The organism is Nocardia sp. NPDC050630, from assembly GCF_044457245.1.
Lineage (GTDB): Bacteria > Actinomycetota > Actinomycetes > Mycobacteriales > Mycobacteriaceae > Nocardia.
The window spans coordinates 1-57,671 of sequence record NZ_JBITGN010000001.1 but is presented as its reverse complement, the minus strand read 5'-3'; the positions used below and the strand labels follow the sequence as shown (position 1 = coordinate 57,671).

The 57,671-nt window shown below is 64.9% G+C and carries 41 protein-coding genes (1 of these 41 running past the window's edge); 10 read left to right on the top strand and 31 right to left on the bottom strand.

All coding sequences use genetic code 11. The features are described from left to right. Positions 1-655, bottom strand: partial view of a tetratricopeptide repeat protein gene (locus ACIBG0_RS00205; RefSeq protein WP_397027812.1) — the 5' portion only. 1,766 nt of this gene lie to the left of the window's left edge; the window shows 655 of its 2,421 coding nt (coding positions 1-655); it begins with the start codon at positions 653-655; its stop codon lies beyond the left edge, outside the window. Between the two features lie 128 nt (positions 656-783). Further along, positions 784-2,322, bottom strand: coding sequence for an amino acid permease (locus tag ACIBG0_RS00200; RefSeq protein ID WP_397027810.1), 1,539 nt, complete (start codon positions 2,320-2,322; stop codon positions 784-786). 198 nt (positions 2,323-2,520) lie between these two features. Between ACIBG0_RS00200 and ACIBG0_RS00195 the strand changes: the two genes are divergently transcribed. Continuing rightward, on the top strand, positions 2,521-3,591 hold the full coding sequence (locus tag ACIBG0_RS00195; RefSeq protein WP_397027808.1) for an SPFH domain-containing protein: 1,071 nt from the start codon (positions 2,521-2,523) through the stop codon (positions 3,589-3,591). A gap of 315 nt (positions 3,592-3,906) precedes the next feature. Here ACIBG0_RS00195 and ACIBG0_RS00190 read toward each other — a convergent pair whose 3' ends face one another. The 18 genes from ACIBG0_RS00190 to ACIBG0_RS00105 all read right to left on the bottom strand — a co-directional run bounded on the left by ACIBG0_RS00190 (position 3,907) and on the right by ACIBG0_RS00105 (position 30,771). Continuing rightward, the gene (locus tag ACIBG0_RS00190) at positions 3,907-8,805 is read right to left on the bottom strand and encodes an NAD-glutamate dehydrogenase (RefSeq protein ID WP_397027806.1); all 4,899 of its coding nucleotides are present in this window, start codon (positions 8,803-8,805) and stop codon (positions 3,907-3,909) included. A gap of 157 nt (positions 8,806-8,962) precedes the next feature. Then, positions 8,963-9,679 carry a hypothetical protein gene (locus ACIBG0_RS00185; protein WP_397027804.1) on the bottom strand — a complete coding sequence of 239 codons (717 nt, stop codon included), beginning with the start codon at positions 9,677-9,679 and terminating at the stop codon, positions 8,963-8,965. Positions 9,680-9,689: 10 nt separating this feature from the next. Continuing rightward, positions 9,690-10,760: a discoidin domain-containing protein gene (locus ACIBG0_RS00180; RefSeq protein WP_397027802.1), complete on the bottom strand. Its 1,071-nt coding sequence runs from the start codon at positions 10,758-10,760 to the stop codon at positions 9,690-9,692. A 69-nt stretch (positions 10,761-10,829) separates the two neighbouring features. Next, complete coding sequence (locus tag ACIBG0_RS00175; protein WP_397027800.1) at positions 10,830-11,171, bottom strand: helix-turn-helix domain-containing protein; 342 nt, start codon at positions 11,169-11,171, stop codon at positions 10,830-10,832. A gap of 28 nt (positions 11,172-11,199) precedes the next feature. Continuing rightward, positions 11,200-12,924, bottom strand: coding sequence for a type VII secretion protein EccE (gene eccE, locus ACIBG0_RS00170; protein ID WP_397027798.1), 1,725 nt, complete (start codon positions 12,922-12,924; stop codon positions 11,200-11,202). Further along, a complete protein-coding gene (mycP, locus tag ACIBG0_RS00165; RefSeq protein ID WP_397027796.1) occupies positions 12,921-14,270 on the bottom strand; it encodes a type VII secretion-associated serine protease mycosin in 1,350 nt (449 codons plus the stop codon). Before mycP ends, eccE begins: the two co-directional genes overlap by 4 nt. After that, positions 14,270-15,802 (bottom strand): type VII secretion integral membrane protein EccD, encoded by a 1,533-nt coding sequence (gene eccD / locus ACIBG0_RS00160; RefSeq protein WP_397027794.1) that lies wholly within the window; start codon positions 15,800-15,802, stop codon positions 14,270-14,272. The genes mycP and eccD overlap by 1 nt, the downstream gene beginning before the upstream one ends. Continuing rightward, complete coding sequence (locus ACIBG0_RS00155; protein ID WP_397027792.1) at positions 15,799-17,292, bottom strand: AAA family ATPase; 1,494 nt, start codon at positions 17,290-17,292, stop codon at positions 15,799-15,801. Before ACIBG0_RS00155 ends, eccD begins: the two co-directional genes overlap by 4 nt. Positions 17,293-17,361: 69 nt before the next feature. Next, positions 17,362-18,192, bottom strand: a complete 831-nt coding sequence (locus ACIBG0_RS00150) for an ESX secretion-associated protein EspG (protein WP_397027790.1) — start codon at positions 18,190-18,192, stop codon at positions 17,362-17,364. A gap of 9 nt (positions 18,193-18,201) precedes the next feature. Further along, on the bottom strand, positions 18,202-18,513 hold the full coding sequence (locus ACIBG0_RS00145; protein ID WP_397027789.1) for a WXG100 family type VII secretion target: 312 nt from the start codon (positions 18,511-18,513) through the stop codon (positions 18,202-18,204). A gap of 34 nt (positions 18,514-18,547) precedes the next feature. Beyond that, positions 18,548-18,961 carry a hypothetical protein gene (locus ACIBG0_RS00140; protein WP_397027787.1) on the bottom strand — a complete coding sequence of 138 codons (414 nt, stop codon included), beginning with the start codon at positions 18,959-18,961 and terminating at the stop codon, positions 18,548-18,550. Between the two features lie 40 nt (positions 18,962-19,001). Further along, a complete protein-coding gene (locus tag ACIBG0_RS00135; RefSeq protein ID WP_397027786.1) occupies positions 19,002-20,339 on the bottom strand; it encodes a PPE domain-containing protein in 1,338 nt (445 codons plus the stop codon). A gap of 30 nt (positions 20,340-20,369) precedes the next feature. After that, positions 20,370-20,687, bottom strand: a complete 318-nt coding sequence (locus ACIBG0_RS00130; protein ID WP_397027784.1) for a hypothetical protein — start codon at positions 20,685-20,687, stop codon at positions 20,370-20,372. A gap of 152 nt (positions 20,688-20,839) precedes the next feature. Further along, a complete protein-coding gene (gene eccCa / locus ACIBG0_RS00125; protein ID WP_397030118.1) occupies positions 20,840-24,814 on the bottom strand; it encodes a type VII secretion protein EccCa in 3,975 nt (1,324 codons plus the stop codon). A gap of 32 nt (positions 24,815-24,846) precedes the next feature. Further along, positions 24,847-26,406 carry a type VII secretion protein EccB gene (gene eccB / locus ACIBG0_RS00120; protein ID WP_397027783.1) on the bottom strand — a complete coding sequence of 520 codons (1,560 nt, stop codon included), beginning with the start codon at positions 26,404-26,406 and terminating at the stop codon, positions 24,847-24,849. Between the two features lie 5 nt (positions 26,407-26,411). Next, on the bottom strand, positions 26,412-28,172 hold the full coding sequence (gene eccA, locus ACIBG0_RS00115; RefSeq protein WP_397027782.1) for a type VII secretion AAA-ATPase EccA: 1,761 nt from the start codon (positions 28,170-28,172) through the stop codon (positions 26,412-26,414). A 362-nt stretch (positions 28,173-28,534) separates the two neighbouring features. Next, a complete protein-coding gene (locus ACIBG0_RS00110; RefSeq protein WP_397027780.1) occupies positions 28,535-29,815 on the bottom strand; it encodes a hypothetical protein in 1,281 nt (426 codons plus the stop codon). Continuing rightward, complete coding sequence (locus ACIBG0_RS00105) at positions 29,815-30,771, bottom strand: C40 family peptidase (RefSeq protein WP_397027778.1); 957 nt, start codon at positions 30,769-30,771, stop codon at positions 29,815-29,817. Before ACIBG0_RS00105 ends, ACIBG0_RS00110 begins: the two co-directional genes overlap by 1 nt. Before the next feature lie 471 nt (positions 30,772-31,242). On the opposite strand from ACIBG0_RS00105, the gene ACIBG0_RS00100 reads away from it, so the two are divergent. Beyond that, positions 31,243-32,319 (top strand): hypothetical protein, encoded by a 1,077-nt coding sequence (locus ACIBG0_RS00100; protein WP_397027776.1) that lies wholly within the window; start codon positions 31,243-31,245, stop codon positions 32,317-32,319. Positions 32,320-32,835: 516 nt separating this feature from the next. Here the strand turns inward: ACIBG0_RS00100 and ACIBG0_RS00095 are convergent. Genes ACIBG0_RS00095 through ACIBG0_RS00085 form a run of 3 tightly spaced genes read right to left on the bottom strand, consistent with a single transcriptional unit; the run spans position 32,836 to position 37,300 of the window. Further along, complete coding sequence (locus tag ACIBG0_RS00095) at positions 32,836-34,965, bottom strand: hypothetical protein (RefSeq protein WP_397027775.1); 2,130 nt, start codon at positions 34,963-34,965, stop codon at positions 32,836-32,838. 1 nt (position 34,966) lies between these two features. Continuing rightward, positions 34,967-36,931 carry a type VII secretion target gene (locus tag ACIBG0_RS00090; RefSeq protein ID WP_397027774.1) on the bottom strand — a complete coding sequence of 655 codons (1,965 nt, stop codon included), beginning with the start codon at positions 36,929-36,931 and terminating at the stop codon, positions 34,967-34,969. Between the two features lie 33 nt (positions 36,932-36,964). After that, positions 36,965-37,300 carry a hypothetical protein gene (locus ACIBG0_RS00085; RefSeq protein WP_397027773.1) on the bottom strand — a complete coding sequence of 112 codons (336 nt, stop codon included), beginning with the start codon at positions 37,298-37,300 and terminating at the stop codon, positions 36,965-36,967. 232 nt (positions 37,301-37,532) lie between these two features. Here ACIBG0_RS00085 and ACIBG0_RS00080 point away from each other — a divergent pair, with 232 nt between their 5' ends. Next, complete coding sequence (locus ACIBG0_RS00080) at positions 37,533-38,744, top strand: FAD-binding protein (RefSeq protein WP_397027771.1); 1,212 nt, start codon at positions 37,533-37,535, stop codon at positions 38,742-38,744. 84 nt (positions 38,745-38,828) lie between these two features. Further along, the gene (locus tag ACIBG0_RS00075; protein WP_397027770.1) at positions 38,829-39,833 is read left to right on the top strand and encodes a hypothetical protein; all 1,005 of its coding nucleotides are present in this window, start codon (positions 38,829-38,831) and stop codon (positions 39,831-39,833) included. A 73-nt stretch (positions 39,834-39,906) separates the two neighbouring features. On the opposite strand, the gene ACIBG0_RS00070 is transcribed toward ACIBG0_RS00075, so the two are convergent. Next, positions 39,907-41,808 (bottom strand): type VII secretion target, encoded by a 1,902-nt coding sequence (locus ACIBG0_RS00070; RefSeq protein ID WP_397027769.1) that lies wholly within the window; start codon positions 41,806-41,808, stop codon positions 39,907-39,909. A 184-nt stretch (positions 41,809-41,992) separates the two neighbouring features. Between ACIBG0_RS00070 and ACIBG0_RS00065 the strand changes: the two genes are divergently transcribed. From ACIBG0_RS00065 to ACIBG0_RS00040, 6 genes are all read left to right on the top strand, one after another. Continuing rightward, a complete protein-coding gene (locus ACIBG0_RS00065; RefSeq protein WP_397027767.1) occupies positions 41,993-42,424 on the top strand; it encodes a YbaB/EbfC family nucleoid-associated protein in 432 nt (143 codons plus the stop codon). Positions 42,425-42,494: 70 nt separating this feature from the next. Next, a complete protein-coding gene (locus ACIBG0_RS00060; protein WP_397027765.1) occupies positions 42,495-44,177 on the top strand; it encodes a hypothetical protein in 1,683 nt (560 codons plus the stop codon). After that, positions 44,174-44,455, top strand: a complete 282-nt coding sequence (locus tag ACIBG0_RS00055) for a hypothetical protein (RefSeq protein ID WP_397027764.1) — start codon at positions 44,174-44,176, stop codon at positions 44,453-44,455. Before ACIBG0_RS00060 ends, ACIBG0_RS00055 begins: the two co-directional genes overlap by 4 nt. Next, positions 44,452-47,502 carry a hypothetical protein gene (locus ACIBG0_RS00050; RefSeq protein WP_397027762.1) on the top strand — a complete coding sequence of 1,017 codons (3,051 nt, stop codon included), beginning with the start codon at positions 44,452-44,454 and terminating at the stop codon, positions 47,500-47,502. Before ACIBG0_RS00055 ends, ACIBG0_RS00050 begins: the two co-directional genes overlap by 4 nt. Beyond that, positions 47,499-47,993 carry a hypothetical protein gene (locus ACIBG0_RS00045; RefSeq protein ID WP_397027760.1) on the top strand — a complete coding sequence of 165 codons (495 nt, stop codon included), beginning with the start codon at positions 47,499-47,501 and terminating at the stop codon, positions 47,991-47,993. Before ACIBG0_RS00050 ends, ACIBG0_RS00045 begins: the two co-directional genes overlap by 4 nt. Positions 47,994-48,496: 503 nt before the next feature. Then, positions 48,497-48,892 (top strand): YbaB/EbfC family nucleoid-associated protein, encoded by a 396-nt coding sequence (locus ACIBG0_RS00040; protein ID WP_397027758.1) that lies wholly within the window; start codon positions 48,497-48,499, stop codon positions 48,890-48,892. Here the strand turns inward: ACIBG0_RS00040 and ACIBG0_RS00035 are convergent. Genes ACIBG0_RS00035 through ACIBG0_RS00005 form a run of 7 tightly spaced genes read right to left on the bottom strand, consistent with a single transcriptional unit; the run spans position 48,883 to position 56,164 of the window. After that, positions 48,883-51,378 (bottom strand): hypothetical protein, encoded by a 2,496-nt coding sequence (locus ACIBG0_RS00035; protein WP_397027757.1) that lies wholly within the window; start codon positions 51,376-51,378, stop codon positions 48,883-48,885. The genes ACIBG0_RS00040 and ACIBG0_RS00035 overlap by 10 nt on opposite strands. A 7-nt stretch (positions 51,379-51,385) precedes the next feature. Beyond that, complete coding sequence (locus tag ACIBG0_RS00030) at positions 51,386-51,694, bottom strand: hypothetical protein (protein ID WP_397027756.1); 309 nt, start codon at positions 51,692-51,694, stop codon at positions 51,386-51,388. 33 nt (positions 51,695-51,727) lie between these two features. Continuing rightward, positions 51,728-52,081 (bottom strand): hypothetical protein, encoded by a 354-nt coding sequence (locus ACIBG0_RS00025; RefSeq protein ID WP_387296720.1) that lies wholly within the window; start codon positions 52,079-52,081, stop codon positions 51,728-51,730. Between the two features lie 11 nt (positions 52,082-52,092). Next, complete coding sequence (locus tag ACIBG0_RS00020) at positions 52,093-52,809, bottom strand: hypothetical protein (protein ID WP_397027755.1); 717 nt, start codon at positions 52,807-52,809, stop codon at positions 52,093-52,095. Next, entirely contained in the window at positions 52,806-53,198 is a 393-nt protein-coding gene (locus ACIBG0_RS00015) for a YbaB/EbfC family nucleoid-associated protein (protein ID WP_397027754.1), read from the bottom strand. Before ACIBG0_RS00015 ends, ACIBG0_RS00020 begins: the two co-directional genes overlap by 4 nt. Further along, positions 53,195-54,697 (bottom strand): PPE domain-containing protein, encoded by a 1,503-nt coding sequence (locus ACIBG0_RS00010; RefSeq protein WP_397027753.1) that lies wholly within the window; start codon positions 54,695-54,697, stop codon positions 53,195-53,197. Before ACIBG0_RS00010 ends, ACIBG0_RS00015 begins: the two co-directional genes overlap by 4 nt. Positions 54,698-54,727: 30 nt before the next feature. After that, positions 54,728-56,164, bottom strand: a complete 1,437-nt coding sequence (locus ACIBG0_RS00005; RefSeq protein ID WP_397027752.1) for a bZIP transcription factor — start codon at positions 56,162-56,164, stop codon at positions 54,728-54,730. Between the last annotated feature and the right edge of the window lie 1,507 nt (positions 56,165-57,671).

The following is a 57,671-nucleotide window of genomic DNA, read 5'->3' as shown; positions in this document are numbered from 1 at the left end:
GCAAACCCTTCAGCACGACCCAGCGGTCGCTGACATTGCGGTCGACCGCGAGATAAATCCAACCGAGTCCACCGTGTGCCAGCGATCCTTGCACCTCGTATTGATCGGCGACGAGTTCGCCGCGCTGCAGAGGGGGCCGGAAGTTGAATGGCGAGCCACAACGGCCGCATTCGCCGGTCACCGCGCCCGGCTCGGTGGCGGTGCGGCGACCGACCGGTTCCTGACATTTCCAACAGAACCGCTTGAGTTCGGGCACTTCCGGATCGTCGAGGATGGCAGTGCGCGGATCGACCGGCGCCACCCGCGGCATCGGCACCAGGCCCGCGCCGAGCCGACGCACACTCGGCCGGGAACGGCCGCTGCGGCCGGAGACCGGCTCGTCGAGTTCGAGGGCCTCCTCGGCACCGGTCAGCGGATCGCGCACCGGCATGGTATCGCCGGGGGTCGCGGGCGCGGAGATCCGTTGCGACGGAGGGCGTTCCATGGTGCTCGGCCCCGACCATGGATGCTGTCGGCGTTGTGACGGTTCGAGTTTCGACATGCCACGGGTAGCCCAGGGATGTGGCGTCCGTCGCGGAACCTCGGTACCGCGCATCCGCCGGTTCGCCCACGGGTGCGGCAGCGGATTCTCGGAGGCGCTGGGTTGTTCCGGCATGGGAACCTTTCGAGCCCGGTGAATAGGGGACCCATTCTCTTCCGCCTTCCGCCACCGCGCGCCTGCCTTATTCCCTCCTATGGGAATAGCTCCGCCCCGGACATGTTGTCCGGGGCGGAGCTTCGGATTTACTCCTCCTCGTCGGGCTTGTCCAGGACGACCACCGCCTCGCCCTCGCGCTTGCGCGGCGGCCGCTCGGCCAGCACCGGGAACTGACCGGTGATGCCCTCGCGTTCCTGAGCGACCTGCAGCACCCGCCCGCGGGCCAGGAACCACCCGCCGACGAAGGCGGGAACCACGATCAGGAACATGGCGATCACGGCACCGCGCTGCTCGATTTCGTGGCTGCATGCCATCAGCACGATCACCGCGACCAGGAATGCCAGTGTGGCGTAGCTGGTGTAGGGCGCACCGATCAGTCGGAACGACGGACGCTTCGCCAGACCCTTCTTCGACCAACGGAACAGCTGCAACTGGCAGATCACGATCGCACCCCAGGCCGCGATGGTGCCCAGCGCGGACATGTTCAGCACGATCTCGAATGCCTTGTCCGGCACCATCGCATTGAGCCCGACACCGACCAGCGCGATCGCACCGGTGGCGAGAATGCCGACGTAAGGCACACCGCCGTTGGACATCCGCGAGGCGATCTTGGGCGCACTGCCGTTCATCGACATCGAGCGCAGGATGCGGCCGGTCGAGTACAGACCCGCGTTGAGGCTGGAGAAGGCCGCGGTCAGCACCACCAGGTTCATGATCGAACCCGCACCTCCGACACCGAGCTTGGAGAAGAAGGTGACGAACGGGCTCTCACCGGACTTGAAGACGACATAGGGCAGCAGCAGGCCGAGCAGCACCAGCGAACCGACGTAGAACAGCGCGATGCGGGCGATGACCGAATTGATGGCCCGCGGCATGATCTTTTCCGGGTTCTCCGCCTCACCGGCCGCAGTACCGATCAATTCCACTGCGGCGTAGGCGAATACGACGCCGGTAGTGACGGTGACCAGAGGCAGCAGACCGGTCGGGAACAGCCCGCCGTGATCGGAGAGCACGGTGAAACCGGTCGCCTCGCCGTCGACCTTGAATCGGCCCGCCAGGAAGATGGTGCCGACGATCAGGAAGGCGACCAACGCGACGACCTTGATCAGCGCGGCCCAGAACTCCAGTTCACCGAACCATTTCACCGAGATCAGGTTGATGCTGACCACGATGGCCAGCGCCACCAACGCGATCAACCACTGCGGTATCGCCTCGGTGGCTCCCCAGAAATGGACATAGGTGGCGATCGCGGTGATGTCTACGATGCCGGTCATGCACCAGTGGAAGAAGTACATCCACCCGACCGCGAAAGCCAGCTTCTCGCCGTAGAACTCACGCGCGTAGGAGACGAACGATCCGGAGGACGGACGATGCAGCACCAGCTCGCCCAGCGCCCGCAGGATGAAGAATACGAAGATGCCGCAGACCGCGTACACGATGAACAGTCCGGGACCGGCCGTGTGCAACCGACCACCCGCACCAAGGAACAGTCCGGTCCCGATCGCGCCCCCGATCGCGATCATCTGCAGCTGGCGCGGGCGCAACGCCTTGTGATAGCCCGCATCCTCAGCATGCAGAGCATCCGCGGGCGCCGGCACTTCCGCGGAGTGTTGAACGGTTGTCATGGTGAAGCCTTTCACGTGACGGCGATCATATCGCTGCTTAATGTAACGCTATTCAACGGCACGTTCAATAGTGAGTCAAGACTTGTAACCGCGTGGAAATGTTGAGGACCCGCTCTACCCGCCGTGACCTCGGCATTAGTTGATCGTACCGCTGAACATCGGTACGCTGGAGACGTTTACGGCTGATGGAGCGCGAGCATGGCATGGTTCGAACGGGAGTTCATCGCGGTCCCTGAGGACCGCAAGAATCAACTGGTCTACAAGTGGCCGGATGTCAACATCCGTCGCTACAGCCGTGCCATCGTCAATGCCGACGAGATCGCCCTATTCGTCAAGTCCGGGCAGGTCGTGGCCGCGATGGGGCCTGGTCGGCATCAGATCGATGCCGATGAGCTACCGGTCCTCGGCGCGCTCGTGGATACGCTGACCGGCAACAACTTCTATCGCGCCGAACTGTATTTCGTCTCCACCCGCGAGTTTCCCGGCGTCAAGTTCGGCGGCCGCTTGGCCGATATCGCCGACCCGGTCAGCGAACAAGTCGTAACACTGCGGGTCTTCGGGGAATTCGCACTGTCGGTGCGAGATCCGGCCGAACTGGTCACCTCACTGGCGGGCACTACCGACCTGAGTGTCCCGGCGACAGTGGAGTCCTGGAGCTCGGACCTACTGCTCAAGTCCATGAAAGTCGCTGTTACACAGGGTATTTCCCGGGGCGACTGGCCGGTGCTCGGCTTGTCCGGACAGTTGGAGCCGATCGAGGCCGCTGTTGTGCGCCAGACCAACCTGACGCTCTACGAGTACGGCCTGCGCATCCCGCGCCTGGGCAACTTCGATATCACCTTGGCGCCCGAAGATGCCGACCGCATCAAGCGACTAGCCAAGGATGTCACCTATATTCGACTGGCTGGCGACTTCCAACGTTATGCGGCAGGCGAAATGGCACTCGGCGCGGGCCAAGGCTTCGCGAACGGTCATGCCCACGGCGGTGATGGATTCCTCGGCGCCGCACTGGGTTTGAACGCCATCCAACAAAGTGCCCCGAGCAATCCGTGGCAACGCCCGGCGACTCCGGCTGCCCCACAAGCGCTTACGACCCCCACGCAGCCGGTATGCGCCAACTGCGGAACCGACAACCCCGCAAACGCCCGATTCTGCATGAACTGCGGTGACCCACTCGCCCCCCGCCCTCGTCACTGCACCGAATGCGGCGCGGATCTAACCGCCACAGCCAAATTCTGCGGCAACTGCGGCACCTCCGCCACAACCTGACCGCACTCCCCCAGGCGCCCCGCCCTCAGCTCCTGGCGCCCGCCAACTCGAGCTGTCGCATATCTTCGACACTGTCGCACATCGACGCTCCGCGTGACACACCGATGCTAAAACTCGACGCTCTGTGCGAGCGTGGGATCGAGAGGGTGGGGGCGGTGCACGTCCGAGGGTGAGCGCGAAACCCCGTCGCCTCGGCGAACACCGGGATCCAGTGCGGAGGTGTGGATCCCGATGTTCGCCGGAACGACGGGGGCAGTAGTTCGCCGATTGCCCCGCGGTCTCGGATGTCCACCGAGACCGCGGGGCACAACCGTGCTAGTTCGAAACCGGTGCTGCTGCGGCGGATTCGCCGCTGCTGACCATGCTGCGTACCTGTCGTGCGGCGACCGAGAGGGTTGCCAGGTCGTGGGTGCCCGCGGCGAAGATCTCGCCGAGTGAGGCACCGGCGCGAGCCAGACGGGGGCGGTTGACCGACTCCCATTCGGCGATCTTGTCGGCAGTGCTCTCGTTCGGTTCGGATGCGGTGATCACGTCCAGGGTGAGCGAGCGCAGCGAATCGTAGAGATCGTCGCGGACCGCGAGCCGGGCCAGGGTGCGCCACCGGTCGTCGCGAGCCAGATTGCTCACGGCGGTCAGCAAACGCTCGATCTGGAAGTGATCGTCGAGTGCGTAGTAGAGCTCGGCGACCTCCTGTGCGTCGCGCTCGGCGATATCGGCCACATCGAGGATGTCCAGCAGCGGGAACAGGTGGATGAGCCGGTACACCTCCTCGGCCAATTCCGCAGGCGCGCCCCGCTCGACGGCCGCGCGAGCATTCGTCGCCAGATCCTCGGCGTGCGCCGCGGGGAGCCGGGCAGGCAGCATGTGGGCTGCGAGCTGGCGGACACCGTCGCGGTAGCGGGCGATATCGGCGCCGATGGCGATCGGTTGCGGGCGGCTGGTCAGCAGCCAGCGGGATACGCGATCGAGGGTGCGCCTGGTCTCCCGCTCGAGTTCGTTGCGGGCCGCCGTCGGCATCGGCGTGGTCCGAATGCGTTGCCAGAGCGTATGCAGATCGAAGATCTGCGTAGCGACGGTGAAGGCGCGCACCGAGTCGTCAGTGCTCGCACCGGACTCCTCCGCCAGACGGAACGCATAGGTGATGCCGCCGTGGTCCACCATGTCGTTGACCACCATCGTGGCCACGATCTGACGGCGCAGCGGATGCCTGCCGATCGCGTCGGCGAACCGTACCCGCAGCGGCTCCGGAAAGTACGACCGAAGCACCGACTCGAAGGCCGCGTTGTCGGGCAGATCCCCGGCCAGCAAATCGTCCTTGAGCGAAAGCTTCACATGCGCGAGCAGATTCGCCAGTTCCGGAGAGGTGAGCCCACGCCCTTCCGCTATCCGCTTTTTCAACTCGGCGTCCGAGGGCAGTGCCTCGAGCCGCCGGTCCACACCGCGCCGGAGTTCCAGGTCGGCAATCAGCCTGCGGTGCACGCCGGCCAAGGGCACCGACTGTGCACGCGAAAGGCCCATCCGGAAGTTCTGCGAAATATTGTCGCGCAGTACGAGTTCGGCGACCTCATCGGTCATCGCGGCCAGCAATTCGGTGCGATCGGCCGCAGCGAGCTCACCGCTGGAGATGACCGCGTCGAGCAGGACCTTGATGTTGACTTCGTGGTCGGAGCAATCGACTCCCGCGGAGTTGTCCAGGGCGTCGGTGTTCATCCGGCCGCCGTTCGCGCAGTATTCGATTCGGCCCAGCGCGGTCGCCCCGAGATTGCCGCCCTCGCCGATCACTCTGGCACGCAACTGATTCGCGTCCACACGTACCGCGTCGTTGGACTTGTCACCGGCATCGGCATTCGTCTCGGTGGATGCCTTGATGTAGGTGCCGATGCCGCCGTTCCAGAACAGATCGACCGGGGCGAGCAGAATCGCCCGGATCATCTCCGGCGGAGACAGAGTGGTCACACTCGGATCCAAGTCCAGCGCCTCGCGCACCTGCGGGCTGACCGGAACGGCCTTGGCGGATCGATCATAGACACCGCCACCCGCGCTGATCAGCGACTTGTCGTAGTCGGCCCAGGACGAGCGCGGCAGTGCGAACATCCGCTGCCGCTCCCGGAACGACTTCGCGGCATCAGGATTCGGATCCAGGAAGATGTGCCGGTGATCGAAGGCGGCCACCAAGCGGATGTGCTCGGACAGCAGCATGCCGTTGCCGAACACGTCACCACTCATATCGCCGACTCCAGCAACGGTGAAATCTGTTGTCTGCGTGTCGATGTCCATCTCGGCGAAATGCCGTTTGACGCTTTCCCACGCACCCTTGGCGGTAATGCCCATCGCCTTGTGGTCGTAGCCAACCGAACCACCCGAGGCAAAGGCGTCACCCAACCAGAAACCATATTGGCGCGCAACATCATTGGCGATATCGGAGAAGGTGGCCGTGCCCTTGTCGGCGGCGACGACGAGGTAGGTGTCGTCACCGTCGCGGCGTACCACCCGCTCCGGCGGCAGCACCTCGCCGGAGACGTGGTCGATGTTGTCGGTGACGTCCAGCAGACCGGAGATGAAGGTGCGGTAGCACGCAACGCCCTCGGTCAATTGCGCCTGCCGATCCGCGGTCGGATCACCGGTAGCTGTCGGCGGCTGCTTGACCACGAAACCGCCCTTGGCGCCCACCGGCACGATGACCGCGTTCTTCACCGCCTGCGCCTTCACCAAGCCCAGGATTTCGGTGCGGAAGTCCTCCAGACGGTCGGACCAGCGCAATCCGCCTCGTGCCACCGGACCGAACCTCAGATGCACGCCCTCGACCCGCGGCGAGTACACGAAGATCTCGAATTGCGGGCGCGGCCGCGGTAATTCGGCGATGGCGTGCGGATCGAATTTGAACGACAGGTACTCGGGTACGTTGCCGTCACTGTCGCGGCGGTAGTAGTTGGTGCGCAACGTCGCGGTGATCAGACCGAGTACGGCGCGCAGGATGCGGTCGGTGTCGAGGCTCACGACCGCATCGATCTCGGCCTGCAGTCGTTCGGCGATGCCTGCGGCCCGTGCCGATGCCACCGCCCCGATACCCTCGGGATCGAAGTATGCGTCGAAAAGTTCAGTGAACAACCGGGCCATCGTCGGTTGTGCCAACAGGACCCTGGAGATATTGCCCTGGGTGTAGGCGAACCCCGCCTGCTGCAGATATTTCGCGTAGGCACGCAGTATGGAGATCTGCCGCCAGTGCAATCCGGCGCGCAACACCAGTTCGTTCAGTCCGTCGACTTCGGCACTGCCGTTCCACATCGCCGCGAAGGCTTCCGGGAAACATTGCCGCACACCGCCTGCGACCGACGATTCGTCGGCGGAGCGGGTAAGATCGGCCTCCAGATCCGCATCGATCGCGGTGCCGAGCAATGCCGCCGGGACACGCAACCCGAAATCGTAGATCCACTTGTGGGTACTATCCGGCAGGGTGATGCGGTGCGGCCGTTCGTCGACCACCTCCACCCCGAGGCTTTGCAGTACCGGAAGCACTCGGCTCAGTGAGACACCCTCGCCCGCGACATAAAGTGTGAAACGCCACTCCCCCGAGGGTGATTCGGCATTCCGATACAGATTCGTATCGATGGTGCCGTCGGCGAGACGGTCGAGCCGCTGCAGATCGACCAGCGCATGCTCCGGCTCGTACTCCTGCTGGTAGCCGACCGGGAAGGCGCTCGCGTAGGCATTGGCGACCTTCGACGAGATCGCCGACACACCGCTCGCGGCCGCCACCAAGCGGTCGGCCCAACTCCGGGTGGTCGCGAAAAGCAGCTCCTGGATGCGCTCGCGATTGGATTCGGAGATATCGGCAGGCTCCGCGTCGGGACCGCGATGCACGGTGAAATACACCACGGCCAATTCGGATTCGCTGGCCCTCGCTGAGTACGCGACCTGCTCACCGTCGAATTCGGCGCGCAGGATCTCCTCCATGCGCAGCCGGACCTCGGTCGAGTACCGATCGCGGGGCAGGTAAACCAGGCAGTAGACCGCACCGCTGCGTCCGTCGCGCCGGATGAACAGCCGAACCTGCCTGCGCAGCCCCAAATTCATGACCGCGGAGACGGTTTCGAACAGCCGCCGGGCGTCGGTGGAGAACAGTTCGACCCGCGGGAAAGACTGCATCATCTCCAGCATCGCCTGCCCGGAGAACGAATTCAGTTCGAAGCCAGCCCATTCGATGACCTGGTGGACGCGGCGAGAGATAACGGGGATATCGAGAATGTTCTCGTGCAAACCGGTCACGGTGAAGGTGCCGACGAAAACGTGCTCGCCCTGCACGGGGCCGACGCCGGTACCGCCACTGCCGTAATCGGCGACGCTGACGAAGTACAGCTCACCCGATCCGGGGATCAGCGAATCCACCGATCCGTTGGCCAGCCGCAGGACCGGTCGAGTGTTACCGAGGACGGGGACATCGAGATCGACGTTCGACCCGTTCCAGAGCACGCCGAGGCCGGTGCCCGGCACCTGCTGCGGTTCATTACCGGCATCGGTGCGGCTGGTGCGGTAATACCCGTATCCGAGCACGGTGAAATGTCCATCTGCCAACCAGCGCAACAATTTCGCGCATTCGGGCACTTCCGGGTCGTCGGAGCGCTGCGCGATGTGGTCGAGCCGGCCCGCCAACGCGACCATCGCGTTGGCCATGCCCGGCGTATCGTCGACGACCTTGCGCAGCACCCGCAGCAGCGCGGGCAGCTCTTGATCGATCCGGTCCAGCAGCGCGGCGCCGACGCTCGGCGCCAGTTGCACATGGATCCATGATTCGGTGACGGTTTGGCTGCCATTCGCCGGTACGGTGTCGGGCTCCTTGGCGGCGATCGCCCGCAGCCGGCCGCGTCGGTCCCGCGCGATGTCGAAGACCGGGTGGACGACCTCGGTCACCGCGGCACCGAGGCGGCGCAGTGCGGTGGTCACCGAATCGACCAGCAGCGGCATATCGTCATTGACGATCTGGATTGCCGCACCCAATCCGCTGCCGTCGTCGGGGCGATACACCCGGGTGATGGCCGCGCCCGGCAGCCGGATCGCCGCCAGCTCCAAGTGGTTTCGGAAGATCTGTTCGGCCCGATCGGTGATCGTCGGCGCGGTGGCGCCCGGCTGAATCCATCGGAAGTAGGCCGCCTCCAGATCGGTCGGATCGTCGCGGAACCGTTTGAATGAAATCGTCTGCTGGGTGGTTGCCACCATCGACTCGTGCCTTCCCGAGATCTGAGCCCGTAACCGTACGGTTCCCATACATTACATGATTTGATGTGCCGTTGTATAGCGGCACGTTGGATGCGTAACAAATACTCGAAAGAGATCAGCACTGGTCAAGCGCCCAGACCGACCGGAGTACGGTCGGTCACGGGGTTAGACCGGCTCGCGCCATGAATGTCTGCGCCGCAGCCCGCCCGTTGAACGAACCGGTCTCGACCCGAAGCCCGACAAGGGTATTCGCATACCGCAGAGTTGCCGTCGGACTGATCGCGATGAAGACGACACCGTCGGCCAGGACGGTTCCACCGGCCGTGCGCCAGTTGCGCACGGTATCGGCCCGGCGCTGCGGCGGATCCAATGCCACCGAGAGGGTCAAATCCTTGCCGCCGGTGATTCCACCGGCGAGCAACGGGTCGGCCGCCGGAACGACACAGTTCTCGGTCGTTGAATCGACGCGCTGACAGGTAGCGGCCGCACGCAATTGGCCAGGCAGCGCCTGCTCGATTCCCATATCGGGCATCGAGGCCAGCGGCGTCGAACACGAACGGACGACCGTGAAGCCGAGCCCGACCACCGTGGCCACTACGGCGGCGATAGCGGCACCCCACTGCCAGCGCGGATACTGTTGCGCAGCAAGCTTTTCCGCGCCCGCCACGGCATTCTCCGCGCCCGCCACCACGCTCTCGGTGGCCGCCGCGGCCCGCTCGGCGCCCGCCACCACCCGCTCTACCTGCTCCGGATGCCGGGTCAGGCTGGATAGTCGGTGCACTGCGGGCAGCGGCGCACCGCAGTGCCCGCACTGCGCCGGATTACCGGCATTGCGGTGTGAGCAGTATTGGCAGACCAACTCGGCTACTGACATGACAGCGGCCTCAATGCCCGGTGATCACGATGGAGGAAATAGCGGTCGTATTGATCGTCGGATCGCCCTTCGATTCCTGAACCGTCAATACGACCTTGGTCGCCTGCACGGGTACCTCGAACTTGGTAACGACCAGGGTGCGCTGATCCAGGGTCTGTTGGGTATAGCTCGTCTTGTTCGGATCGTCGAACGTATACCTGACGCGGCTGGCGGTCCGGTATTTCGTCCATTGGTCCACACCGTCGCTGCCGACGCTGTCCCAGCCTGGGACGATGCCGATCGAATCGATCTGATAGGTCTTACCGAGGTCGATGGTGAGCACCTGCCCGTCGACCTTGTACGCGCGCACACATGACCAGGCCTTGCCCTGCTGCCCGCCGAAGGCATCCATGCCAGGGGTGCTGCCCGGCGGGCAGTTGGCGGTGGCGGATTTCGGCGTAATCGTTCCGGAAGCGGGCGTGGACGATTCCGGTTTCGACGTCGGGGCCGCCGCGGTCGGCGACGGAGTGATAACCGCTATCCGGTCCGGCGCCTGCGAATCGTCCTTCCCGCCGGTGGAAACGAGCGCGATGATCAGCAGAAGGGCCAGGACGCCGCAGACCGCCAACGCGACCTTGGGATTCTTGAGCTTCTTCGCCAGCAGAGCGATCTGCTCCGCCGTATCGGGCCCGCGCTTCTTCGGCGAACTGGAGGTGGACCGCGCCGGCTCTTCGGGCGGTGGCGGCTTGGCCGAGACATCGGAGTAGTCCGCTGAAAAGTCCATTGCCGGTGCGGCATTCGACTGCTGCCCGTTCAGCAGCGCGATGATCCGCTCACTGGCCTTCGGCCCATCGGAGGACCGCCGCGGCGGCGGGTCCGTGTCGGACAGCGCGCCCTGGGCCGAACCAGCCGACATCGCGGCACTGGAAAATGGATCATCGCCGAAACCGGATTCCTCGAATGCTGGATCGTCGACGAGGGGGCCACTCAGCACAGACCCGGTACCCGGATCGTTTTCTCCGAAGGACGGATCCGAAAGCAGTGCCTCCAGGACCGCGCCTCGATGGCGGAGAAACACATCTCCCGGATCCTCGGCAGCCATGGTCCGGATCGTATCCAGACCGGCCCGCACCTCGGCGCGCCGTTATTCCCGCTAGCGGGAATAACGCAATCAGCGTTTCTTCTGCTCGGTGACGAAATGTTCCGGCGGCACATCGAATACCCGTGCCAGAGCAATAATCAGATCGAGCCGGGGTACCGCGTCTCCATGAATGAGCCGGTACAGACCCGACTGGGAGACCGGAACATCCGGGTACGCCTGTTCCAAATGCTGAGCAAGCGAATAGAGCGTCAAAGACCGCGTCGAACCGTCCTCGGTCGATACCACCGATTCCGCGATCAATTCCGACAGCCGACTCGAGAAGATCGCTACCGCGGCCTGTCTCGGGGTCAGTGCCTCCCCGTTATCCTCCTGCACAAATTCGCCGTCATTCGGCTGGGAGTCCACAACCACGCTGATAGACACTACCTGCTGTCTCCCATCAGCTCATGCGCCGGACGTCTGGCTCAGGCGTGGCACCATTGCCACCCGCGGTGATCGCGGGTTGTTCGGCGGCGGAATCGAAATAGCGGGTTTCACCGCGCGGCTCGATCAAGTCGACGCGCACGGTCCGCATCGGAATGCTGACATCGACCGCGGTCGCGCTGACCTGATTTATCGCCAGATCGACCGACCGCCGCCGCGGCCCACCGGGCTCACTGATGGTGACCGTGGTGTGCGCGGTCGATACCTGCGGCGGCAGATTGTCGAAGACCGTGATTGTAGCCGAAGATGGTGGTGAACCCGAACCGGCTTGTCCCGCGGTGGCGGTCGCGGCACCGGCCGCCGGCGCCAGCCGTAGCGATTCCGGATCACCGACCGCGGCGACCAACTGCCACCAGCGGTGCGGGCGCACCGAATGGACTTCGACATCCGCGCCGACCACCATGGCACGCAACACGATCTGCTGTGCCACCGGCAGATCGGCGTGCACATCGATGGTGCGCCGGCGCGGGTTGTAGCGAGCCGGGTCGAACAGCGGTAGCGCCAAGGTATGTCGGGGCTGACCGCTGATGGAACCGAGAATCTGGCCATTGGGACCGATCGCGATGGTGAGATCCGCAAGGAGCTCGTCGGGGGCGATATCGCGGCCCGATTCATCCGAGGGCACCGCACGGATCGACGTTCCGGTCGGCATGGTGGCCAGCAATGCGATGGCCTGCCGACCGGTCAAACGACGCAGATAAGCCGGTGGCTCGGTCGTGACCGGTGGGCCGACATACCGAGCGAGTGCCCGCGGCCCGGTCGTGGCATCGGTGAGGCTGACCACCAATGTGGTCCGGCCGCGGTTCCACGACCAGCAATCGTCCATGCCGGCGCCGTCCATCCGCGTCCAGTCGATCAAGAAACTGGTCACACAGCGACCCGGCACCGAGGACTCCATACAGGTCCACGTCTCACGCAGATCGCCGAGTTCGACGCCTGCATGCAGGACCCTGGTGGCCTCCTGCATCGCCGCCGCAGGCAGTGCGTGCGCGGCGATACCGCGTTCTCGCAATCGGCCCGCGATGCGGTGCGCCGCGGTGGCCAGCGCTCTCGGCGCGACCATCGCGACCAGTCCGCGGCGCTGCAGCAGATCCAGATTCCGTTCCATGTCCAGCCGGACGACCAACCACGTGAGACGATGGCCGACGATCGGATGGGAGCCGATCAGCTGGTCGTAGAGCATGCTGTAGTTACCGGTCGGACGAACTCGCTGACCGGTGGTCACGATATCGATATCGACCGCCAGACCGAATTGATCGAGCAGACCTATCAGGGCGTCGACGGGGACGGTGTCCTCGGTGTAGATGGATTTCTCCGCGATGACAGTTGGCAGGTCGAGGTTGGGCGCGAGTTGGATCATCGCCGTGAGCACAGTGCCTTCGGAGCGAATGCCGCATACCCCGGCGGCGACCTGGATGTCCTCCACATTCACCGGACCGGCGAGCGCTTCGGCTCTGGTGGCCCGGCCGAACCGGTAATCGATCCAGTCGAGCAGCCATCTGCTGGTCGTACGGCCGTTCACCTGGACCGCCACGGTTACCAGCAGCACGGTGATCACCGCCGCGCTTGCCCAGATCGGGGTGTGCGTCCACAGCCCGGTGACCACCAGGCTGCCACCGATCACGGCTACGGCGAACGGACCACGTTCGACACCGCCCACCCGAACACTCGGAAGGCTCACCGCCGCCTCCGGACCGCGGAATTCGCATAGGTGGCGCCGAGACCTAGCAGCACCGCGGCGATGATGACAACGGCGGCCGCGAACGGCGGACGACGATCCTTGGCACGCGGCGGATCCGGCATCACCAGTACCGACGACCGGTACAGTCCGATCGGCGGCTTGGGCGCGGTGCGATAGCTGAGAGCGGTGAGCGGGTCGATAACACCGGCGCCGACGAAGTTATCGATGCCACGAGCGGGCGCGTGCGCGCTGGCGGTCAGGCGGGCCATGATCTCGGCCGGGGTTTCGTTGGGGAATCGGGAGCGCAGCAAGGCGGCCACTCCGCTGACGTAAGCGGCGGCGAACGACGCGCCGGCGACCGGCACCAGTTTGCCGGGTTCACCGACACCATTGATCAGACCGGTGCCACCGGGACCGAGCGATTCGATCGCGGTACCTGGTGCGCCGACGGAAACCCACGGCCCCGACAGCGAATCGAGCATCGTGGCGCCAGTGGCGGTCGTGAAGCCTACCGTCAGCACGTCCGTACCGAACCAGCCCGGCGCGGCAACGTTCTTGACATCGCGCCAGTTCCTCGGGTCACTCGGCCGGGTCGGATCGATATCCGGATTCTGATCACAGCCGGCGCCGACATTGCCGGCACCCGCGACGATCAGCGCGCCCCGCACGTGTACGGCGTAGCCGATCGCCACCGACAGTATCGACTGATCCACCGCGAGTCCTACCGGAACACAGACCGGCAGTGACACCGTGATCACTCCCGCACCCAGATTCGCCGCATGCACGATCGCCCGGGACAGCGTCCGGATATCCATCGAGAGCCGTTCCGCCGCATCGCCACTCGAGCGCTCTGCGCTGAAGGCGCCGGAGCGGTACCGGATCGATATGATCCGGGCGTCCGGGGCGACCCCGGTGAATCCGTCCGTGGGATCGGATGTGGCGCCGATGATTCCGGCGATAAGGGTGCCATGCGCATCGCAGTCGGACAGACCATCGCCACCTGCTGCGACGTAGTCACCGCCGCCGACGAGGCCGGGCAGGCGGCCATTGGGCGTGACACCGGTATCGAGCACCGCGACGGTCACCCCGGCACCTCGGCTAAGTGCACGGGCATTCGGCAGATCCAGTGCAATCTCCGACGGCGGCGTGCGCGCCAGATCGCTGTCCTTCAGCACGCCGGTCGCCAAGCAGCCCTTGTCCTGTTTCGTCGGCAACTCCGGGCCGGGCGGGTCATCCGCAGGCGAGCCGATGACAACCTGCGGCGGTTCCACCGCCAATGCTGGTGCGGCGGAGGCGATCAGCGCGAATCCGGCCAGCACCGCGATCGCGGTTGTGCCGATTCGCATCAGATCGCCCGCATCGCGGTATAGATGCCCATGATCCAGCAGGCGATGATAGGAATCACCAGAATGAGCGCGTACTCGATCAGATCGATGATCCGCCGGGTGACCGGCGAGAGCCGCCGCCCCGGCAATTGCACTGCCGCGACACATGCCGCAACCGCCGCCACGCCGATCATAAGGACGACGACCAGCCGCGCCGGCGCCGTTTCGTACGCAGTGACCAGCACGAAGCCGACACCCACAACGGTCACAGCAGACGCGACGACGAGCGCGATGGCCTGCACCCGGTCCGGGAACCAGCGTGCGCGCAGCGCCAACAGACCCGCAACGGCCGCGCCGAGCACGATTTCCCGAATACCCCCGGGGCTCACCGCGGCCGACAGCACGGCCGCGCCCGCCAAGAGTGCCGAGGTCGCGGCGATGAGCCCGCGCAGACTCGTGACCGCCAGACGGGCACGGCCTTCGATACCGGCCCCGGCCTGTTCCCGCTGCCGTTCGATGTCCTCAGCGGAATCGAGTTCGGCGTCATCGCGCGCGGATTCAGCGTCGAAGATGTCGGTCAGCGTGGCAGGATTGACCTCGTTGCCGGGGTCCGGCAGATCCGGGGGCCGAATCCGGGCCACGACGACGGCAAGGCGCGGCGCGGCAGTGAGCAGCACGAGTCCGAGAAGTGCCGCGCCACCACATATCTGGCGCACCGACAGATCCAGATAGGTCAACGGAATCGCGGCGGCGGCCACGGTCGCGCCGAGCACGGTGACCGCCATCAGTGTGGCGATCCCGAGCTTGGTCACGCGCATTATGGCCGCGGCAGCGACGGCAGCGACAACTGATCCGGCGGCCAGATTGGCCGGGGCGAACGGACCCGGCTCACCGTAGGCCGGCGGCACCAGCATCGCGCCGCCGGCGAATAAGAGCGGAATCGAGGACAATGCCAACCCGAGGCAGATCCGCGGCGCGAAGTTGCGCTGCCGCGCTTGCATGGCGCCGCCCCAGCACACCGCGCCGAGCAGCAGCGCGGGCAATGCATACCACCAGATCGACCCGGATTCGGTCCACGCCACTGACAACATCGCAGCGATGGCGAGCGCGCCGACACCCAGTGTGCTCAGGCCGACGACCGCGGCAGTGTCGGAGTCGAATTCGGCGAACTCGCGCTCGTTGATAAGCGCCAGCGCGTCGGTGATGTCCTCCACGACCGGTGTGAAGACCTCCGCGGATTCGACCGCGGCCAACATCAGCACAGTGCCGTCGACGACATCGTGGTCGGCGAGGCTGCGCCAGCGCGGCATCGGCGCCTCGCCCGGTCGAGCCAGGCTCCACTGTCCGGTCGGCGGGGTGAAATCGACTGTCTCGTCATCGATGGCGTTGGCCAGTACGACGAGCAGGTCATCGATGAACGTCTCGATGGTGAACTTGGTCGGCACCACGACGTCGACCTGGTAACTGGAGACCAGGACCGCCATCCGAGCGCGCGCCACCTCGGCGGATGCCGCGGGCGCCGCGCCCGGTGGCGAAGCAACGGCAGTACTCATCGCCACCCTCCGGTGGCCCGACCGCCGCTGGTGCCACCCAGATAGTTCGGGAATCCATCGGCGAGCCCGGCAGCGAGCTCCTCGAAGGCGAGCAGGGTTTCCTTGTCCACCAGGCGCAGATCGATCTCGCCGCCCTCGGCCAAGTGGTCGTCGAAGGGAAGGATGCAGGTCGGGCGCTGTCCGGTAGCGAAAAGCTTCTCGATCGCCGCGACGTCGACGACAGGCTTGGACGGTTGCTGATGCACGATCGAAACGACCGATTTGGCGATCAGATGCTGCATACCGTGCGAACTCAGCCAATTCAACGTGGCTACCGCACCCTTCACGCCACCGACGGTGGGTGGGGTGACCACCACGACGGCGTCACTGGTCTTCAGCACGCTCAGCGTCACCGAATCCAGCACGCCCGTACCGCAATCGACGAGCAGAAGATTGAAGTGGCGGCGCAGAACCTCGACGGCCGTGGCGTATTCGTGCCCCGAAAGGGCCTCGTTGGCCTCGATGGTCCACGGCGAGGCAATGGTGGCGAGATCGGCCGAGTTGATCGACATGAACGACTGCACCGTCGAGAATGCCTCCAAATTCGACGCCTGCGCCAGATCACGCAGCGTCAGGCCGTACGGGTGCGGAGCCGTACGAGTGGGCAGATCGCCGAAGTCCGGATTCGCGTCGATGGCGACGACCCGGTCCGGGCGCAGCGCCGCGAAGGTCGAACCTAGCGTCGCGGCGGTGGTTGTGCGGCCGACGCCGCCCTTCACGCTGATCACCGCGATCTGATAAGGGGTATTGAGCTGGGTCCGGATTCGGGCGCGCCGGTCCTCGGCGCGCTGCTCGGCGGGTGAGAGGCCGAGCCGGAATCCGACCTTGTTCAGCGCGCCCCGTACACCCGTGCTGGACTGCAGCTTGGCCCGATTGGCCGCCGAGATATCGGCCAACAAGTCCATCGAGGTCAGTGCCGCGGGTAGCACCTCGACCTGCGGTGTCGCCGTGCGGTCGATGCGATCGGGCACCCAGCTCGCCTGCGCGGGTTGCCATGGTGTCTCGGTGGTTTCGGCGCTGGGTCGAGCATTACTGCTCGGAGTGTTCGCCGAACCTGATGCGGTCTGTGTGATTCGAGCGGTGGTGGGCTCAGCCCCGGCGTTGGCCGACCACATCTCGGGCGGCGAAGAGGCGGCCGCATAGGTCTCGCGTGCCGGATCTGCTGTCGGCGCAGCCACATTCGGCGCGGCTGTATGCGGCGCAGCGGCCTCCGGCGCGGTCGTGCGCTGCGGTGGCACCGCAGCATCGGTATTCGCCGCAGACTGCGGTATCGACTGACCGGGCGCACCGATCACCGGCTCGCTATAGCCGGATTGTGGGCGTGTGGGGACGCTGCCGGCCGCCGGGCCGCTCTCCGGCTCCTCGGCCGCCTGCATGAAAAAGGCGTCGTAGCCGCCCTTGTGTCGGACGGACTCGGCCGGATGACCATTAGTACTCGGCGCTCGGCTCATATCTGTCGTCCTCTCGAAAAACCCACTACCACCGGAAGCCGATGCGCCGCGACAAGTCCGACGTACCGATCACCCGACCCGACTGGTATCGAACCAACTTCGGCCCGGTAGCAGCTCGACCAGTGCTCCGATGGCGGCATGCAAGGCGGCGTCGTCACCCGGAGCGTAGGTCGATCGGACTTCCCCGTCCATCGCTACACTCGGGGTCACAATCACCCGTCCCGAAAGTGTATCCAGCACACCGACACCGACGCGCGGCCGATGCTCGCTACCGTCTCGATGCTCGATCATCGACACCTCCGCACGCCGCACGACCTCATCGACAATGCGACTGAGCACACCCGCAGTATGCGGCTGCGCGCCCAACTCGAGCAAAGCCTGCCGACATTCCTCCCGATCATCGGGTACTTCGTCGAACTCCGCCTGCGAAGCGGTCATCGGCTCGAAACGCAATGCCGGACAGGGGCCCAACGCCGCAGCGAGCGCGGCGGAGACAGCGTCCAGCTGACGTCCCTCCTGGAATACCTGCTGAATGACGACCTCGTCGTCATGGCGCACGGCCAAGACATGCGTATCGCCCCGACGGACCAGCGACAGCCGCAGCATGCCCTGCCGTTTACCGTCCGGTCCGATAGCCAGCACCCGCGCAACCAGTTCCACATCCGGTCGGTAAAGACACTGCAGCCAGTTCTCGACTACCGGGTGCACCCGATCGTCGTCGATGATGCCCGCTTCCGCGAGATCCCGCGCGACTACGGAGCGCACCCGGTCCAGATCGTCGAGTTTGTAGACATTCGGCAGCAATGCCAATACCGGAGGATAGGAGTCGATGCCCGCCATGTCTTGCAACAGCAGCGCGGCATCGACATTCAGGTCGACCGCGATCGGATCGGTCTCCACTGCCTACCGTTACGCCTTGATCGCGCCGAAACGGTTTCCTTGGACGATATCGACCTGGTTCATGGTTCCACCGCTGTTCATGTGCTGGGACATGACGGAGTTCAGCTGCTTGACCTGGCCGTCGTAGGCGGTGATCTTGCTGTCGAAGGTACTCATGATGCCTTGGTATCCCTCTGCGGCAGAACCCTGGAATTCCTGCATGAGCAAGTTGTACAGAGCGCGCAGATTCTCCGTGTTGGTCTGCATCGCGGCAACAAGGGAACCGATGTTGCCGGTGGCCGCCTCCGCAGCGCTGTAATTGAAGTGAATAGGTCCGCTCATCGTAATTGCCTTTCTAGAACCTAGTTTTATTTACTCAGTGCCACGTGTTGAAGTCGACCTTCGATGCGCCGGCGTTATAAGCCGCCTGCCCCGTCGCGCCCATGAAGTTGTGGTTGCCACCCGCACCCACGAAGCCGTCGGCGTTGCCGCTATGGCTGACCTGCGACGCCGCGTCCAAGTCATGGGCGTCGATCTTGACATGGGCATCGTTCAACGCGTCGATGATCTCCTGCAGCGTGCCACCCAGAGATTTGCCCGCGTTGTACGCGTTGGACAGTGCTGTCTGGGCCGCCCGACCGGTCAGACTGCTGGGCGGTACCGCTGCCGCCAGCTCGTCCTGGGCACTCCAGAGACCGTTCATATGGCCCTCGAGCTCACCGAGGCAAGCGGCCGAATTAGCGGCACCCGTCTTCAGTTTCTCGGGGTCGACATGAGTGAAAGTAGCCATTGTTGTTCCTCTCCATCAACTGGAATTCGACCTCGGCGATTTACCTCGGAAGAACTGGGGTATTCGAATCCGCATCGTCGTCGGATCGCTCGATGACTCCGACCAGAACGTCCTGATCGATATCCGATTCCTCCGGACGATCGGTGTATTCGATGACACCGATCACCGGAGGCTTCTCCAGTACCGGGACTTCGAACTGCTCGCCCGGCACGAAAACCTTGCCCGGCTTGCGTTCCTCGTCGCGGCGACGCCGCCGCATTCGAGCATTGGCCGCGACCACCCGGCGCGGTGGGCCGCCGCGGGTCGCGGGTCCGGCCGACACCGGATTCGAGGTGGGGCCGAAGCTGGCACCGGGTGCACGCAGCCAGCTCGACGGCATGCGGAATCCGGTCGAGGCGCCCGGCATCGAACCGAGCCCACCACGCATCATGTTGATGGCGACGAGACTGCCCACGCCACCGTTCAGGCCAGCCAATGTCGGCGAGTTCTGCGACGCGCCGTACAACCACTGATCGGATCCTCCGGAGTCGAAGCCGTTCGCACTCGAATCAGCGGGCAGGGAACTGGGATCCGGCGCTAACTGCGCCGCGTCGGTGGGGGTGGCCGAGTCCGTCGGATCGGTGGGCTGTGTGGGCAAGTCTTTACCGCCGGACCCGTTGTCACCGCCGCCGTTCGAACCATTGTCGCCACCGCCGTTGGTGTCACCGTCGCCATTCGACCCGATTTGCCGCGTCGACGAGGTAGTTTCGGTCGTCCCGGTACGAGTGTCGGTCGGTCGGTAAGACGTCGGGTCGTCATAGGTCGCCAAGTCCATGGTCGGGCCCGGATCGCCACCGGCCACGATCGGCGGCGCCACGACCGGCGTCGGCAGCGCGGCCAGTGTGGGCAGGAGTGCGCCGGCATAGCCCAGCATCACATCGACCGCGGCGGCCCTGACCAACAGCAATTCCGCCTCGGCCTCGCCGACCACGAGCGCGGCTGCCCCGAAAACCCCACTCCCGACGGCTGCGGCCGATTCCCGCGCCCGAACTGTCTCGCACCACGCCGCGACAGCCGTCATGGCTTTGTGAGCCCCGGAGTAAATGGTGACTACTTTGTTCGCGATGTCAGCGGTCCGCTCCGCAACTTCCGCCTGCTCACGCAGCCAGTTCGCGTGGTTGCGAAACGCCGCCTGCGCCTGATCGGCGGATAATCCCCCCCACGCTCCGCCCATTTGGCCCATCGAGCCATCGGTATTGGCCGCAGCCGCACGCAATTGCTTGGCCATCGCGTCATACGCGCGTGCCGTGGCCGTCGTCGACGCGGATCCGTCACCCGTGAGCAACGGATAAATTATTGCTTCCGGCGCCAATGCACCGAATATGAGACCAAGCGGCATGTCATCAACCTTCGCTCGGGCTTTTCGCGACTACTTGTCGAATACCACTCCATTGCGGACAACGTGCGCTCCGTAATGCTCATCGTTGACGGTGTAGGAGATATCTATCTCAGGCAAAGTGACCGCGCCACGGGCTCCCTGAAAAGCCCCGTCTACCGTTGCAGGGAAGAACGATATCGCGTGAGCGCCGAAGAAGGCAGGGATGAACGGGCTGATGTCGTCGTGACCAGGCTGCATCGGCACGGAAACCGGAGCCTTTGAGTGGAGCGTCAGCATCAGATCGTCAGCACTGATACCAAGGCGTGCGGCAATGACCGGGAGCTCCCCCGGAACAAGATCGAGGTTCATGGCAGTCTCCTAACGACTGGTGCCAGTTGCCGACAAGTGGCACATCAAGAACGTTCCGTTCATAGAGAACGCTATGCCATTCCCAACTATGGGAACGGCCGTCGACCGAACAGCCAATACCCATTGTCGAGCTCGGACAAACCACCACGGACTTACTCCTCCGGTGGTACCCAAGCGGACTGAACGAGATCCTTGCGGGAGTGCAGGGGCTCGACAAAGATGCCGCGGCCGACCGGCTGCTTCGTCGGCTTCACATCCCCGATGAGAATGCCGTCCAGCTTCGAGCCGTCCATGATGAGGCCCGACGAGTTGAGGTTCTTCATCTGACCGAGCACGTTGTCATACATCGCGGTATCGGCCTGAGCGATGTTGCGCGCGACGATCACGTGCAAGCCGGTGTCGCGACCGTCGATGATGATGTCCTTCAACGGTTCCAGCGGATTACGCAGACCACGCTGGGCGACCATGTGATAGTCGTCGATCACCACGAAGATCTCCGGACCGCTCCACCATGAGCGTTCCTTGAGCTGCTGGGAAGTAACCCCGTCCGGCGGACGGCGGCCACGCATCTTTTCCGCGAACGGCGGCAGCCCTTCGAGCAGGTCGCGCTCGCTGGTCAGGAAGCCGATCGACTGCTCCTCCGGGATGGCATCCATATGCTGACGGCGGTAGTCGATGAGCAGCACCCGGGCTTGATCCTTGGTGAACTGCCTCCGGATCGACTCGAGCAGTGCGGCCAACACCGTCGATTTGCCCGAGCCGGATGCCCCCAGGACGATGAAGTGCGTTGAAACGCCGAAATCGACTGCGGCGGGCTGCAAATCGGATTCGCGAATACCGAACGGCACTACAAGTCGCTGGGCCGGGCTCGCCGGGCCCGGACGGCCGGCCATGATCTCGTCCAAGGTGATCTGCGGAGGCAGCAGCTTCACCCCTGGCGCCCGGCGGCCCTGGTAGGTCTGGTGCAGCTGCTCGATCGCGGCGGCCAGACCCGCACCCGCCGAGTCCGCCGCACTATTGCCATCGATGCGCGGCAGTGCGGTCAGCATGTGCAACGCGTCGTTGGATATACAGCGGCCGGGACGATCCGGAGGAATCGCGGCAACAACATTGCGCTGCCCGAGGAATACCGTGTCGGTCAAGTCACCCAAGCGCATTTCCAGCCGGGTCTGCAACAGATCCTTGATGGCCGGACGAATCGCCGCCCACCTGGAGCTGCTGACCACCAAATGGATTCCATAATTCAAACCCTGCAGCGCGATCGACTCCATGACCGGCAGATACTCGTCGAAATACGGTCCGGTGACGGCGAAGCCGACATCCCAGCCATCGACGACCAGGAAGACATCGCCGTGCTCGTCACCTTGCGCGGTGAGTTCCGCCGACTCCCGAGGTAGGCCGCGGCGGCGGCGGAACTCACGCATGGAGTCGATGCCGAGTTCGGCGAACAGCGCCTGCCGACTGGCGATGAGATTGGTGACCAGAGCGAAGGTTCGGCGGATCCGGTCACCGTCTCGGCCCGAGGCCACCGAGCCGACATGCGGCACATTGCGCACACCCGACAGGCCACCGGAGAAGTCGAGGCAGTAGAACTGCACCTGTTCCGGGGTATGGGTCAGTGCGGCGGCCATGATCAGGGTCTGCAACGCGGTCGATTTACCGGACTGGGGACCACCCACGACGGCAACATGCCCCCCGGCCGCGGATAGATCGACAGACCACACGTCCTGGCGTTGCAGGCGCGGCTTGTCCACGATCGCCAGCGGTAGCTGCAGTGCGCCCGCCGTGACAGCGGGAAGCAGCTTGTCCAGGGTCGGCGGCGTCGTCAGCGGCGGCAGCCACATCTTGTGCGCCGGTGTGCCGAAACCACCCAGCTGTTGCAGCACCGTCTCCATCACGGTCACCGGCTCACTGTCCGTTGTCTGCGACTGCTGCACAACAGGTTCGGGCTCGATGGCCGCAGGGCGCACATCGATGATATGGGCCGTGGTGAATTGCTGTGGCGGCCGATAGCCACCGCCGGGTCGCCTGGCACGTTGGGCACTGGATGCCGATACCTGCGCTGGGGCGACATACGGTGCGCCGACATATGCGGCCTGGAATCGCTGCAAATCACCCGAGCCGACTCGCAGATAACCCGAACCCGGCTTCTTCGGCAGGTGATAGGCGTCCGCGGTACCGATGGCGTCGCGGGAATCAGCGGTCTGGTTGGTGCGCAACGCAATTCGGTAGGACAAATGCGCCTCCAGCTCACCCATCCGGTTGGCGGGCACCTTCTGTGAGGCCAGCAACAGGTGGATGCGCAACGAACGACCCAACCGGCCGATCGCGACAAACAGTTTGGAGAAGTTCGGATGCTGTTCGAGCAGTTCGGCGAACTCGTCGAGGATGATCAATAGCGTGGGCAGCGGTGCGAGCTGCGCGCCCTGTTCACGGGCCCGCTCGTAATCGGCGACGCTGGCGAAGTTGCCCGCATCGCGCAAAATCCTTTGCCGCCGGCCCATTTCGCCGTTGATCACGTCTTCCATACGAGTGACGAGATCGGCCTCTTCTTCCATGTTGGTGACCACGGCCGTTACATGGTGCAGCCGGTCGAACCCGAGGAAGGTCGCACCACCCTTGAAGTCGACCAGCAGCAGGTTCAGCTGATCCGGGGTGTGCGTCGCCACTGCCGAAAGCACAAGGGTGCGAAGGAATTCCGACTTTCCGGAACCGGTGGCACCGATGCACATGCCGTGCGGGCCCATGCCCTCCTCGGCCGATTCCTTGATATCGAGATAGACCGCGCCACCGGCCGGATCGTGGCCGAAGGGAATATTCAGCCGGGATCGGTCCGAGTCACGGCGGTGCGGCCACTGCTGCTCGACCCGGATGGCACCCGGATCGGTTATGCCGACCAATTCCTCCCACGACGTGCCGCCGCTGGCCTGATCCGCGACCACGGCCTCGACGACGGTGGACAGCCGATAGGGGGAGATATTGCGGGCCAACGCCTTCGCCGCCGCCACCGACATCGCGTCGGCGGCTCCGACCCGCCGCAGGCCGCGCGGGGTCACCTCGTGCAGCGCCCGATCGGGCCCCACCGTGAACTTCAGGGCTCGCGGCAAGGTCTGCTCGGTCCGACCCAGCCGCAGCCAGGTGCAACCATCGATACCGGAGATGTCCCGATCGGTGGCAGGAGCGCTGTCATCGACGATCAGCAGATAATGCTTTCGATCCAGCGTCGGCTCGGAATTCGCGGAGAACGGACCGCGATTGAGTCCGGCCAGCGCCTTGGCACGCAACTCCGAAACGCTGCGATACACCATCCGACTCGGCCCGATCGCGTCCGTATCGGTGGGATGTTGGGTGTGCGGCAGCCATTTCAGCCACGACCATTCCGGTGCGTCCGGATTCGACAGCACCGCGGCGACCGCGACCTGATCCGGGCCGTGCAGTACGACGACCTCGGCAACCATAGCCCGCACCAGCGCGGCCACCGCGTCGCGATCGCCATCGACACTGATCTGCGGGGCCGAGAGCAGATTGATCGCGACCGGCATACCCCCGACAGTCGAATATGCCTTCGCGAATCGGGTCACCTCGACGACACCGACCGGATCCAGATCGGAGGTGGGCGCGGCCTCCGGCACAATGACCCGTACCTGGTTGGCGATCCGGCCCCGCCCAACGCGTACCCGCAGGAACTGCGGACTGGCAACCTGGACTTCCCACATCCGCTTGCCACCGATCAACGCGGCGATTTCGGCCGGACCGGGATGGGTGTAGCGCAAATAGTTATGTAGTTCGGTCTCCGCGGCGTGCACGGTCTTGCGGTTATCGGTGACACTGCGCAGATAGTCCTTGCGTTCCTCGTTCAGACTCGCCGCACCGCCGGCACCGCCTCCGGAGAACGCACCGCCCATCATCCCGCCCATGGAAACCAGCATCATGATCGGAAACATCAACATCATCGGCGACATCTGCCCGCCGCTGCGGAACATCATCACCATCATCCCGACCATGGCCGACACCATGACCACCGGCATGATCATCTTCAGCCGCGACGGCGGCACCGGCTTGGGTAGTTCGGTCGGCGGCTGCAACCGCAATTCGGTCACCGCGGGGGCTTTCGGTCCACGCACCATCCGAGCGGGCCGAACGAATCGGCGGGTAGCTGTCACGAGGTGCCGCCCGGAAGACCGATGACGGCCTTATTCGTCGGGATGCCGTCGTGCTGGAGCCGGGCATCATTCTTCGACAAGGTGGGACCGACCGCGAACAGCGACACGATGGACCACGGTGCGGGCACCGGGGTCCGCAGTCCCAGTGACGTCAAGGTCGAATCCGGGGCGGAGTTGGCCTCCACAACGGCAGCGATGCCGTACCGGACGCCGCTGTCGGAGATCCAGAACAACGATTCCCGCCGAGGCGATCCCGGATCCGCGCCGGTCACCTGGACGAAGCGTCCGGTGGTCCGCGGCAGATACGCGGCGTCGGCGGTGGTGCCGCGTGATCCGGTGGCCGTCACCAGGCCCACGGTTCGGCTCTGCTCGTCGACCTGCAATGGCAGTTGCCGTCCCACCAGCAACTCGGTCGAGGCATTCTGATCGGTGCCCGCGCGCCACCAGTGATAGCAGGTCACCCCCAGTCGCATCGGATCGACGACATGCACGGGCCGAATCGGATAGGCAGCCGTCCCCGGCCACGCACCCGGACGCAGATTCGCCGCGATGACATCCGGCCCGACCGTCCTTGTCGACACCGAACCGTGCGAGTCGGCATTGCGAATGATCGACGCCAGCACCGAATTGATCTGCACTACACCGGATTCCGAAACCAGATAGTAGGATGCGCCGCGATCCGGCGCCGACACCGTGAGCACCGAACCGACCGGCACGCTCAGCCCCGAGGACAATGTCACGACATTCCCCGCACCGGGCACATCGGGCACACGCAGCGGCGGGACCTCGGGTATGGCAGAGATGAAACCCTTGGATGCCGAGACCACGGTAGAGGTCGGGTCGATGCCAAGGGCCAGGATCACCGCCGAATTACTCAGATCTATCGACGCGCGAACGATGCCCTGCTGTGGATCGGAGTACACCAGCCAGGTGGTGGTGTCATCGCGCAATAGCCGCGCCTCGTCAGCGCCCAAACCGCGGATCGCATCGCCATCGACCGTCAGCGGACCGCCGATCGCGGTCGTCAACACCGGCGACAAAGCGACAGTGGGCAATCCGGTCTGCGGATTGACCGGCGCCGCCGCACCGACCTTCGCGGTATCGCATACCGTCCACGACGAATTCCGGTCCCCGTTGTCCGCGATCACCCCGGGCGCGCCGGGAATACCGACCCACGGCCCGCGCGGATACTTGGCCAACTCATCGCGCGAGACCGGTACCGGATTTTCCGCCGAACCGGCGATGAGTCGGGCCGAGGTCAGATTCAGCGCTGGATACAATCGACCGCCGACCTTCACATACAGCGCCCCGGTGTCCTTCTCCGCGATGATCTTCGAGTCCCCCACCTTCTTGGCGGGTTTGAAGAATCCCAGGACAGCCGCGCCAGCGATCACCAAGCAGGCCAACGCGATACCGATCGACAGCGCGGTGGAGCGACCCCGCTGCGGATCATCGATCATCGAGGCGTCCCGGCGAACCAGCGCATGCTCGATCCGGCGCAGCAGAAACCGCCAACCCGATATCTGGTGCTTGGTCACCACCCGGAAGCGCGCCATGCGGATCAGCCCGTCGCGGCCGGCGCCAAGCCCGCGAGCGCGGCACTGATGTCCGAGGAGTCGATGGTCATCAACTCCTCATTGGTCATCGAAAGCACATCCGCGTTGTCCCTGGTGAAGCGGTAGTCCCGCTCGGCTTCGGCGGCCTCGACCACATTGCGGACGAAACGGCCGTTGCCCGCCAAGTCGATGAGCCGCCTGCCGTTCTTGCTCTGCCCGGACAGTTGCTCACACCGCACCCGCAGTACATCTTTGGCGTCGACGGACAGGATCGAGTCCTTCTTGTGCGCAATATGATCGGCGATCCGCACCAATTCGTCGGCGTCATAGCTGGAGAAGCGGATGCGTTTGGTGAAACGCGAGGCGAGACCGTCGTTGGAGGCCAGGAACCGATCGATCTGGTCCTCGTACCCCGCGATGATCACGACCAATTTGTCACGGTCGTTCTCCATGCGAGCCAGCAGAGTGTCGACGGCTTCCTTACCGAATGCGTCACCGCCGGACAACCCCTCCTGAATCAGGGTGTATGCCTCATCGATGAACAGCACGCCACCGAGCGCGGAATCGATCAGCGCGTTCGTCTTCGGCGCGGTGTGGCCGAGGTGGGTGCCGACCATATCGTTACGCGATACCTCGATGACGTCGGCATTCTCGACGACGCCGAGCCCGGCGAAGATCTTGGCGATAACACGGGCGATGGTCGTCTTACCGGTACCGGGCGGACCGGAGAAGATCAGATGCTGCGATCGGGAATCCACGGCCAGACCGCGCTTGGCCCGCACCTGATCCATCAGCACACCCGACTTGAGCCGGTCGACCTGCTCCTTGACCGAGTCCATGCCGATCTGCGCCCGCAACAGATCGGAGGCCTCCTCCAGCAGTGACTCGCGTGCGAGTCGCGCGGCGGATGCGGCAACCTCGGACGGGTCGTCACCGGACTTCGGATCCCATTGATTCGTGCGCGAGGCGATGACCTCGGCGGTGGTGACCTCGAGTCGATAAGACTTGTCCCGCACCGCACGCTGCCATTCTGGACGGTCCGGCCACAGCGCGGACCCCTGCAGACCCTTGAGGATCTTGTCGGCGGCATCGTGTTCGCCGTCGTGGCGCAGCAGCATCCCGAGCAGGAAATGCGCATCCGCCCAGATGTAGGACAGGTTGCCGGACTGACTGTCCTCGACGATGCGCTGCGCGCGCGGCATGGCCTCGCCGAATCGACCCAGATGCGCCAGCGCCTGTGCCGTCATCAGTTCGGCGGCGATATCCAACAGCCCATCGTCGAGCGCTGGCTTGGCATTGCGAGCGGCGAGCACATCCAGCCACTGTTTGGTGCGGAAATACAGCGACATCCGCACGAAGTCGGCGACATCGTCGCGTGGCACTTCGGCGAGAATGGCCGCGGCTTCCTGCCATTCGCCACCGTCGGCATACGAGCACGCCTGGGCGATGGCGATCTGATCTCGATCCGCCATGGCGACGCGCAGTCCGAAGACGCCGATCTCGACCTGACACCAGAGCGCACGGTCGACCAGACCGGCGCGTTGCTGATCCCGGTACAGGTTGTGCACCGATCGGTACGCACCATAGATCACCTCGGAGGTGACTTCACCGGCCATGGCGCGGCCCAACCAGGCATCGCACATATCCGGATCCAGGTCGGTGGCGGCGCGGAAGGCAGCCGCCGCCTGCTGTTCATTTCGCACGCCCCCGGCGACGAGCGCCAGACTTTGCACACCTGTGTAGAACGCGTCCTCGGCCGCAGACAACTCGGGACTTCCCTTCCGACGATCCTCGTGGACCGAAGATAGCCATTTCAGCCCCGGTCAGGGACCTGGATCTATTCCCAAGATTGGGAAGACGGCATCGTTACCTAACGACCGAATCTATGCGCACATTTTTATCGGCTCAATGTTGAATGTACCGTTATTTAGCGGTATATTAAAGACGGGTCGACGGTCCCTCATCCCGAAGACCCAGCCCCTCCAGTGATGGTTGGTAGCCGTGATCCGGCACGCTGGCCATCGGCTGGCACACGGCGGATCGTCACCCCAAAACCCGGCGATCTGTCCGGCGGCGGCCGACAGTACCCACACACCGTCGGCCGCCGCTCTCCGTTTCGGCGGCTTGTTCACCGATCACCCTCTTCGCGGTGCCGGATCGTGGGTACAGTGACGGCCAATTCGCTCGAGGTGGCCTCCGATTTCCGAGCGAACTTCGACCACGGCGTTTCCCGCGGCTTGCGCGCCGTTGTGGCCCGCCGGTCCAAGGATTGGAATGCCTTGGCGGGTATTGTTTTCGAGAAAGCTGCGCGTTGTTCCGATGCCCGGACCGCGTGCGCCCACGGCGTCACGAAGCCACGCGAACGGCTCGGGCCGAGCGGTGGCTGCATGCGGGGGCCGACTCGACTGCTTTGGATATCACCGGAGTCGGTCACCGGCATGTCTTCGCCTGGGGCCGCGTCAGAGAGCTGAGGTTCAGCGGGAAACATGCCGAACATCGGCGGTTCACCGGGAACCGCGCCGGGCGTCCGCGATTCAGCAGGAACCGCGCCAGGCATCCGCGATTCAGCAGGAACCGCACCAGACATCGGCGATTCAGCAGGAACCGCACCAGACATCGGCAGTTCAGCAGGAACCGCACTTGACATCGGCAGTGGCGGTTCAGCAGGCCCCGCGCCCCACAATTCAGCAGCGACCATGTCAGGAAGTTGCAATTCGGCGGGCACCGCACCAGAAACCCGCGATCCAGCAGCGACCACGTCAGGACGCTGCAATTCGCCAGGCACCGCACCAGACACCCGCGATTGGTCGGGCACCAGATCAGACCTCCGCGATTCAGCAGGAAGCGCGCCGAGCCCGCGCGGCTCGTCGACACGTTCGGCGGGCGATGTCCTGAGCGAGGGTGCGCCGGTGAACAACTTGTCGGTGCCGCGTCCGAGCGGTTCGACAGCCCTGCCGATCACCTCGATGACCAGGTAACCGATCAGAGCCCGTTCCATCTGCGTGCACAGTCGCCGCGCTGCCGCGGCGAGGAGCGGTCCGGCGATCCGGGCCGAGGGCGTGGCCGTCATGGCCGCGTAAGTCATTGCCAGCGCGGCGAGTTCGGTCAGGACCACTGCCTTCGTCACGGTAATGACGTAGGCCACCGCATCCAGTGCCTTCGCGATGACCGCGCATACCCGATCGAGTTCGACCTGATGGCCGCCATCGGAGGCGGCCCATGTCGCGACCAGGCGCTCGTACGCTGCGAGAGCATCTCCGCTCTCATCGACCCCAAGCCCTCGCGTATTCGCGGCGAAGGTGCGCACCTTGACCGCGAGGCCACGCACATCACCTTCGTCGATATCCGGGTATCGAACTCCACAGCAGTCGAGGAACTCCGCGACCTCCGGCGGAATATCCACCGCCACTACAGCACCCGCACCACAATGGCGTCGTTGGACATGCGCGACCATTTCACGGTCGAACCGGAGTACGGCGCCTCGATGACCATGCCGTTGCCCGCGGCCAACTGGACATGCTCCGGCCCCCGCGCGCTGAACGAACTTGCGGGGAATACCAGGTCGCCCGGTCGCACCTCCGCCGGGGAAACCTGGACGCCGCTGTAGATCTGGTCATAGGTCGTCCGTGGCAGAACCACGCGACCGTCGGAGGCCTGCGCGATCGCGTACTGGGTCAGACCGGAGCAGTCGAAGCCACCACCGGACGGTCCACCGGCGCCACCGCCGCCCCAGATGTACGGGGTGCCGAGCCATTCGCTGGCCGCACCGACCGCCTTGCTGCCCGCGGTTCCATCCGAGGGCACCCGGGGCCGACCACGACGACCGTTCGACAACACCGCGGACCGTGAACGAGCACGCCGACGACGACGCGGTGTCGAACTACTGGCCTTGCGCCGGGATAGTTCGGGCATGCTGGGCGGCATGATCTGCGCCGCCCGCTGACGCGCCGCCGTGACATCGGTATCGACCTGTTTGGCCGCTTTGGCGATGGTCGTATGCGCGGCTTCGAGTAGAGCGGGCCCGCTGAACCGGGTATCGCCGACGGAGGCGATCGCCTGAATTCGCGATTGCAGGTCTGCGATTTGATTGGTCAAGCGATTGCGCCCGACCACCGTACCGTCCCCGGCCTCGCCGACGGTCTTGTGCACGACACCATCTTTGCCCGCATGTGATTCCGCGATCGTCGATTGGATGCCGCGGGCATCGGTGTAGGTCACCACGCCGGATCCGGCATGAGCACTCATATCGCTGGCGACTGTTCGAACGATGCTCGCGGTGGCGGCCGGATCGGGTTGCCCGTTTCCGTACAGCCCGAGCAGGGCGCGCAGGACCTCTTGGAGGTCACCCGTCAGTGCAGGCGACATTCGACCGACTCGCTCTCGCTCATCACCGACCGCCTCTCCGGAACTGCTCGCCAATGTTTCCCGGTTGGCACCGGTCCCCCCGAATCTCGGGGTGACAACGACTATGAGGCAATTGCGCGAATGATTCATCTTCCCAGCGGCGGGAAGACACGACAATGAGAACAACTTCTGGGAGGCGGTGGCGACGATATGGCGGCAGAACTGGCGGGTACCGCGGCCGAGACCTGGCAAACGATCTTCGGCTCTCCCACCACTGGCAATGCCGCAGGCCCCGGTGGCCCTTTGGGTTGGTCGCCTGGTGCTCCAGCCGGCCCACCGCCCGGTCCCCCGGGGAGCCAACCACCCACTGATGGGTCCGGTCCACCGAGCGGCGCTCCGCCCGGTCCGCCGCCTCGTGATCCGTCCGGCCAGCTTCCGCCTGACGGTTCGGGCCATCCCCCGGGTGCCCCTGGTTCCCCCTCGGCCACCGCATTGCTCGGCGGACCGCCCGGAGCAACCGATACCGTTACCGCCACGTCGAGCAAGGCCAAAACCGGCCACTACTGGACGGTGGAGCTGACACCGCCTCCGGGCGCGTCGGCGGGTTTGAAGGCATTCATCGCCATGGCCGAAGAGGCCATCCAAACCGCCGTCGATTTGCTGGGACGCGGTACCCCCGACCTGCCACCCAAAGTCGACGACCTACTGCGACCGGTGATCTACGAGAGCATCGGCGACAGCCTGATGAAGAAGCAGTACGAGGAAGCCCTGGCGAAGGTCCAGTCCAGGCAGACCGCACTGCTGACCTACGACACCAAGGTCATGAAAACCTCGATCGTGGTGGCCGCGGGCAGCGACGAGACGCTGCGCGCGATCAAAGAGATCGTTGCCGAACTCCAGACAAAACTGAAGGCCGCTGGGACTGGGAAGCTCAAACCCGCTCGAGAGGTGGCCATCATGAAGCTGGTCGCCGAGGCGATCGACCTCGTCTACGAGAAGGTCGAAGCGGTCTACCAGCTCAACAACGATATGGCCGGAGACGGTAACAACGGCTCCGGCAGCAGTGGGTCCGGCGGCAGTGGCCAGTCCGGATCCGGTAGTGCCGGTGGTGGGGGTTCCGGCGACGGCGGGCTCGGGCAATTGGTGTCGATGCTCGGCATGCTGCCCATGATGGCAATGCCACTGGTGGCGCAGTTGCCGCAGTTGCTGAAGCAGCAAGACAAGGACAAAGACAAGGACAAAGACGCGGCCGAGGACGCCGCGCAGACGGGCCAGGCCCAGCCGCCGGCGGCAGCACCCGGTGCCGCGCCGGGCAGCCCTGCCCCCGCGCCGACGGCAGCACCCAGTGCAGGCCAACCCGCCCCGGCGGCACCGGCCGCGACGGCAAGCGCGAGTACGCCTGGATCAGCCACGCCGGTGTCGAATATGTCCCCGGTGTCGGCTCGCGCCAATGTCCGACGCGCGGTGAATCGGAACGGAACGGCTGCGACCGATACCGATACCGACGAAACGCAGGAGAACGATCCCGAGGACGAGGTCACCGTGGATTCGCCTGTGGTACAGGCGTAATCGAAGGTCTATTCGTTCCGCATCGCCGGACGACATCGTCTGCCGAGTCGTGGCGACGGCCGAATTGATCTGGCGCGAAACGGATTCCATCCGCAGGGGCGCACACTTCGGCGGCGAGCGGCGGTCAATACCGATCGGCGCCAGACCAGCTTCCGCTTCGGGCCGCCGTGCGTAGCCCGCACGGTTTCATAAGAGCGACCGGTGTGCCATGTCAGATCACCGACGCGGGCCGCAACACATAGCAGGGCGACTTGCGCCCGAACAGCCGTTGCCCTCTATGACTCGAGGGCAACACGATGCCCGCGTCAGACCACTAGCGTGGAAACCGCCGCACGAGCCGTTCGCACAGCAGAGCCGACGTTGCCCCGAACAGTCGCGGTCCCCAATGACTCGAGGCGACACGACGGCGCATCAGACCGCTAGCGCGGAAACCGCGCGCGAGCTGTTTCCACAGCTGGACCGACTTGCGCCCCAAAAAGCCGTGGTCCCCTGTGGTTCGAGGACCACGGCGGCGTATCAGATCGTCGGCGCGGTAACCGCAGGCGGAGCTGTGGGTGCTGCCGGTGCTGCGGTGACACCGGGCGCGCTCGGCGTCGCAGGCGTTTGCGGCTGCTGGGCGGAATTGTCCAGATCGGCGCCACTCGGGTGGAAGAACCCTTGGAACTCGCCGTAACCGCCGGTGCCGCCGTCGGGTGGATTGTTCGGGTCCAACGGCACGAGCTGGCCGTTGACGATGACCTCCAGTCCCGAAGGTTCCACCACGACGATCGCACTCCGATTCGCCCACTGCACCACGTCACCGGTCTGCAGATGCGCACTATCGACCGAAACCCACGGACTGCCCGCGGACGGCTGTCCGGTCGTGCCCGCGTAGGCCGACCTGGCATCGCTGCCGTTCGGATTGTTGAGTTCCTTGTTCACGGCCTGCGAGACCGCCGAGGACACCTTCTGTGTCGTGCCGTCGGGCAGCTTCATATCGACCATCGACCGACCACCGGCGCCCACCGGTGGCGGTGTCGCACTGGCGTCCGCTTGAACCACATTGGTCGGCGTGTTCGATGCGACGGCCGGCTGGGCCTGGGCCTGGGCTTGGGCCTGCGCCGCAGCCTGCTGCTCTTCCTCCCTGCGCCGCCGACGCCGCTCCTCGCGCTCCTCTTCCTCGCGCTGCTTCTGGTCGTCCTGACCGTTATTCCCCATCATCTGCTGCATCATCTGCGACATCATCATCGGCAGCATCATCGAGTTCATATCCATGCCGCCGGACCCCGACGAACCGCCGCCACCGCTGTTGTATCCGGCCTGGGTCGCCTGGTTGCCGCTGGATCCGTTCGCGCTGTTCTCGAGCGCGCTGATCGCCGAATTGATCGCGGACATGATGCCACTGTTCGAGCCGCTGGTATCGGTGCTGGTGCCGTCGGTGGTGGTGGTGCCGTCGGCGTTAGTCGTAGTCGAACCGTCGCCGAGTAGATCCTTGTAGGTGCCGCTGTAGTCGTCGGTGGGGTTCGCAGGATTGGGGTTGGGATTCGGGTTCGGGTTGGGGTTCGGGTTGGGGTTCGGGTTCGGGTTCGGGTTGGGATTCGGGTTCGGATTGGGATTGGGATTCGGCTTATCGGCAGGGTCGTCGACCAATAGGCCCAGGCTCCGGAATTTCTCGACCGCTGCGGTATAGGCTTTATCCCAAAGCTCACCAGTATCGTGGATAGCCTTGACGTAATATTTCTGTTCCACCTCGGGCGTTAAGTAGAACTTGCCATCCTTACCCTTCTCAGCCACGTCCTTGATGTTGACATCATTATCAGGGTTTCGTTCCCAATGAATGTAGTTGATCTTGTCTCCGTCGCGGACGGCGCCATGCTTCGGATCCGTAAAATCCTGTTTGAGACTGGTGTTGAGTTGATCAACGAGTCCCTCGAGCTGTTTAAATAAATCGTTGCCCGTTATTTTGCCGTTGTATGTGGCGTTTGAGACATCTTTGTGATCCTTCTTGAACTTTGTCCACCTGTCGTCCAGTTGGTCTTTCAGGGTATCGGCGCCATCTACGATTCCCCCCCAACCGCTCGCAGATTTGACTTGTTCGCTGCCGACGGTTTGGCTGAAGTCTGGATTGTCCTTCGGACGACCGATACCGAGGGTGTCGAGATCCCATTGCATGGTGGTCTCGGTGTCGTTGATGAGGAGTTTCAGCGCTTTACTGTGCCCTCTCGGCAAATACAGGTCGACTTTATACGCGTGTTTATCCTCGGATGGAACCTTCTCGAAGCCGAAATCATTCTCGTACTCCGGATTTTCGGCGGCCGCTTTATCCTTCTTCACCTGGTTGACATAAGCCCTCGGGTCACCCGATTTGAGCGCATCGATGAGTAGTTGGTACTGCTTCTTTTGATCATCGTTGAGATGATCGCCAGCATCTTGTACAAGCTGTTGTCCTAGGCCGCCAGCCGCCCCCCCGTCGTTGTCCGTAACTTTGATAAGTCTGTAGAAGGCGTCCTCGAAATCGGATGGATTCGATTTGGCCAGCTTATCCAGCTTATCCAGCGAGTTTTTTGCCTGGTCGCCCTGGAAACCGGTGCCGTCATCCCAGGGCCAATCCCCAGAGTGCTTGTAGTCCCTTGTTATCTCACCGACGACGTCGTCTACGCCACCCATATCAGCCTCTCCTCTGCTCGCCGGTGCCCTCGGACCCCGCCGGACCATTCAGCAACTCGGCGATGGCCGGGGGGCCCCCGCCGAGGCGGCTGGAACCGACGGTCACCGAACGAACGCCATGGACACCCGTCCCGACACCATGGGCTAACCCGACGTCCGGAGTCGCCGTACCCACACCGGCCTTCTGGGCGGCCACTACCCGCGCTGCTTCCGGCAGCAGCGGGTGCTCAGCTATCTGGCCGTACGTGTAGAGCGCATCGCGCAGAGTCTGCCGGTCGGGTGCCCCTGCGGCGAGCAAGAGCAGCAGTTCGTCGGCACGGCGTTCGAAAACCATGCCGCGCAAGGCTTCCGTGGATACACCCGGGCGAACTCCACCGACCGGAACGGAGGACACGTCCACACGCCGCGACCACAGCGCCGACGCTGTTATGTCATCGGCGGCGCGCATCTGGTCCCACCAACTCACCGGGACGGGCTGACCGGCGTGCAGTGCATCGAGGATCTGCCGTCGCCTGGCACGGTGGGTTACGGTTGCCCCGCCGACGCTAGAGACTGCGGCACGGACCTGCGTATCCGCGGCCCGCGCCAACTCGAGGCACTTTGCCCGAATCTCCGTTTCAGGCACCGTCGCCGCTTGGCGCAGCAACTCGTCCGAACCGGCCAACGCGAGCCGGTCGACCAGGCCGGGGCCGGGTGCGGTGAAGTCGACAGCGGACTCGGCGGGAGAGACCCACTCTGCAATGGCGGTATCGCCGCCCATCGCAGCGCGCACGCCGTCGGGGATTGCTGCGGATGACACCAAGGCGCTGATCCAGACATTTTTGCGGCGGGACATCAGGTAGCCGAACTCGGCGAGCATTCGGGACGGGTCGGCGGTTCCTTCCAATGCCGCGATCGCCTCCTGTCCCGTAGTACGGAGGGTGAAGTCCCATCGCCACGGGAGAGTGACCTCCATCGGCAGGAACAGTCCGGGAGGCAGCCAGCCACGCCCCTCGGTGGAGGTCAACAAAACGATAGGTCCGCTAGAGGCCCGTCCCACCGCCACCGCCCAATCCATACCGCGCGCCGAATCACGTACGGCGGCGAGGGTCGCCGCGAGCAAGGTGCGGGCAAGCACCAGGTCATCTTCAACCCGCTCACCTACCACCAACGACGGTAGCGCTCGCCTGTCCTGGGTCGGATGGACCGCCGCCGCGAACGGGCCCACCGCCAGTGATTTGGGTACCCGGGCAGCCGCGCCCGCTTCGACGGGGGCAACCGGAATGGGATACGCATCCGTAGCCAGCGCAGGCGTTCCTCCGACCGTACTCGAGTGACCGGCCGTGCCCGTGGCACCGCTCGAGTCACCGCCTGTAGTGGCCGGCATATCGGCGGCACTGTACTCCGGCACGCCGACCGAGGTCGGCAACATTCCGATCGCGCCGGTGACTCCGGTGGGCAGAATGCCGTCGGTCTGTGGTGCCGGTGCGGCAGGTGCCAAGGGCGCCTGATCGGGGTGACGCGTCGTGCCGGACAGACCTGGGGTCTCGGGTGTGGTGTTCGACGGCTGGTCAGGGTGCATGCCGGTTGTCGGTGTGTCCGGCCCAGCGTGAACCGGTGCGACGAGACCTGTGGGCGCGCCGGGTATCGGACGACCAGCAGGGACTACGGGGCTATTGCCACCCGACTGGTTGATTTGGTGTGCGCCGGTCTGATCACCCTCTTCGAGCGCCCTTGCCGCCGCGAGCAATTGGTCTCGCGCCTGCTCGTGGTTGACAGCAGCGCGTTCGGCCTTGTCGTGGCGCCTCGTGTAGTAGTCCACCAGCGCCGCATGCATCGGAGCGGCGATCGTACCGTAGGTGTTTGGGAATTCGTCGAGCCAAGCATGCGGGATTTCGCCCCACTTCCGGATGCCTTCCGCAGCCAATTTGTGCTGCTCGGCGATTCTGCGCAGCTCGGCTGGCTCGATAACCAGGTAATCGGGCATGCTCGGTTGATCCTCCCGCCATTCAGCTCAGATTCATTGTTCCGGCTTCCCAAAATTGGGGGGCTGCTGATACGACCCGGCAGATCGCCAATCGCGCATGATCTCCGAGAGCGGCCGGGGCAGATTTTCGGGATCGTTCATCGCGATCTGGTACTGTCGCCGCGCATCCTCGGCGCTTTCGGCGATGGCGGCCACGATTTCCTCGGCGAGCTCCTGATTGCCAAATCGGGCACAGGTTCCCGGCGCCAGGTATAGGTCCCGCAGCCGTCCCCTCGCGTCGACCTCGGGAATGACCAATCCGCTCGGGGACGGGCGGCGCGCTACGATCGCATCGGCACGTTCGCGAATGTCGGCGATGCGGTTCCGCAACTCCCGCCTCAGGCTAAATCCGACGCGTACATCGGGGTGGAGTTCTCTCATAGATCCTCCAGGATGCGCCAAGGCCGGCCACACCAAGTTCCCAACACTGGGAAGGTAGAATACTCGAGTTCACACCGGTCTTCCGACGGCGAGAGCCTGAGTTCCCGCGAGGTCCACCATCGACGAGTTCGCCACCGACTTCGGCGGTCTACGGCACGCCGTCCCCCGGACCGTGCACCGAATGCCCTCCGCGTTTCCCTCCGCGCTGCTCGGCTCCGGTCGACCGTTGACGCTGCGCGGTGCGGGTCATTCCTGTGACGGACAGACCGTCACCGACGGTGAACTGCTCGTCACCTACGCGCCGAACATGGCAGCCGCACAAATACGCGAGCTCGGCGACAGCCTGGTCGAGGTGCCTGCCGGGATTAGCTGGTACGTCCTGGAGCGATATCTCAACCGCCACGGCAGGGCAGTCCCCGTGCTCACCGACTACTTGCACGCATCGGTGGGAGGCACCCTTTCGGTCGGCGGCATCGGGATCAACTCGGCACGGTACGGCATGCAGGTCGACCACGTGGAGCGAATCCAGCTGATCGACGGAACGGGAACCAGCCGCTGGTGCTCGCGTACGAAGCATTCGGAGCTGTTCCGGTTCGCACTCGGCGGGCTCGGCACAGTTGGACTGATCGAACGGGCGGTGCTGCGAACCGTGCCGTACTACCGCGACACACACGTGCATCGTCGATACCACGCCACACCATCTGAACTCGTCGAGCACACCGAATGGATCGCACAGCGCGACGATGTGGACATCTACTGCGCGTCCATGCGCCGCGGCAAGCTCTTCTCCACCACAGGCTGGCGCGGCCACGGTCCGCGGCGATGCGGCGAAGAGAACTGCGCGGTTGTGCCCGATCTGCCATTCGAGAGCCACCCCGATACCGCACGGCCGGTCGCCCCGTCCGCTGGTCACGCCCGTCTTTGGACGGATTACATGGTGCCTGCTGGGCGGCTCGCGCCGATGCTCGCGGCCGCCGAGACGCTATGGCACCGCGCTCCGCTGAACGATGTTCTCACGATGTTGTACATCCTGATCGTGCGCCGCCCGCCCGATTCAACCTCGTTCGCATTTATCCCGGTCGGCAGCGCCCCCATTTCGATCGGACTGGGCGTGTACACCTCGGTCCACCGCGATCTGACCGCCACAGCCGCCACCCGGCGTGTGTTTCGCGATCTATTGGAACGCTGTTGCGAGCTGGGTGGGCGTCCGTACCTGTACGGCATCAACGACCTAGACCGCGCGCTGGCCGAGCAACTCTACGGAAACGACCTAGATCAGCTTGCGCAGTTGCGCGCCGCGCACCGATTGGAAAACGTCAATGCCCACCTCCCGCTTGTAGGGGCGGCTCTAGATACCGATATCTGCCACGTCGGGGCGCGGCCGCGTGCCTAATAGGCCACGACCGCGCCGACATCACGTCTGTGAAGGATGGAATTAGGGCGAGTGAGGGTCGACCGGGTAGGAGAGATAGACGATATGGGCGCCGCTGGTGAATTCCTGGTCGAACTCGCTGAGCGGTTGACGCTGCGTTATGACCCAGCGACCATCCACGCCGTCGCGGAACGTGCCTGCGGCGGACAGCTGGAGGCACGACGGCCGGATGGACGCCGAGCAAGCCTCCTGACGAGGTCCGGCATTCCATTCGAAGTCAGTGTGACCGGTGGCCGCGGCAACCTCACGCCGGTCCTGCGCTATACCACCGAGACCGCGACGCAGAACATGAAGATCGGCTCTCGAGCCGACGCTCAACTCGCCGCGATTGGAGATCTCGTCAGATGGTTACCGAAAGGCGATGAGACGGTCGTCGAGTTGTTTCAGTCATTCGTCGCGACGTTGTATCCCGATCCCACGAAAGTTCCGCCGCGCAGCGCCACATGGATAGGAGTTGCGCATGACACCGAATCTCCGCATCATACGGCCCGTCTCAAAATGTATTGCGGCCTGAATGTATCCGGCGCATTGCGCCGGTTGTGTAGTAGATGGCCAGGCTTCGCGGAATTCGCGTCGGCACCCGCCGACGAGAAGCTCATCAAGCCTGTTTTTGCCACGATCGAGGTGGACGCGCACGGCGAAGTGATCCATAAGCTCTACCTGAGGGCCCGGCCCGGCGACGTCGCCGTACCGATGAAGCTGGTCCGCTACTTCGGCGACCAAGCATGGGAAGTGCTGTCTGAGCTCGTTCGGTGTGGCGCCGACGCGGCCAAGCTCCACGAACAGGACTTCTTCGTTTCGTGTGCACGTGGTTCGGGCGCCCCCGTCTTCGGACTCGACGTGGGTGCAAGAGAACACGACATGACCGGGCTTGTAAGAGAACTCGCGTCCAAGCACCACGGCACACCACATGCCGTCGACGCCCTCGCCCAGGCAGCGGAGTCGTGCGGGGCGACACTGCGTTACTCATTCGTTGGAATGGGCTTCTCCGCCGAGCAGGGCATCGACAAACTCAAGGTCTACGGCACGCCCACTTGGACTACCGAGTAGCACTCGGATAGCCGGTCGCTTACAGACAGAGTGCCGCCGTCGAACTTCGGCGGGCAGTCACCGTCCTGCCAGCTCACTGCTGATCCGGCGCCACAACAGGCGGCGGCGAGTTCGGCGCGACCATGGCACCGGCCGGCGGTCCGGCCGTAACCGGAGCACTGACCGCAGGAGCACTGACCGCAGCGCCCACTGGACGGGAGACCCGCTCGCCCTCGCCAACCGAGACCGCGGCCGGAACCTCCACGAACTGCGGATGGCCCACGATCTGCTCGTGTGCGTAGATCGCATCGCGCAGGCTTTGCCGCGCCGTTTCTTCGGCGAGCAATAGCACCAACTCGTTGCATCGGCGCTCGAAGATCATGTCGCGCAAAGCGGAAGATTCGGTGTCGACCCGCAGGTCACCGAGTCCGACGCGGCCCACATCTACCCGGCGTGACAGCATCGACGCGGCCAGCAGATCGTCGGCATCTCGCAGCTCGTCCCATAGTTGCCGGGATACGCTCTGCCCTGCTTGCACGGCCGAGAGAATCCGGTCACGCAATTGCCGTGCGGCCGCGGCATCTGCGCTGGCGGTCACCGACCGGCCGACCCGGGTGTGCGCATCCGTCGCCAGTTGGACACAGCGCTCGCGCACCTGCTGATCCGACACGGTCGCAACGGATTGCAGCGCGGTCGGGGAACCGACCAGACCGAGCCGGTCCGCGGTATCAGGGGTGAACTCGCGCAAGTCGACGTCATAGGTCGGGCCGACGAGTCCTTCCATCGCCACTTCGCTCAGCTGTGTGCGCAGACCGGGATCGATCGGGCCGGAGGAGACCAGCGCCGACAGGCTCGCATTCGCCTTCGGACCCCAGGCCAGGCCGAACTCGACCAGTACCCGGGCCGGATCCGACACACTTTCCCAGGATGAGGTGCTCGCATCGGGCCCGAGTACTTCATCCCACAACCAGGGCGTCGAGACTTCGCGTGGCAAGTAGAGCTTGGCGGGAAGCCAGCCGCGGCCCTCGTTCGAGGTGATGAATACGCCAGCACCGGCCGGACCGCGCATCACCGCGACCGCCCAGGCCATGCCCACCGGCGAATCGACAGCGGCGAGCACACTGCTGAGCAGGGTCCTGGCCAGCACCAAATCGTCGTTTACCGCGTTGCCCACCACGTAGGCCGGTTCGGCTTCCTTATCCTTCGCGGCAGCCACGGCGGACGCGAAGGGTGTGCCCGCCGGCACGGGCACCGGCATCGGGCTGGCATCGCCCGTCGCGGTGGCCCCGGTTGGTGGCTGACCCGAACCGCGGTCGTCCGCCGAACCGGCGTACACCGGTCCCACGCCCGGTCCGGAGCCGAGTGGCCCGCCCGATACCGACGGTGACGTGGTTCCGGCTCCGGCTGTTACGCCGGATGTACCCGTTGGAGTCGTCTGATCCAGGTGCGAAATCGCGCCCGGCGAACTGGATGGGCCGCCGGGCCCGCCCGGTGCCGCGCTCGTCGGCGTCGAACCATTCGATGCCGCAGGAGCCATCGGGTTGTCGGTCGACGTGGGGCCTCCGCCCGGTCCGCTACCGGGTCCGCCGCCGGGCCCACCCCCGGGGCCGCCGGGTGACGGGGTGTGCTGTGTATTCGGGGCCACGCCGTTGGATGTCGGCTCGCTGTGCGGGTCCCCGAGGCTTTGACCGATCGTGCGAAGGTTCGACGCCATTTCGTGGTCGGCGTTTTCATAGGAATCGGCCGAATCCCGAAGCGACTTCGCGGTGTTGAAGTGCTCCTGCGCCAGCGCCTTACCAGCGCGTTCACGGGCGTTGTAGTACTTCACCAACGCTTGGCGGACCGGATCCGCGATCGTTCCATAGGTCGACTGGAAGCTCGCCAGCCACGCGTGCGGAGGCTCCGCCCACGCAAGAGTATCGCGCCCGACCTGCTCATGCTGCTGCGCCAACTGACGCAGCACCGCGGGGTCGATATTCGTGCTGGGTTCCGGCATTCTTCGATCAGACCCTTTCCTGCCACCGTTCTCAACATTGTCGATCCTTCCCACTGACGGGAAATACCGACTGAACTCCCGCTGCGGGAAGCTGGACCGCGCGCGATCGATGGCGGACCGACGAATCCTCCGAACGGATGCCGAGCCCGGTCCGCCGACAGCGATGAACGAGGTGGGAGCCGTAATGGATCAATGGGAGCTCGAAAGCCTGCGATCGGCGAACAACGGTATGCGAAATCAGATCGACTACGCCATGGATATCTACGAGAAGCAGCAGGCCCAGCTAGCCGAGATCCAGCAGCAACTGGACGCACTGCGGGTACAGGCCAGTTCATCCGATCAGTTGGCCGAGGTGACTGTGGACAGTGCCGGAGTGGTCACCGACGTGCGCTTGACCGCGCAGGCGATGCGCGCCAAGCCGGAAAATGTCGGGCGGGCGATTGTCGAGGCCGCACAGGCGGCGGCGCGGTCGGCACGCTCGCAACACGACGCGCTGATCGCCCCGATCGTCGATATCGCCGAGCTCATGCCCGATCTGCCCGATCTGGTACCCGGCTCGCCGAGCTGGCGCGATGCCCGCGAATCCGCCGAGAACGACGGTCCGCGCGCAGGCTGAGTACTCCCATCGTTGGGAAGACGCGATTGGGCGCGTGAGAATTGTCCGCAGGGATGCGTGAGGAGTCCGCGTGGCACAGTCGTTGGAAGTCGATGAGGAGCGACTTCGTGCACTGGTGCCGGAATTCGACGATATCGGCGCAGACGCGCAGCGCGTGCTCGATCAGTTGAAGGCAGCGCTCGAGCGCGAAGGCGAACCGTGGGGCAAGGACGCTCCGGGCCAGGCGTTCGCCGAGACCTATGTGCCGGATCGGGACAAAGGAATCGCGAGCCTGGCGAAGACGGTCGCGAGCCTGCGCGAAGAGGGCAAGATCGTCAGCGACCTCGTCGAAAGCTTCGATCGCCAGGATCGCGAATCCGCTCGCTCGATCGGCGACGCCGGTGACCAGTCACCGCCCACCAGTCAGAACGTCACCCCGCCCGCACCGACCGATCCCTATTCGCAGAGTCAGCAGACTCCGATCACGACAAGCACCACGCCCGATACAGCACAATCGCCGACCCGATCCCAACCCGATCCGGGCTATCAGTCCGCTCCGACTTCGACTCCAGCACCGAGTACCTCGGGTAGCCCGCAGCCCGGCCCCGCCTCCACCGCACCGACCATCCCGGGCAGCCCGAACCGAAACGGCATGCCCAACGTGGGCAGCCCGATCGACAGCGCCGGGGCGCCGAATGCACGCGACCCATCCGGTTCCGCACCGGAATCGACTCCCACGACGACCAATTCGGCGCCGACCGCTACCCGACCAACTGTCGATCCTCCAGCCCCGGATCACAAGCAGCCGAATACACCGTGGTCGAGAGGTGCGGCCGGAACCGGTTTTACACCGGATACTCCCGCGCCGAAGGCGGCCGCCGCCGGGACTGCGCAGACGTCGGCACCGAGTGACGCCGGACCCCGGGTATCGGCCCCGTCGAGTACGCCGCCACGGATGTCCACGCCGTACCTGCCCGACCAGCACCAGCAGCAAGCCCGTCCGGCACCGAAGGCAGCGGGCAAGGCCTTCGGCGCCGAAGGAAAATCCGCCGCACGCCATCCGTGGGCGGCCGATGGCATGGGTGCCGGTGAAAACGCACTGCTGGCACGGAAATTGGCCGAGCGACACGATCTCGAGCTGGTCGGCTTCGACGATCCGAGCGTCGACGGGTACACGATCCGAGAGATCGCGGCCGCACTGGACGACGTGCTCACTCAGTACCCGTATGTCGATCTGCGGCAGATAGCGATCGCCGAATCCGCCGACGCGGCCACCCGCCTGGAATGGGACTGGGTCGCCGGGGCCGCCGGCCCTGAGCCGTTCACCCGTCGCATCGTGCTCGATACCGTGGTCGCCCGTAGCCCTGCGGTGTTCGCCGAATATATCCGCAGCGCAACGCATTCCGGAAAAATCGCGCGCGGGTCGGACCGCCGGCCGGTGTATTCGACGATGGTCCGTGAACTCGGGCACGCGCTCGATGTCGCGGGTAGTTTCCGCGCCAGGCAGGCAGCTCAGGACGCGCTGATCGCCGAGTTCACCCGGACCCGAGGCACCGCACCGCGCGATAACCCCACCAGCGCGTCGAGTTCGGAATACGAGCAATGGCGCGCCCAGCTGAGTGGCTACGGATTCCACAACGGTAATTTCGACCCCGGGATGGCGATGGCGGACGCGTTCACCGAGGTACAGATCAACGGCTGCGAGGCAGCGCCACCCGCAAAGGTGTTGCACCGCTTACTGATCGATACCGCACGGAAAACGGCAACGCCGTGAGGTTCGGCGGTGGACACACCGCCGAAGCGCGGCACAGCACCTTCGAAACCGAACTGTCGGCGGCGACCGGCGGTCGGCCTCTCCGAATGCACGTGGGGTTGGGACCGGATACCGACTCGGCACTGATCACCATTGCCCTGGCCCATCCCGACATCACCGACGACATGATCGCGACGGCACGTCGGGCATTCCTCACGGAGTCGGCGGTCACCGATATCGATTCCGCGTTTCTGGAACTGCCCGAGGAACAAATCGATCTGCCAGGTGCGGCGCTGTGACACTGACGCTGCCAGCATTCTTTCCGAAGTGGCTGGTCGAAGCCGTGGCGGGGTATTGGCCGGATTGCGATGAGGACGCCCTGCGCCGCGAGGGTGACAACTGGGCGGCGGGCGGCGACAGCTGCAGCGCACTCGCCAAGCGGCACGATGCGGCGTCTGCCACGGAAAAGGCCGCCCTCAACGGCTACAGCGCCGACACGAAGGCGACCAGGAATGTGCAGCTCGGCGATGATCTGCGCAACCAGTCCGAGTACTGCAACTATATGGCCGAGCAGTGCTATCAGAAGGCCAAAGACTGCGAGTTCATGAAACTGCAGGTGATCGGCACCGGAATCGCGCTGCTGACGCAGCTGGCGGTGGACGCGATGCTGTCCGCACCAGGTGTCGTGAAGGCGGCTGAGGACAGGGCGGCCGCCGAAGCGTCGTGGGCCGCGAGTGCCAGACGATACTTCGGCCGGGTCAAGAAGGTGGGACTGGAATGTGCCACCAAACGCAAGGGTTTGCCACTGGCCAAGGCCACCGCCATCGGGTTCGCACTCGGCGGCGGTACCGCCGCAGCCGTCAATGCCGGCGCACAGTTCTACCAGATGGAGGTCTTGCATCACCGCGACAAGATGGAATGGGACCTGGTCGAAGACGCCGGAATCATCGGTGGCGTCGGCGGCGGAATCGGAGCACGCTTCGCCTCACGCTTCGCACCCGGTATCAATAAGTTCCTCGGCAAAGTCGCCGGAAAATCGGAATCCAATCTCGTCCGCTACGGCGCACACGTCACTGCCGGGGTACTGATAGGCGGGGTCGGCGGCGCCGCGGGCGCGGCCGCCGGCGCGGGCGCAGGGATCATTGTCACCGGGCATATCCCGAACGCCAAGGAACTGCGAACCAGCGTGCTCCAAGGTTTCGTCGGCGGCTTCGTCGGTTCGGCCACCATTTTCGCCCGCCCCTTGCCGCCGGGGATGCGAGCCAAGCCGAAGACGGATACCTCCACCACACCACGGAGCACCACACCACCGAGCACCACACCACCGAGCACCACACCACCGAGCACCACACCGCCGGGCGCGCATCGGGATGGTGACGTCCCACGGGATGGCTATGTCCCCGGGACCACACCCCCAGCGACCCCACTACACCCCCGTCCGGCGACACCGCCGGATGGTGATGTCCCAAGGGATGGCTATGTCCCCCGGACCACACCTCCACCGGGCACGACCGCACCGCCGGGTACTACACCTCCGGCCACCCCCGGAACACCTCCGCCACCCGGCACCACACCTCCGACGTCCCCTGGGACACCTCCCACACCCGGTACCGCACCTCCGGCCACTCCAGGCACCACTCCACCGGGCACAGTCACGCCGCCTACCACCACACCGCCACCGGGTACCGTCACACCCCCGACTACTACCCCACCCCCCGGCACCGTCGCACCACCGACCACGACCACGCCGCCCACCATTCCGCCAAGCGCCAGGCCCCCGCATCCAGACACACCCACGCCACCGGGCACCACCGAACCGCCCGGCACTACGGGATCACGCCCAGATACCACCGACCCGGGGTCCGGTGACACGGCCAACGGCAAACCCGCCAAACCGTCGACCGAAGACCCGGCAACTCCCGAAAGCCGATCGGGCGACGACCCTGAAACCCACCGACCCTCGCGTACCGGCGAACCAGACGAAGGGACCCCGCGCCCCGACCATACGCAAGGCGAGAGAGAACCAGCTGAGCCACAGTCCAAGCCGCGACCGCACACCGACGAGACGGCGCCAACAGGCGACGAGACGCAGGTCAAACCCCAACGACGGCCCGCCGAGGAAGAGACTCCGTCGCCAGACCGCACGAACGATCCGGATACGGCCGACCCGCAACGAAAAGCCCCGCCGCAGACCGAGCAGACCACGCCCCCGGGACACGATGAACAGGTCAGGCCCCAGCGTGCACCCGCCGAGGAATCCACTGCGCCACCCGAGCACATACCGGGGTCCCGCGACCCAGACCACACGGTCCCGCCGCATGCCGAAGAAGCAACTCCGCCACCCGACTTCACACCGGGCGAAAACGAACGAACCACCACAGAACCAGAGACACCGCCACACCCCGACGAAACCCGACCAGCAAGCGAGGAACCAAACGGCGCGTCGCTCCGCCCACACCGCGACGAAGAAACAACTCCGCCACCCGACCCCACACCGGGCGAAAACAAACGAACCACCACAGAACCAAAGACACCGCCACACCCCGACGAAACGACTCCACCAGCCCGCGAGGAAACACCCCCACCCGCCCACGAGGAAGCCGCTTCAGCGCGACGCGCGGAAGAGGAAGCCCACGCACGCGAAAGAGAAGCAGCCCGCGCACGCGAAGAAGAAGCAGCCCGCGCACGCGAAGAAGAAGCAGCCCGCGCACGCGAAGAAGAAGCAGCCCGCGCACGCGAAGAAGAAGCAGCCCAGGCACGCGAAGAAGAAGCCCGCGCACGCCTCAGGGGCGAGCCGATAGGAGCGCCAGCGGCTACCGATGTCGGTGCGAAGGGCGGGCCGGAGCCTCGGCCGAAAGAGTGGCCCTACACCATCCCTCCGAATATGCGCACGGTTCCGCCGGGAACTCCGCTTGATCTGACCTCTCTCGATCCCAAGATGAATTACCTCTGGGTGGTCGACGCCGAGGGGAACTTCAAGTTCGCACCGGAGCTGCAGAACACCTCCGACTTCATGAAGCCGCTACCGCCGGATCGACCGTTCTATATCAAGCACGGTGACCTTCAGCCTGGCGAGGGTGGCACCGCACGTGGTCCAGCGCGAGCGGGGGGCGATCTGTTTAACGTTCGCCATCCTGATGGCACGCCCAGCGACATCTGGTGCATCAACAACAACTCGAGCTACACTTTCCGCCGAGTTGATGCGAGCGGGCAGCCACTTCCGTGGGCGCCCGCCGAAAGCCTCGAGGCCGTCCGCCAGCATCTAATCGACGGCGGCGCCCCTGAACAAATGCTCGTGACGAGCGATATCCTAGCCGCCCAGCGGCGGAAGCGAGGGCTGCCATGACCGAGAAGCCCGCTGATCTCGGCAGAGCCGCCGAAGCACTTCTCGACTCCAGCCCGCACGCCTATGCCGAGCTTGATTCGTCCGAGATCAGGGAGGGCATCATCGGCCTGGTCGCCGCCCAGGAATCCGCTTATCTCGAGTACGACATGCTCGAGATCGATCTGGCGCTGATACGGGCCCTCCTTCTCGAAGCCGCCGACGTCGACGTTCGTCTCCTCGAATGGCTCATTGAGCAGCCCTCGACGGCACGACTGGGGGTGACCTGCCGAGCCCTGTGGCAGTTGTGGTCCCCGGCCAATCCACATCCGCCTATCGACCCGGCTACGGTGCGGCGCCTGATGGCTGCGGCCGGGCGGGTCGACATCGGCACCAACGAGGTCGGCCCATATCGCGCCGCACTGGGATTCGCCGCCTGCCAGGTCGACGACCCCGGAACGCTGGCGGCCATCGACCATGAGATCGTTCGCCTGGCTACGGCGGACCCGAGCTGAACCGAATTGCGTTGCCTTCTGGGGTGATTGGATGGGCCTGAGAAGCCCAGGTACCGCCCTGATCGAAACGGCCCGCAAACGGCCACCAAATTCTTTTCCGGCTATACCGGATACCGACGCAGCCGCTAATGTTCGGCTTCCGCCTACGCGTAATCAGAGCTCGCACGAACTCGGTCTTTCCCATAAGGTTGTATGCGGTCTCGGTCGCGACCATCCCCCGGAAACTTTTGATCACTAACCGATTCGACATCATCGGACATATTCGCGCTGAATTCGGGGACCGTATCGCGTCGGAATCGCGGCGCCCCACTCGTCCCGCCATCGGTAACGCTTCGGTTCCAGCACACCGAACCACTGCCAAGCGCCGTGACGTGGTAGCTGTCCCTGCCCGAGAAGCTCGGCTCCCGAAGGGAAGTCACCGGTCGAGGTACGAACCGATATCGTAACGACGATGCGCAGACAGGACTGGCCGGCTCGGCGGCACTCGAGGTAAGCAGCAACTGATGGACCATTGGCAATACGAAATGCAACGAGCTCAACTTGCCGATGTGCGGGATGAGTTGTCGGCGATAAGCGCCACGGCCGGTTCGCGGGATGGTTTGGTCGAGGTGACTGTCGATCAGTCCGGCATCGTGACCGATGTGCGCTTGGAGCCGCGCGCGCTGCATGGTGCGGCTGCGGATCTCGGGCGAGCAGTTACCGAAGCAGCCAGGGAGGCCGCGCGGCTGGCACACCAAAAGGTCACAGAGACCATTGGCCCGATCGAGGATATTGTCGGCCGCATGCCCGATCCGGAGGATCTGCTGCCAGTTGCGCCCAGCCTGCGGGAACCGGACGTCGTCGAGCAGCCAGCTCCGGTCGCCTACGAAGACGATGAATACGACGACTATTACGACTGACGCGTAGGTCCCGTGCTGATCGTCGGTCGCCGAGCCGTCGTGGTCGGAGCGGGTGCGCGTGGCGCGTCCACGAACAATGGATGATCGAAGATCTGTCCGTGAGCGTAGGTCGCATCGCGCAAGCGCTGTCGATCCGGCTCGTCGATGAGCATCAGCACCAGTTCGTCACAGCGCCGCTCGAATACCATCGCCCGCAGCAGCATCGCCTCCGTTGCCGACCGTCCGTCGGTGTCGGATCGCAACTCGCCCAAGGCCACTCGGGAGACGTCGGCTCGGCGCGACAGCATGGATGCGGCGAGCAGATCGTCGGCGTCACGCAGTTCCTCCCACCAGTCGCCGGGCACCTCCCGGCGCTGACGGATCGCCTCCAGGATCCGTTGCCGCAGGCGCGGCAAGCCAAGTGAGTCGGGCGCGCCCACCTGTCCCACGCGCCGATGCGCATCCCAGGCGAGGTCGATACAGCGCGATCCGATGCCCTGCGCCGGCACCTTTCCAACCCGCTCCAGTAGTTGCTGTGCGGCTACCAGCCCGAGCCGATCCGCCAAGCCCGCCGCCGCCGCGCTCATATCCATTGCCGTCGAAGCGGATATCTGCCCCTCCATCGGTACCTCACGCAGTTGAGCGCGCATACCCGGATCGATGGTCTGCGACGATACGATCGCCGTCACCTTGGCACCTGTCCGGCGTCCCCATGCCGCGCCGAACTCGGCAAGCACCCGCGCTGGATCGGACACACCTTCCCAGGCGGGGTCCGCTACCTCCCACATCCAAGGCGTGGAAATCTCACGGGGAAGATATAGGCCCGCAGGTAGCCAGCTGCGGCCCTCGTTCGACACGACGAACGCGTTGATTCCGCCGGAATGCCGCATGATCGACACCGCCCACTCCAGGCCGATCACCGACGAATCCACCACGGCCAGTACACCGCCCAGCAATGTCCGCGCCAGAACGAGATCACCGTCGACGCGCTCACCGAGTATGAAGGTCGGAGCGGCGGCGGCCACCATCGCACCACCGACGACATCGCGAATCAGTTCGTCGCTGCCGCCGGTGTCCGGCTGCCCGTCTCCGGCCTGCGGACCGCGCTGCGGCGAACCCGATTTCGCGGCGGGGGTGGCCGCGCTCGGCACCGGCGCGGTAGGACCGGCGGATACCTTCGGGACCGGGGACCCCGATCCGCGCGGATCGACCTGTGGGGCTTTTGCTTCCATCCCCGGCCGCGACTGCGCTGCCGGAGACTGCGTCGAGGTTTGAGGCGAGGACTGCGCTGACACCGGCGGCGCCGAGGATGGCGGCGCGGATATGCCAGTCGAACCGGCCGCGGGTGGCAGGATCGTCGGCATCATCGGCGGCATCTGCCCTGGTGAGTTGGTCGTCGCCGACACCCGTGCGATCTCGGCTGAATCGGCGCCGTGACCGGAATCGGTTGCGGCTGACCGGGTTTCCTGATGCTGCTGGGAATCGGTGGTATCGCCTGCAGTCTCGCCATGCGCGCTGGAGTCGGATTGCCCCTGCAATTCACCGGAGCCGGTCGTCGACGGCGCACGCGACGGGACGCCGGTTGTGGAAGCACTTGAATCGCCACCGTCTGGCTGCACCGTCGGCGCATAGCCTGTGGTGACACCCGGAGTCGAGGTCGGGGCCGAAACCGCGGGCGGCATCCCCGGGGCGGTCGGCGTGTCCGTCGGGGTCCCCTGCGATGGCGAATCGACGGGAAGATCCGTCGGCCCACTCCCAGGCAGGCCATGATGCTCGACCGGATCGCCCACCGGCACATCGAATTTCGGGCCGAGGCCTAGCGGGGCCGGGAACTGGTGATGCGGTCCGGGCGGAGGGTGGCCGAGGTCGTGCTGCTGGCCGGGCGGGTGCTGATGCGCGGGCCGGTTTTCCGGCTGTCCGTCCGGTCGATGGGGCCCCCCGGAGTTCGCTGGCCCCGGATGCCATAGCGCACCCTTGAGGCGCTCCAGACTCGGCAAGATCGTCGGTCCGATCGAAGTCTGCGCGGCCCGTGCCACATCGTCGACCTCCTCCTGAGCCTCGGCGATGATCCGTTTGACGCGGCGGTCCAACGCAGCCAACTTGGCCTCACGTTCGGCCTCAGTATCGGATTCGTCGCTTTGGGCGGCCTGCTGCGCACGACGAATTTTGGCGGTGGCATCCTCGACGATATCGAGGATCCGGTTTCGGGTGCGATAGACCAGATCGGAAAAAAACCCGAAGATTTCGGCAGCGGCATCCAGCGCGTCAGCGAAGGCCTGCGGGTTCCCCCGCTGCTTCAGCATATTTTGTTTTATTGGTTCGAGTCCCTCGCTGGCACGGACTCGATTATCGAAGTCATGGCGGGCTTGTTCGGCGCCGAGCGTATCCAGCGCTCCGGCGCCGTCACGCGAGGTGGTTTCCAGCGCGCTCCAGTCGCCGGGCGGCACCTCCGGCCATTTGTCCCGGACTATCTGCTCCCAATACGGACTTTCGTGCTCCGGCGCCATCCGATGATCAGAACGAGTCGTAGTGGCGGACGCCCGTCCCGCCCGCCACATCCGCGTCGGCGAGGACACCCGTCGTGCTCACCGTCCCGGCGTGGGTAATCCGCGCGCCACGGTTACTGGCCGCGACAGCTTGATCGAACGCCGTCACAATCTCCTGCCGGTGCGCGTCGAGCGAACGGTCGAGTGCCGATTCGGGCCGATGGTGCAGGACCAGATCCGAGACAGTCCCGGAAACCTGACCCGAGACCGTTTCGATGGCTCCGGCGAATCTGCCTGCCGCAGCGTTCACTTCGTGCGGTTCGTCTATATCCAGCATGTCGGCATCCCGTCTGCGAGAGGTTGTTTCGGTTCAGCTGGTGGTGCCGAATTCGGCATTCACCATGGCGCGGAAGGAGGCCTCGGTGGGCAGATCGAATGAGTCGATCGTGTAAGGACGCGTGCCCTTGTACTCCATTTCGGCACGCAGCCCGACCCGGGACTTCAGATGTGCCAGGCGCGCGAGCTTCAGAATCTCCGCGGCCAACCAGGCATCGCCGTTGTCACGAGCGTCGTCGGTGATGTGCAGCCCGACGATCTCACCGTCGCGATCGCAGGCGACGCCGCAGGTGTGGTCGGGATTGAACACCTCGTAGACCATGCTCCGCCAGTCGGGAGCCGGTGCCCCTTCGTCCACATCGAATTCGTCCGGATCTGTCTCGGTCAACGGGATCCCTCCTAAAGTCTTTCGGCAGGTTGACGATTCGACGGTGCACTACGCACGGACAGATCCTCATCGGATGCGTCCAATCGCGCGGCGAGCGCGCTCCACGCGGCATCGTCGATGCTCATGATCTGGCGCAGCTGCCAGAATCGAGCGCCGAGATACATCTCGGCGGTTCCATCCGGGGCGACATCGAGATGATCGGGACCCTCATTGGTCGGATTGAGCGTAACCGTCGTGATCGGCGGGCGCCCGTCATCGATATTCATGATCGTCGCGCCGCCGCCGGGGATGAAGCTCTGGCGGCAGCGCGGACTGTTTCCGATCGCGATATCGGCACTATTGGTGGTCACCGTGATCTCGGAGTTGAGCAGCAATTGCACCGCCCAGGCTCGAGCCGCGAGCTCCGGTCGATCGGCATTGATGGCAATGGTCAGTGCGGTCGCCAGGTCGACGACCAGTAATGCCTCGGCGGTGGTGACACCCACGATGACCAACCGCTTGGCGCTGCCGACCGGGTACGGCAGATCGTCGGCGCCGAGGGTCACCACATCCGAGCCGGCGCCCGCACCGGTCGAAGGATGGGCGACGACGGTTCCGGTCGCGACGTCGATGGTGTACGCGGCGACCAGACTCGGCATCCGTTCGGCGACCCCGGCCAACCGAACCAGGCCCTCGTCGTGCAGCCAGCGCACGGTATCGGCCACGGTGACCGCGCCGGGTTCGGTCATGACGGCACCGCACCTGCTGTCGCCGAGGGCGACCCGGACGGACCGGAGGGCCCTTTCGGTCCGTAAGAGCCGGTGGACTCGAACGGCTCAGGCGGCGGCACCGATTCCATCACGCTCTGGTACTGCCTTGCCGCGTCAGCGCTGCTTTCTCGAATGGCCGCCATGATTTCGGTGACCAGTTCCTGATTGGTGAGGCGGTCCACGGTGCCCGGCGCCAGAAACAGATCCGTCAGCCGGCCCATCGCATCCACCTCGGGGATGATCGCACCGCTGGGCGAGGGCCGACGCGCTCGGATACCGTCGATCCGCTCACGCATATCGGCGATTCGATGCCGCAACTCGCGGGCGGCGTCGAGGGCGGCCTGTACATCAGGGTGGATATCACTCACACGGAACCTCCGGATTGAGTCGGGCCTTGGCCCGGCGACGGCGTCGGCGGTGTCACGGTCGGGGCGATTGTCGGCCGTTCCCCGATCACCTGTTCGGTATGGGGGGTGTCGTCGACGTACATCAATCGGTCGGGATGCCAGGCGACCACCCGATTGCGTTCGTTGCCATTGCCACCGGCACCGCCCATACCAGGAGACATCGGCATGTATGGCATCATCCCGGACCCGGCACCGGCACCGCGCGCGGCGGCCGCCGCGCCCGACGCCCCCGACGACAATCCCTCGATAACCGGTGTTCTCGGCATTCCGACCGCGGTGCTCGATGCCCCACCCGCGCTCGCGACGATCGGCATCGCGCCCACCGAGACCGAGGTTGTCGCGCCGGAGATATCTGGTATTCCAGCGCCGGAGATCGCGCTGCCCGCACCTCCGGAACCGAGCGACCCCAGGCTGCTGGGGATGCCGAGGTCGTCGTATCCATAGTCGCTGTACTCGTCATCGAGGCCGGTGTCAGAGATGTCCTGGTTCTGGGCCATGCCGGCAGCCGAGGACATAGCGCTCATCATTGCCGGCAGCATCTGGGACAGCATGCTGGTGTCGCTGCCATTGCCACTGCCACCGCTGCCCTTGCCGCTGCCGCCGGTGTCGCTCGTTCCGCCCTCGGCGGGAAGCTTCGAGTTGACGGTCGTGGTGTATCCGGTGATCGCCTCAGCCGAGCGGGCGTTCTGCTCCTGGAATTCGGCGAGCGCCTCCGAGAGCGCCAACTCGTTTTTCGACTTCATCGCGGCCAGTAACCGTTTGCGGGCCGCGATGATCTCCTCGGGTGTCGGATGTTTGGCCTTCGCGACAGTGAACGCATTGCTGTAGGCATCGACATTGTCGGCCAGCGCGCCCAATCCTGCGCCGAGTTGCCCTAGCCAATTCCGATGCTCGGTGAGGTGCTCGGCCACGGTGGTGCCGACCGGCGTCCAGTTCTGCATCAGCGTGGCCGCACCGTCGACGCCTTCGGTAGCGGCGACGTGGAAACCGCCGGTGTACTTGCGGATATCGGCCGCGAAACTGGTCGCCGGACCAGGACCTGGGCCGGTGTGCAACTGCTTTGCGAACGTGAGCGGGTCGACGGATCCTGTGGCTGCGGGCAAGGTGAAGGTCGGTGGTTGCCGGAGACCGAATTCCTCCACATCGCCAACCGGATTGGCGAGGATCTCGCCGCCGCTGCCATTGATAACGCGCGCACCCTCATCATCGGTGCTGGTGTAATCGGTTGCCGCGCTGCCGATGTGGTGCGCGTGGCGCTGGACCTCGTTGAGCACCCCCAGCACACCATTGAACAGCGACGCGGCTTGGGCGTTGAGCCGTGGTACATGCGTCCCGGAAATCGGGTCGGCACCCGCGGGCTGCACCCAGCCGTTCGGCAATCCGGCTCCGGTGTCACGCGCCAGCGCGGCCAGCTTCGCGGCCACATCGACGAGTTGCGCCGGGTCGACATTCAGCGGCATTGCCTCCTCCTCTCACCATCCGGCTCACGATCACGCCGGAGCGGCCACCGCGGGCATGGCCGCACCCGCCGATGGATCGCCGGTGACCGGCATACCCGACATCTTGCCTTGATCGTGGTCCTCCGGCGCGGTCGCGTCGATACCGTTCGGATGGCTGAATCCGACGAATTGGCCGAATTCCCCAGCACTATCGGACATTTCCGTCGGAGTGAACTGCTTGAGCTGGCCGTTGACCACGACTTCCAGTGTGCCCCCGTCGTCGGCGGGGAAGGCCACCACGATGGCGGTGCGCGCGTCCCAGACCGCGACATCGCCGGTCATCAACTGATACGGATCGACCGCGGTGCCGATCTGCTTCTTGTCCGACCACTTCGCCGGGGTCTTCGCGTATGCCGCCTGGGCATCGGTGCCGCTGGCGTTGCCGAACGCCGCATCCAAAGCCTGTGCGACAGTGGCGGATACCTTCTGAGTCCGACCGTCCGGGAAGGTGTACACGACAGTTCCGTCGGAGTTCGGTGTGCGGCCCGGCATACCAGTCGTCGGCTGCGTGGACGACGAATTCGCCGGGGGTGCGGTATTCGTCGCGGGTGCCGGCGTGCTGGTCACGGGCTGCTGCACGGCAGGTTGGGCAGGTGCGACGGCCGCGGGGACAGCGCGGAGTTGGTCCTCGTACGGGTCGTATTCGCCACGCCGGCTGTTGAGGTCGGTGTCGGCTTGGCCGCGGTTCATCATCTGCGCCATCAACATCGGCAGCATCGAACTCATCATGTCCATACCGGAGCCCACCGGTGATGCGGCAGCCGCATTCGGCACCGACGCCGGTGTGGCGGTACTCGGATTCGCGGCGCTGTTGTTGAGGTCGTCGAGCGCCTTTTGCACCTTGTCATCGAGCGAGCTTCCGGTCGGCGTAGTTCCGGTATCGACTCCGGGCGTGGTCGGATTGAGGTCATCCAGCCCGGGGACCACGGAACCATCATCAACGGGTGTGATCTGAGGAGGGTCGGTACCTGGCGTCGTCGGAGTCGTCGGCACCTGGGGAACGTTCGCCGGATCAAGCAGCTTCTTTTTCAGATCCGCATTCTCCTGCTGGAGCTGCTTGATCTGGTCTTCCAACTCTTTGAGCTTCGCGGCGTCCTTACCGACGTCAGACGCGGTATCCTTGCTCGCGTTGGACGCCTCGTCGAAAGCATTTGCGACAGACTGGATCGCCTCGTTGCAGAACTCGTAGATGTGCTGATCTTCCTTCATCCCCGGTTTAGGCAAAGTCGGGGCAGCGTTGGTAATCATGTCGATTCCGGCATTGACGGCCTTCTGCGCGGCAATGGAGATGGCCTCGGTCTTCTTGGCCAGCGGCGCAATCGCCTTGGCCGAGTCATCGATCAGATCGGCCGCCTGGCGCAGGCTGGTCGCCGTGCTCGCGTAGTTCGTGAAATGCGCCAGATCCGAACCCTTGACCTGTGCGGGCATTGGCATATCCGGTGGGCTGCCCTTATTCTCGTCGCCGTTGCCGCAACTGTCGAAATAATCTTGAAACTGCTTGGGCAGCTTCTCGTACCAAATTATCGTGCTTGTCAGCGGAACATACTGCGCATACTTTGAATCCGCCTGCATCTGATCGCGATCAGGCATCCACATTTGGTGAATTTTCAAGGAGCTGCTCCTCGGCCGGATCCGTTACGAGATGGGTTTGATGGGCAGTTCGCCAATGGCAGCACTCTGCCCCGGTGGAGATATCGCGTTGTAGCCGGCATTGACGTAGGCTGCACCCAGCCCGGCACCAGCACCACGCGTTAGTCGCAACCCCCACGTGTCCGCATTTCGAGCGCCGAACAACCACACCTTCTCGGCCGCTTGCTTCATACCCAATTTAGCGGCACTCCCGGTCGCAAGCTTCTCGAGGGCACCACCCGCGAGTTTCCATCCGGGCAGGGCGCCTAGGAGACCGTCAGTGACACCTTGCTGGAGGGCGTCGTCCCAGCTCCTGCCATCTGCCTTAGCGAAGGCTGTACTCAACGCAGCACCCGCGAGCGGAGCGGCGATCAACCCGGCAGGAGGGGGGAGCAACGAGGCCGCAAAAGTGACCCCGCCGACGGCCAGATCTTTCCAGCTGAGACCGAACATTGTGATCACCCATCCGATGTCGCGTGCGCACCTACCCGCAATAGACCGTGACGACCGTGCGTGGACGTTCTATCGACCTCCTCATTGTTGAGGATTCCCAACAATGGGAACCTCGGGTAGGGGCCGAACGAGTCAGGATGAAGACGGTAAGGACATGCGCTGACGTGCACGAATTGCCGTGGCCACCAAGTTGTTCCAGTCCGCCGGGTGATCGACGTAGAAGGAGATACCGGATGTACCTCCATCTCCTGCCGCTCGGGCGTCCGGCACGACCGCTTGCCCGCGTGGGACCGATGATCGGCGGTGCGCAGTGACGAGCGCAGAGGCGGAGATCTCCGTCGAGCAGCCGGCGGATGAAGGCGGATCCGAACAGGGGCAATCAGCTCCGACAACCCCGTGGTCGAAGCGGCGGCGAGCGAGTCCGTCCGCGTCCGGCCAACCGGCGGCACCGGGACAGCCGGGACAGCCGGGACAGAATGGGTCGACCTCGGCGAACCAGGGATCGGCGAACAGCAATGCGGTGCCGCCGGGAACAGCTGCCCAGGGCCCGAATTCCGCTGCCCAGCCCGGGGGCTCGATCACTGGTGCTGGTTCGGCGGCTGTGCCGCAGGGGAATGTTGTGGTGCCGCCGGGTCCGGGGGCGGGTCAGCCGGGTCAGGCGCCTGCCGCTCAGCCGCAGGCTCAGGTTGCGCCTGCTGAGCCTGCGCCGCCGTTGGTGGATCCGGATGCGGTGGCGGCGTTGGCGCCGGCGGCGTTGTCGGCGGGGGCGATGGCGTTGGGTGTGTTGCCGATGCTGGCCTCGGCGCTGGCCGGATTGGGGTCCGGTGGCGGCAGCGGTGGCGGTGGTTCGGGG

What these genes read in the sequence shown, in the direction of transcription:
- ACIBG0_RS00095 (WP_397027775.1), bottom strand. Translation starts at nt 34,965, where the DNA reads ATGGGTGGCGTAGACGACGTCGTCGGTGAGATAACAAGGGACTACAAG.
- ACIBG0_RS00090 (WP_397027774.1), bottom strand. Translation starts at nt 36,931, where the DNA reads ATGCCCGATTACCTGGTTATCGAGCCAGCCGAGCTGCGCAGAATCGCC.
- ACIBG0_RS00070 (WP_397027769.1), bottom strand. Translation starts at nt 41,808, where the DNA reads ATGCCGGAACCCAGCACGAATATCGACCCCGCGGTGCTGCGTCAGTTG.
- ACIBG0_RS00130 (WP_397027784.1), bottom strand. Translation starts at nt 20,687, where the DNA reads ATGAACCTCGATCTTGTTCCGGGGGAGCTCCCGGTCATTGCCGCACGC.
- ACIBG0_RS00005 (WP_397027752.1), bottom strand. Translation starts at nt 56,164, where the DNA reads ATGCCCGCACAGGTCAAGGGTTCGGATCTGGCGCATTTCACGAACTAC.
- ACIBG0_RS00200 (WP_397027810.1), bottom strand. Translation starts at nt 2,322, where the DNA reads ATGACAACCGTTCAACACTCCGCGGAAGTGCCGGCGCCCGCGGATGCT.
- eccD (WP_397027794.1), bottom strand. Translation starts at nt 15,802, where the DNA reads ATGAGTACTGCCGTTGCTTCGCCACCGGGCGCGGCGCCCGCGGCATCC.
- ACIBG0_RS00040 (WP_397027758.1), top strand. Translation starts at nt 48,497, where the DNA reads ATGGACCATTGGCAATACGAAATGCAACGAGCTCAACTTGCCGATGTG.
- ACIBG0_RS00010 (WP_397027753.1), bottom strand. Translation starts at nt 54,697, where the DNA reads ATGCCGCTGAATGTCGACCCGGCGCAACTCGTCGATGTGGCCGCGAAG.
- ACIBG0_RS00065 (WP_397027767.1), top strand. Translation starts at nt 41,993, where the DNA reads ATGGATCAATGGGAGCTCGAAAGCCTGCGATCGGCGAACAACGGTATG.
- ACIBG0_RS00030 (WP_397027756.1), bottom strand. Translation starts at nt 51,694, where the DNA reads ATGCTGGATATAGACGAACCGCACGAAGTGAACGCTGCGGCAGGCAGA.
- ACIBG0_RS00045 (WP_397027760.1), top strand. Translation starts at nt 47,499, where the DNA reads ATGACCGAGAAGCCCGCTGATCTCGGCAGAGCCGCCGAAGCACTTCTC.
- mycP (WP_397027796.1), bottom strand. Translation starts at nt 14,270, where the DNA reads ATGCGAATCGGCACAACCGCGATCGCGGTGCTGGCCGGATTCGCGCTG.
- ACIBG0_RS00155 (WP_397027792.1), bottom strand. Translation starts at nt 17,292, where the DNA reads ATGAGCCGAGCGCCGAGTACTAATGGTCATCCGGCCGAGTCCGTCCGA.
- ACIBG0_RS00035 (WP_397027757.1), bottom strand. Translation starts at nt 51,378, where the DNA reads ATGGCGCCGGAGCACGAAAGTCCGTATTGGGAGCAGATAGTCCGGGAC.
- ACIBG0_RS00180 (WP_397027802.1), bottom strand. Translation starts at nt 10,760, where the DNA reads ATGGCTGCCGAGGATCCGGGAGATGTGTTTCTCCGCCATCGAGGCGCG.
- ACIBG0_RS00075 (WP_397027770.1), top strand. Translation starts at nt 38,829, where the DNA reads ATGGGCGCCGCTGGTGAATTCCTGGTCGAACTCGCTGAGCGGTTGACG.
- ACIBG0_RS00190 (WP_397027806.1), bottom strand. Translation starts at nt 8,805, where the DNA reads ATGGTGGCAACCACCCAGCAGACGATTTCATTCAAACGGTTCCGCGAC.
- ACIBG0_RS00105 (WP_397027778.1), bottom strand. Translation starts at nt 30,771, where the DNA reads ATGTCGCCTGCACTGACGGGTGACCTCCAAGAGGTCCTGCGCGCCCTG.
- eccCa (WP_397030118.1), bottom strand. Translation starts at nt 24,814, where the DNA reads ATGGTGCGTGGACCGAAAGCCCCCGCGGTGACCGAATTGCGGTTGCAG.
- ACIBG0_RS00020 (WP_397027755.1), bottom strand. Translation starts at nt 52,809, where the DNA reads ATGACCGAACCCGGCGCGGTCACCGTGGCCGATACCGTGCGCTGGCTG.
- ACIBG0_RS00185 (WP_397027804.1), bottom strand. Translation starts at nt 9,679, where the DNA reads ATGTCAGTAGCCGAGTTGGTCTGCCAATACTGCTCACACCGCAATGCC.
- ACIBG0_RS00195 (WP_397027808.1), top strand. Translation starts at nt 2,521, where the DNA reads ATGGCATGGTTCGAACGGGAGTTCATCGCGGTCCCTGAGGACCGCAAG.
- eccB (WP_397027783.1), bottom strand. Translation starts at nt 26,406, where the DNA reads ATGGCGCGCTTCCGGGTGGTGACCAAGCACCAGATATCGGGTTGGCGG.
- ACIBG0_RS00140 (WP_397027787.1), bottom strand. Translation starts at nt 18,961, where the DNA reads ATGGCTACTTTCACTCATGTCGACCCCGAGAAACTGAAGACGGGTGCC.
- ACIBG0_RS00080 (WP_397027771.1), top strand. Translation starts at nt 37,533, where the DNA reads ATGCCCTCCGCGTTTCCCTCCGCGCTGCTCGGCTCCGGTCGACCGTTG.
- ACIBG0_RS00145 (WP_397027789.1), bottom strand. Translation starts at nt 18,513, where the DNA reads ATGAGCGGACCTATTCACTTCAATTACAGCGCTGCGGAGGCGGCCACC.
- ACIBG0_RS00135 (WP_397027786.1), bottom strand. Translation starts at nt 20,339, where the DNA reads ATGCCGCTTGGTCTCATATTCGGTGCATTGGCGCCGGAAGCAATAATT.